The sequence below is a fragment of the Pseudomonas muyukensis genome (genome assembly GCF_019139535.1).
Taxonomy (GTDB): Bacteria; Pseudomonadota; Gammaproteobacteria; order Pseudomonadales; family Pseudomonadaceae; genus Aquipseudomonas; species Aquipseudomonas muyukensis.
Genome location: NZ_CP077073.1, coordinates 1041561 through 1098336 on the forward strand (window position 1 = coordinate 1041561; position 56776 = coordinate 1098336).

Genomic DNA, 56776 nt, shown 5'->3' on the forward strand with positions numbered 1-56776 from the left:
TGCCTGCCGTGGGCGGGCATGGCCTGGTTGCCACGCTCGGTGATCATCTGCCCGAGGCTGACCAGCTCGATCCCCTGGCTCCTGAGCCGGGGGATTTCCCGTTCCAGCACTTCCAGGGTCTGTGGGTAGGGGTGCCCGATCAGCACTGCCGAGCCCTGTTTGCGGGCAAGCTCCACGCCTTGGCGCAGTTGCCCGGCAATGGCCTCGGTGGTGCGCACGTCGTCCAGGAACACATCCCGGGAAACATGCGCCAGCCCCTGCGCTTGCGCTTGCGCCGCCGCCACCGTGGCGGCACTGGTGCGGCTGTCGACGAAGAACAGGTGGCGGCGCTGCAACTCAGCCATCAGCCAGGTCATGGGCGCGCGCTGGGCGGTCATGCGGCTGCCCATGTGATTGTTGATGCCGGCGGCATAGGGCACCTTGGCCAGGGCGGTGTCCAGGCGTCGGCCCAGTTCTTCGAGGGCGATGCCGGGGTGCCAGGCATAGGGGCCGGTGGCCGGGTCCATGGGCATGTGCAGGATCACCGTGCGCCCGGCCTTGTGCGCCTGGCGGGCGAAATCGCTGGCGTGCGGGGTGTCGGGCATGATCGCCATGGTCACCGGCCCTGGCAGGGCCAGGGTGCGGCTATCGCGCGCGCTGCTCTGGCCGAGGTCGTCGATGATGATGCTCATGTAGGCCTTGCCGGCCGGGGCCGCTTGCGCGACACCGGCCAACAGGCAGAACAGCAGGGACAGCAGATAACGCATGGTGGGTATCAGTCACCCTTGGTGATGTTCAGGCCCTTGAGCAGGCTGAGGGCCTGGCTGAGCTGGAAGTCGTTGTCCTGTGGGCGATCCTTGCGCTTGGCGCTGCCGCTCGGGCGGTCGGCGCCGCCATTGCCGTTGCCCAGGTGGCCCTGCAGGTCGGCTTCCTTGAAGTTGTCGGTGTCGGCCTCGGCGGTGAGCTTGGCCGGGCGCACCTCGATGTCCGGGACGATGCCCTGGGCCTGGATCGAGCGACCGTTGGGGGTGAAGTACAGCGCGGTGGTGAGCTTGAGCGCGCGGTCGTTGGCCAGTGGCAGCACGGTCTGCACCGAGCCTTTGCCGAAGCTGTCGGTACCCATCAGCACGGCGCGTTTCTGGTCCTGCAGGGCGCCGGCGACGATTTCCGAGGCCGAGGCGCTGCCGCCGTTGATCAGCACCACCAGTGGCACGCCTTCGCTGGCGTCGGCCGGATCGGCGGAGTAGCGCAGTTCGGAATTGGCGATGCGACCCTTGGTGTAGACGATCAGGCCCTTGGTCAGGAAGTGGTCGGCCACTTCCACCGCCGATTGCAACACGCCGCCGGGGTTGTTGCGCAGGTCGAGGACCACGCCGCGCAGTTTCTTGCCGTTGTCCTTGCGCAGCTTGGCCAGGGCCTTGCCCACCTCGTCGCCGGTCTTGACCTGGAACTGGGTGATGCGGATGTAGCCGTAGTCGTTCTCCAGCAGCTGGCTCTTGACGCTCTTGACCTGGATCACCGCGCGGGCCAGCGTCACGTCGAACGGCGTGCCGCCATCGCGCACGAGGGTCAGGGTGATCTTCTCGCCGATCTTGCCGCGCATCTTGTCCACGGCCTCGGTCATGCTCTGGCCGCGGGTCGGTGCGCCGTTGATCTTGACGATCAGGTCGCCGGCCTCGATGCCGGCGCGCGAGGCCGGGGTGTCGTCGATGGGCGAGACCACCTTGACGAAGCCGTCCTCCATGCCGACCTCGATGCCCAGGCCGCCGAACTCACCGCTGGTGCTTTCCTGCAGTTCCTGGAAGTCCTCGGGGCCAAGGTAGGCCGAGTGCGGGTCGAGGTTGCTGAGCATGCCCTTGATGGCGTTCTCCAGCAGGGTCTTGTCATCCACCGGCTCGACATAGGCGGCCTTGATGCGGTCCATGACCTCGGCGAAGGTGCGCAGCTCGTCCAGCGGCAGCGGCGCCTTGGCGGTCACCTCGGTGGCCGGCACCGCGGCGGGCTTGGCCGCCATCGGCTTGGCCGGCTCGGCGGCAACGGCCAGGGGCGCGCCGACGACCAGGGCGATGGTCAGGGCCAGCTGGGTGAGGCGGGGCGAGTGCAGCATGTCGAACGAACTCCTGATCCTGTTGGTGCTCCTGCTGGGAGCATCGGCACCGCCGTTTGGTGGGCGGCGCCGTAAAAGTAGCATTAACTAGCCGCGGCACCATTGCGCGGGGTCGCTGGGCCGGCCTTGCTGGCGAATCGCGAAGTACAACCCGGCGCTGTCCTGGCCGCCGCTGTCGCCGACGGTGGAGATCGCCTCGCCGGCCTTGACGATGTCGCCGGCGCTCTTGAGCAGGCTCTGATTGTGGCCGTACAGGCTCAGGTAACCGTTGCCATGGTCGAGGATGACCAGAAGTCCTGCGCCGCGCAACCAGTCGGCGAACACCACGCGCCCGCCATGCACCGCGCGCACCTGGGTGCCGGCGCTGGCGCCGATCATCACCCCGTCCCACTTGGCCCGGGCATCGCTGCCGCGGGCGTCACCGAAGCGTGCGAGCAATCGACCATTGACCGGCCATGGAAGTTTTCCCCGGGCGGCGGAAAAAGCACCGCCATAGCTGGCGCCGTCGCTGGAAACCACCGGGCCCAGGGTGGTGCGGGCTTTTTTCGGGGCCTCCTCGGGGGCATTGTCACGGGCGGCGGCCAGGGCCTGGGCCTTGCGCCGCTGTTCTTCTTCCTGCCTGGCCAGCAGGGCGCGCTGGCGGGCCTCCTCGGCTTCGCGGGCCTGGCGGGCGAGGGTCTCCTCGATGGTCTTGAGCACCTTGCTCAGGTCGGCCTGGTCCTGCTCGCGGCTTTGCAGCTTCTGGTCGCGCGCTTTCATGTCGGTGTTGAGCTTGGCCAGTACCTGCTGGCGCTTGTCGCGTTCGGCGACCAGGGCCTGGCGGCGATTGTCGAGGTCGGCGCGCTGGCTCAGCAGTTGTTCCTGCTGGCGGCCGATGTCCTGCTCGACGTTGGCCAGCTGGCGCAGGGTTTCGTTGAAGGCGCGCAACTGCTCCAGGCGCGCCTGGCTCAGGTAGTCGTAGTAGGTCAGGGTGCGGGCGAACTTCTCGGGGTTCTGCTGGTTGAGCAGCAGCTTGAGGTATTCCTCGCGGCCGTTGTTCTGGTAGGCCGAACGGGCCTGGATGGCAATCAGGCGTTGTTGTTCAACGCGGGCGCTCTGGAGTTTTTTTTTCTCGTGATCAAGGCGCTCCAGCTCGCCCTCGGTCTTTTTTAGTTCTTTTTGCAGCGCCTCCACCTGTTTCTCGAGGTTGCCGATATCGGTCTCGGTGGACTTGAGGTCTTTCTGCACGCCGGCTTTTTCCTCCTGGAGCTTGCCCAGCATTTTTTTCAGCTCGGCGATGTCCTGGCGGGTGGCGTCCAGCTGTTGCTGGGTCTGTGCGCGCTCATCGGCGGCGAAGGCCGGGGTGAGCAGGCATGACAGGGCGAGTAGGATGAGGGCGCGGAGCATGGGGTTGGGCGTACCAGGGATGGAGACTGGCCTAGTATGCCCGCGCGGGCCTGCAAAAAAAACGCCTCGCGGCGTGTGCGGCGAGGCGTTTGTCTGGAAACCAGGTGTTTTAGCGCTGCCGTTCGCCGGCAAGCCGGCTCCTACGAGGCTTGTGTAGGCGCCGGCTTGCCGGCGAACAGGTCTCGATCAGGCATCGACCAGGATCGAGGTTCCGGTCATTTCCGCTGGTTTTTCCAGCCCCATCAGCTTGAGCATGGTCGGCGCCACGTCGGCCAGCACACCGCCTTGGCGAACCTTGACGCTGCGCTTGCCGACATAGATGAACGGCACAGGCTCGGTGGTGTGGGCGGTGTGCGCCTGGCCTGTGCACTCGTCTTCCATCTGCTCGACGTTGCCGTGGTCGGCGGTGATCAACGCTTCGCCGCCGACCTTGTCCAGGGCCTGGACAATGCGCCCGACACAGCCATCCAGGGCTTCCACGGCCTTGACCGCCGCCTCGAACACGCCGGTATGGCCGACCATGTCGCCGTTGGCGTAGTTGACCACGATCACGTCGAAGCGCTGCTGCTCGATGGCCTCGACAATGCGGTCGGTGACCTCCGGGGCGCTCATTTCTGGCTGCAGGTCGTAGGTGGCGACCTTCGGCGACGGGATGAGGATGCGTTCCTCGCCTTCGAACGGCTCTTCGCGTCCGCCCGAGAAGAAGAACGTGACGTGGGCGTACTTCTCGGTTTCGGCGATGCGCAGCTGGGTCTTGCCGTTTTTCGCCAGGTATTCGCCGAGCACGTTGTGCAGGCTGGCCGGGGCGAAGGCCGCCGGGGCCGGGATCTTCGCCGAGTACTGGGTCAGGCCGATGTAGGCCGCCAGCTTGGGCAGGCGCGCGCGCGCAAACTCGTTGAAATCAGGCTCGACGAACACCCGCGACAGCTCGCGGGCGCGGTCGGCGCGGAAGTTCATGAAGATAACGGCGTCGCCGTCTTCGACCTTGACCGCCTGGCCAATGCGCGTGGCTTTGACGAACTCGTCGCTCTCGTCGCGGGCGTAGGCCGCTTGCAGGCCGGCAAGGGCGTTGTCGGCGGTGTATTCGGCGGCGCTGTCGACGATCAGGTTGTAGGCGGCGCTGACACGGTCCCAGCGGTTGTCGCGGTCCATGGCGTAGTAGCGGCCGATCAGGCTGGCGATGCGGCCCTTGCCCAGCTTGGCGAAGGTGGCGTCGAGCAGTTCGATGGACGACTGGGCGCTGCGCGGCGGGGTGTCGCGGCCGTCGAGGAAGGCGTGCAGGTAGATCTTCTCGGCGCCACGCTGCGCGGCCAGTTCGGCCATGGCGATCAGGTGGTCCTGGTGGCTGTGCACGCCGCCGTCGGAGAGCAGGCCGAGGATGTGCACGGCCTTGCCGGCGCCGACGGCCTTGTCCACCGCGCCGCCAAGCACGGGGTTTGCGAAGAACTCGCCATCGCGGATGGCCTTGGTCACCCGGGTGAAGTCCTGGTACACCACACGCCCGGCGCCGAGGTTCATGTGACCGACTTCCGAGTTGCCCATCTGCCCGTCGGGCAGCCCCACGTCCATGCCGGAACCGGAGATCAGGCCATGCGGCTGGGTGGCGCGCAGGCGGTCGTAGACCGGTGTGTTGGCGGCGTAGATGGCGTTGTATTCGGGGCTTTCGCTGTGACCGAAGCCATCCAGGATGATCAGGACCAGGGGTTTAGGCGTGCTCGTCATCAATCAAACTCACGGTTGTTCAAAGATGATAAAGACACGCATTTTAGGGCAAATACGCCAGCGGCGGCGAATATTCCTCCCCTCGCCTGACCGGCGTGCTCGGCCAGGTGCCGTGCAGCCCGGTTTACCGGTGGCCCGGTGGGCTTTGGTGGTCATGGGGGGCTGTGTATACTGGCCGCCATTTTCAATCGCCTGGAACACCCCCGATGGTTGCTCACCTGATTCAATTCGCGACAGATCACTTCATCCTGGTGGCGATCTTCGTCGTTCTGCTGGTTTTGCTGCTGATCAACGAAGTCCGCCGCGGCGGCCAGAGCCTGAGCAACGGCCAGCTGACCGCGCTGGTCAACGCCGACAAGGCGCTGGTGATCGATATCCGCCCCGCCAAGGACTACTCGGCCGGGCACATCGTCGGTGCGGTGAACATCCCGCAGGACAAGCTGGCCAGCCGCATGACCGAGCTGGAAAAGCACAAAGAGAAGACCCTGATCGTCGTCGACGCGATGGGCCAGCAGTCCGGCACGATTTGCCGCGAGCTGCTCAAGGCTGGTTACACCGCGGCCAAGCTCAGCGGTGGCGTGTCCAGCTGGAAAGCCGATAACCTGCCCCTGGTGAAGTGACATGAAGCCCGTCATCGTTTACTCCAGCGACTACTGCCCCTACTGCATGCGCGCCAAGTTCCTGCTCCAGAGCAAGGGCGTGGCGTTCGAAGAGATCAAGGTCGACGGCAAGCCCCAGCTGCGCGCCGAAATGAGCCAGAAGGCCGGCCGCACCTCGGTGCCGCAGATCTGGATCGGCAGCACGCACGTCGGTGGTTGCGATGACCTCTATGCCCTGGAGCGCGCCGGCAAGCTCGACGCGCTGCTGGCGGCCTGATTCGCACTGCATTCAAGAACATTAGGAAAAGGATCTGCCATGACCGAGCAACAGACCAACGGCGCTGCCGCTGAAGAAACCGCACCACAATTCTCCCTGCAGCGCATCTATGTGCGCGACCTGTCGTTCGAGGCGCCGAAAAGCCCGCAGATCTTCCGCCAGCAGTGGGAGCCGAGCGTTTCGCTGGACCTGAACACCCGTCAGAAAGCCCTGGAAGGCGACTTCCACGAAGTGGTGCTGACCCTGTCGGTGACCGTCAAGAACGGTGACGAAGTGGCGTTCATCGCCGAAGTGCAGCAGGCTGGTATCTTCCTGATCGCCAACCTGGATGCCGCCTCGATGAGCCACACCCTCGGCGCGTTCTGCCCGAACATCCTGTTCCCGTACGCCCGCGAGACCCTGGACAGCCTGGTGACCCGTGGCTCGTTCCCGGCGCTGATGCTGTCGCCGGTCAACTTCGACGCCCTGTACGCGCAAGAAATGCAGCGCATGCAGGAAGCCGGTGAAGTGCCGACCGTGCAGTAATTGCCGCGGTCATGAGAAAAGCGCCTTTCGAGGCGCTTTTTTTATGCGGGCAATGCGGGCTGCGGCGCGTGGCTCAGGCCCTGCATCAACTCCCGGCAAACCCTTGCTGGCGCCAGGCCTCGTACACCGTCACCGCCACGGTGTTGGACAGGTTCAGGCTGCGGCACCCTGGGCGCATCGGCAGGCGCAGGCGTTGCCCGGTGGGCAGGCTGTCCAGCACTTCTGCCGGCAAGCCACGGCTTTCAGGCCCGAACAGGAAGGCATCGCCTGGTTGGTAGGCGACCTCGTGGAACGGCTGCGAGCCCTTGGTGGTGAAGGCGAACAGCCGCGGCTGGCCGAGGCTTTCCAGGCAGGCAGCCAGGCTCTCGTGGCGCTTGAGCGTGGCATACTCGTGGTAATCCAGCCCGGCGCGGCGCAGGCGTTTGTCGTCCAGTTCGAAGCTGATCGGCTCGATCAGGTGCAAGGCGCAGCCGCTGTTGGCGCACAGGCGGATGATGTTGCCGGTATTCGGCGGAATTTCTGGTTGAAAAAGGATGACGTGAAACATGCACGGCTCCAAGCGTGAAGATGACGAGCATTCTACCCCCGAAGCGGACCCGCGTTCGAAGGCTTGGCCGCGAGTGCTGTTGTCGCTGGCGATCTTCGGCATGCTCGTGGGCTTGATGATCGGCCGCTTGACAGCTCCCGAGGCGCGGGTGCTGGAGCAGGTGGAAGTGGTACAGGGTGGTCTGGAGCTGTGGTTCAACGAAGAGCCGCAGCTGCATGGCGAGAATGTCCAGGGCACCGTGGCGCTGGTGTTCCAGGCCGAGGGCAAGGCCGCGCGTGGCCAGTTGCTGTTGCAGGGCAAGCCGGTGGCCTGGCGCTTGCAAAAAGGCGAGGAAGGCTTGTTGCTGACCCTGGTCGCCGCACGCCCCCTGCGCGGTGAATGGGCTGGCGCGCAGGAGGCGGGGCGTTGGCGGGTGCAGGTGCGGCTGCACGAATAAAAGAGGGGATGTCCCGGCCTGCCTGTACCGAGGTCCCCAAAACTGCAAGTACCTGGGGTATTGCAGGTGTCGTGCCAGTTTTATCGGTGTGTAAAAGCAGGGGTTTGCCGACATCTGCAGCCGTTTTGCCGGATTAATTGCCTCGCCACGGTGCAAGGGGCACGTAATCGGTGCATGAAGCGCTCGCGGGGCAAGCCCCCTGCCACGGCATCAATAGCGTGGCAGCGGGCTTGCCCCGCGATGCGTTGCATCCTTTGGCCTCAGTGCTCTTGCGCTTCGTCCTCATCCTCTGCGGCGACATTCATCCCCAGCTCCTTGATCTTGCGCGTCAGGGTATTGCGCCCCCAGCCCAGCAACAGCGCCGCATCGCGACGGCGGCCGGCGGTGTGCTTGAGCGCGGTCTCGATCATGATCCGCTCGAAGCTCGGCACTGCGCTGTCGAGCAGGTTGCTCTGGCCGCGTGCCAGGGCCTGGTCGGCCCACTGGCGCAGCGCCTGCTCCCAGTTGGTGACCGGCGTAGCGTCCTGCGGCAGGCTGAGCAGCTCTGGCGGCAGGTCGCCGATCAGCACCTCGCGGCTGGAGGCCATCACGGTGATCCAGCGGCAGGTGTTCTCCAACTGGCGCACGTTGCCCGGCCAGGGCAGGTTGCGGATGAACGCCTCGGTTTCCGGCTTCAGCAGCTTGGGCTCCACGGCCAGTTCCAGGGCCGCGCGGCCGAGGAAGTGACGGGCCAGCGCCGGGATGTCCTCGCGGCGGTCGGCCAGGCGCGGGATGTGGATGCGAATCACGTTCAGGCGGTGGAACAGGTCCTCACGGAACTTGCCGGCCTGGACCAGGGATTCGAGGTTCTGGTGGGTGGCGGCGATGATGCGCACGTCCACCTTCACCGGCACATGCCCGCCGACCCGGTAGAACTCACCATCGGCCAGGACCCGCAGCAGGCGGGTCTGGGTGTCGGCGGGCATGTCGCCGATCTCGTCGAGGAACAGCGTGCCGCCGTCGGCCTGCTCGAAGCGGCCGCGGCGCAGGTTGGCGGCGCCGGTGAAGGCGCCTTTCTCGTGGCCGAACAGCTCGGACTCCATCAGGTCCTTGGGAATCGCCGCCATGTTCAGCGCGATGAACGGCGCGGCTGCCCGTGGGCTGTGGCGGTGCAAGGCGTGGGCCACCAGCTCCTTGCCGGTCCCCGACTCGCCGTTGATCAGCACGGTGATGTTGGAGTGGCTGAGCCGGCCAATGGCGCGGAACACCTCCTGCATCGCCGGCGCTTCGCCGATGATCTCGGGGGTGCGGGCCTGGGCCTGGGGGACTTCCAGGGCCTGTTGCTCCTGGGCGTGCTGGTTGGCGCGCTTGACCAGCGATACCGCTTCATCCACGTCGAACGGCTTGGGCAGGTACTCGAAGGCGCCGCCCTGGTACGAGGCCACGGCGCTGTCCAGGTCGGAGTGGGCGGTCATGATGATCACCGGCAGCCCCGGGTGCTGTTCGCGGATCTGCGCCAGCAGGTCGAGGCCGCTGGCCCCCGGCATGCGGATGTCGGAGATGATCACGTCCGGTTGCTGGCGGGCCAGGCGGCCCATGACGCCATCGGCGCTGTCGAAGCTCTGGGTGTTCATGCCTTCCTGTTGCAAGGCTTTCTCCAACACCCAGCGGATGGAGCGATCATCATCGACGATCCAGACGGTTTCACTTCGGCTCATGGGGCGGTGGCTCCTTGTTCCAGGGGCAGGTAGATGGAGAACGTGGTGTGCCCGGGGTGGCTCTCGCACTCGATCAGGCCCTGGTGCTGGCTGATGATGTTCTGGGTGATGGCCAGGCCCAGCCCGGTACCGTCCGGGCGGCCGCTGACCATGGGGTAGAAGAGGGTGTCCTGCAGTTCGGCGGGGATACCGGGGCCGTTGTCGACGATCTCGACCCGCGCCACCAGGCGGTGGCGCACATGGCCGATGGTGAACTGGCGCACCGCGCGGCTGCGCAGGGTGATGCGGCCCAGGCGCAGCTCGTTCTGCCCGCCGATGGCCTGCATGGCGTTGCGCACGATGTTGAGCACGGCCTGGATCATCTGCTCGCGGTCGACCAGCACGTCCGGCAGGCTCGGGTCGTAGTCGCGCACCAGGGTGATGCCGCCCTGGCTCTCGGCCTCGACCAGGCTGCACACGCGCTCCAGCACCTCGTGGATGTTGGTCATGGCCAGCGATGGCAGCTTGTTCGAGCCGAGCATGCGGTCGACCAGGTTTCGCAGGCGGTCGGCTTCCTCGATGATCACGTTGGTGTAGTCGCGCAGGCCGTCCTCGGGCAGCTCGCGGGCCAATAGCTGTGCCGCGCCGCGGATGCCGCCGAGCGGGTTCTTGATCTCATGGGCCAGGCCGCGCACCAGCATCTTGGTGGTTTCCTGCTTGCTCAGCTGGGCCTCTTCCTTGGTGATGCGCAGCAACCGGTCGCGTGGGTGTACCTCGAGCAACAGCAGGGTCTGGCCCTGGTGCAGGATGGAGGTCACGGCGTAGTCGACGGTGATGGTCTGCCCGGTCAGCGAGGTCAGTTGGGCTTCGCGCTTGGTGAACGGATGCGCGTGCTCCACGGCCTGGCGCAGCGAGTTGAGCGCCTCGGTCGACTCGGTGAACAGCTCGCTGATGAACTGCCCATGGCTGCGCTGGCCGCTGACGGCCAGGAGCATTTCCGCGGCCGGGTTCATGTACTCCAGGCGCAGTTCGCCATTGAGCAGCAGCGTGGCGGTGGTCAGGTTGTCCAGGAGCAGACGGTGCTGTGCATCGCTGATGGTCATAAGGTGTCGTTGACCTCTTTTGGCACAGTGGCGCCCAACGGCTCTGGCCTGGGGCGCGCACGGAAGAGTGCTGGATGCGGTGAAAATGCAAGAACCAAACCAAGGCTCCGAAAAGAAGCGCAAATTCCGGATAAAGACCTGGAACTGCGCGAATTCGAGCCAGAAAGCCCTGGTTTATCGATTCTTGTGAACCAAATTGGGTTGCATGATGGGGCGTGCCGTCAAGTCATGCACCAATATGGAGCATAGGGCGGTCAGCGCAATTTGCACAGCTGGGCGCTGGCGCGAACCAGGGCGAGATGGCGCGTGGAATCCTCGGCGCGATGTTGCAAGGCGTCGGCCAGGTGGTTGGCGCAATTGTCTGGTGGGGTCTGGTCGAAGCGGGCAAGGGCGCTCAACAGCTGTTCCTGTAGCAGGTCCAGTTCAGGGCGCACTTCGTTGGCCAGGTCGCGGCGTGGAAGGGCTGGCGCCTGTCGGGCGCGATGCCAGGTGTCGAGCAGGTGGTACTGCAGGAGTTTGTTGGCTTCGATCTGGTCGGCAAAAAAGGCCTCGACGCGTGCCGGATCCAAGTGGTGGGCGACGGCGGCCTGGCGTGCGCTGACCAATACCTGATGCTCGCGGGCGCTGGCCTGCACGGGTTGCTGGTGATCCCACTTGTGCAGGGCGACAGCTTCGGCCAGGTCCAGGCGCCGATCGATGCTGGTAAGCAACTGATCCAGGGTGGGCGTGATGGTCGCAGAGGAGGCACAACCGGATAGGGCGAAGCAGCAGGTCAGTGCGAGGGTGATGGCACGCATGGCGATCTCCTTGGGAATGAAGCCTTGAGTGTCGCCTTTGGCGTTGCGGCGGCTAATAGGTGTTGTCCGATGATGAGGGTATGAAAAACAAACGGCCTCCCGAAGGAGGCCGTCCTGATGTCGCCGACGCGAGGCGCCGATCAGATCAGCAGCTGTAGTACAGCTCGTATTCCAGCGGGTGGACGAAGGTACGGACCTTGATCTCTTCCTCGCTCTTCAGCTCGATGAAGGCATCGATGAAGTCGTCGGAGAACACGCCGCCCTTGGTCAGGAACGCACGGCCTTTGTCCAGTTCTTCCAGGGCTTCCTTCAGGCTGCCGCAAACCTGCGGGATGTCCTTGGCCTCTTCAGGCGGCAGGTCATACAGGTTCTTGTCGGCGGCATCGCCTGGGTGAATCTTGTTCTGGATGCCGTCCAGGCCAGCCATCAGCAGGGCCGCGAAGGCCAGGTACGGGTTGGCCGATGGGTCCGGGAAGCGTGCTTCGATACGGCGGGCTTTCGGGCTGCCGACGTAAGGAATGCGGATCGAGGCGGAACGGTTGCGTGCCGAGTAGGCCAGCATGACCGGGGCTTCGAAGCCTGGGACCAGGCGCTTGTACGAGTTGGTCGACGGGTTGGTGAAGCCGTTCAGGGCCTTGCCGTGCTTGATGATGCCGCCGATGAAGTACAGGGCGGTGTCGGACAGGCCGGCATAGCCTTCGCCGGCGAAGGTGTTCTTGCCTTCTTTCCAGATCGACATGTGCACGTGCATGCCCGAACCGTTGTCGCCGTACAGTGGCTTGGGCATGAAGGTGGCGGTACGGCCGTAGGCGTCGGCAACGTTGTGCACGACGTATTTCAGCGCCTGTACTTCGTCAGCCTTCTTCACCAGGGTGTTGAACTTGACGCCGATTTCGTTCTGGCCGGCAGTCGCCACTTCGTGATGGTGGACTTCGACGGTTTGCCCCATCTCTTCCAGTGCGTTGCACATGGCGGTACGGATTTCGTGGTCGTGGTCGAACGGCGGAACCGGGAAGTAGCCGCCTTTCACGCCAGGACGGTGGCCTTTGTTGCCGCCTTCGACGTCGGCATCGGACATCCACGAGCCTTGCTCGGAGAAGATCTTGAACATCGAGCCGGAGATGTCCGACTTGAACTTCACTTCGTCGAAGATGAAGAACTCAGGCTCTGGGCCGGCGAACACGGTGTCACCGATGCCGGTGCTCTTCAGGTACTCTTCGGCGCGCTTGGCGATCGCACGTGGGTCGCGATCGTAGCCTTGCATGCTCGACGGGTCGACGATGTCGCAGGTGATGATCAGGGTCGGCTCTTCAGTGAACGGATCGAGCACGGCGGTCTCGTCGACCGGCATCAGGATCATGTCCGAGGCTTCGATGCCTTTCCAGCCAGCGATGGAGGAACCGTCGAACATCTTGCCGACTTCGAAGAAGTCTTCGTCCAGGCCATCGCGCGCCGGCATGGTCACGTGATGCTGAACGCCTTTGGTGTCCGTGAAACGCAGATCAATCCACTTGACGTCATGATCTTTGATGAGTTGAACCGACTTCGACATGTTGTCCTCCGGATGGTCTAGGGCGCTTGGCCGCGGCCCTGGAAAAAGGGTGTCGCTGGGCGCGGATAGTCGGCCAAGCTTACCTGCCTCACAAGGGAGCAAATTGCATGCCAGTGCCCGAAAATGGCGAAGGTCGGGATAAAGCCCGGCGTTGGCGGGCATATAGCCTAGCTGCAGGAAGCATTCGTGCACGCATTGAGGGCGTGAGCAAGATGTCGTGCGCTATTTTGGTGCGATGCGTGTCGCGCCTGTAGGAGCCGGCTTTGCCGGCGAAAGCGGCTGCATGGGCAGCCCCAGGCTTAACGGCCTACTTCGATCCTGATGATCACCTTGCAGTGCCTGGGTTGGCCCTTTCGCCGGCAAAGCCGGCTCCTACAGGTGCGGCGCAGGGTTCGGGCTCGGTAAATCAAACCTTCTGTACAAAAGTTGCTCAAACCTTGAGCGATTTCCGCTATAATTCGCGCCCCCTATTTTCGGCAGGCCCTGCGCGCGCTGTTAAACCAATGAAACTTATCGTCAAAGTCTTCCCAGAGATCACCATCAAGAGCCGGCCGGTGCGCAAGCGCTTCATCCGCCAGCTCGGCAAGAACATCCGCGTCGTGCTCAAGGACCTCGATCCTGAGCTCGCGGTCGATGGCGTCTGGGACAATCTCGAGGTGGTCACCCGCGTCGAGGACGAGAAGATCCAGCGCGAGATGATCGAGCGCCTCACCTGCACCCCGGGTATCACCCACTTCCTGCAGGTCGAGGAATACCCGCTGGGCGACTTCGACGACATCGTCGCCAAGTGCAAGCAGCACTTCGGCCACCTGCTGGCCGGCAAGCGCTTCTCGGTGCGCTGCAAGCGCGGCGGCCACCACGACTTCACTTCGATGGACGTCGACCGCTACGTCGGCAGCCAGCTGCGCCAGCAGTGCGGCGCCGCCGGCATCGACCTGAAGACGCCTGAAGTGGTGGTGCGCATCGAGATCCGCGACCAGCGCCTGTACGTGATCCACAACCAGCACAACGGCATCGGCGGTTACCCGCTGGGCGCCCTGGAGCAGACCCTGGTACTGATGTCCGGTGGTTTCGACTCCACCGTGGCGGCCTACCAGATGATGCGCCGTGGCCTGATGACCCACTTCTGCTTCTTCAACCTCGGCGGTCGTGCCCACGAACTGGGCGTGATGGAAGTGGCCCACTACCTGTGGAAAAAGTACGGCAGCAGCCAGCGCGTGCTGTTCATCAGCGTGCCGTTCGAGGAAGTGGTCGGCGAGATCCTCAACAAGGTCGACAACAGCTACATGGGCGTGACCCTCAAGCGCATGATGCTGCGCGGTGCCGCGCACATGGCCGAGCGCCTGCAGATCGACGCGCTGGTCACCGGCGAGGCGATTTCCCAGGTCTCCAGCCAGACCTTGCCGAACCTGTCGATCATCGACTCGGCCACCGACAAGCTGGTGCTGCGCCCATTGCTGGCCAGCCACAAGCAGGACATCATCGACCAGGCCAGCGAAATCGGCACCGCCGACTTCGCCAAGCACATGCCCGAATACTGCGGCGTGATCTCGGTGAACCCGACCACCCATGCCAAGCGTCACCGCATGGAGCACGAAGAAAAGCAGTTCGACATGGCCGTGCTCGAGCGCGCCCTTGAGCGCGCCAAGTTCATCTCCATCGACCACGTGATCGATGAGCTGGGCAAGGACATCGAAATCGAGGACGTGGCCGAGGCGCTGCCTGGCCAGATCGTCATCGACATTCGTCACCCCGATGCCCAGGAAGACGAACCTCTGGCGCTGGACGGTATCGAAGTCCAGGCCATGCCGTTCTATGCGATCAACAGCAAGTTCAAGCACCTGGACCCTACGCGCCAGTACTTGCTGTATTGCGACAAAGGTGTGATGAGCCGTTTGCACGCACACCACCTGCTCAGTGAGGGACATGCCAATGTGCGTGTTTATCGTCCGACATAAGACGCCAGGGCTGTATGGCGGCAGCATCCGCCATCGCCCTCCCGACCATCGGGCCCGCTGAGCCTCAAACCGTACATATTCGCCGCCTACACTAGGTGGCAACCGAATCCTCTGATCGAGATACAGTTGTGATCGAAAATCTGCGTAACATCGCCATCATCGCCCACGTTGACCATGGTAAAACCACCCTGGTCGACAAACTCCTGCGTCAGTCCGGCACCCTGGAGCGTAACGAGCTCAACGACGAGCGCGTCATGGACTCCAACGACCAAGAAAAAGAGCGCGGTATTACCATTCTGGCGAAAAACACCGCCATCAACTGGAACGGCTACCACATCAACATCGTCGACACCCCCGGCCACGCCGACTTCGGTGGCGAGGTCGAGCGTGTAATGTCGATGGTCGACTCCGTGCTGCTGCTGGTCGACGCCCAGGACGGCCCGATGCCGCAAACCCGCTTCGTGACCAAGAAGGCCTTCGAAGCCGGCCTGAAGCCAATCGTCGTGATCAACAAGGTCGACCGTCCGGGCGCGCGTCCTGACTGGGTTCTGGACCAGATCTTCGACCTGTTCGACAACCTCGGCGCCACCGACGAACAGCTGGACTTCAAAGTCGTCTACGCCTCGGCCCTGAACGGCATCGCCGGTCTGGACCACACCGCCATGGGCGAAGACATGACCGCCCTGTACCAGTCGATCATCGACAACGTACCCGCACCGTCGGTTGACCGTGACGGCCCGTTCCAGATGCAGATCTCGGCACTGGACTACAACAGCTTCCTCGGTGTTATCGGCGTTGGCCGCATCGCCCGTGGTCGCGTCAAGCCGAACACCCCGGTTGTTGCCATCGACACCGAAGGCAAGAAGCGTAACGGCCGTATCCTCAAGCTGATGGGCCACCACGGCCTGCACCGCGTCGACGTCGAAGAAGCCCAGGCTGGCGACATCGTCTGCATCAGCGGTTTCGACGAGCTGTTCATCTCCGACACCCTGTGCGCTCCGGATACCGTCGAAGCGATGAAGCCGCTGACCGTCGACGAGCCGACCGTTTCGATGACCTTCCAGGTCAACGACTCGCCGTTCTGCGGCAAGGAAGGCAAGTTCGTCACCAGCCGTAACATCAAGGACCGTCTGGACAAAGAGCTGCTGTACAACGTTGCCCTGCGCGTTCAGGAAACCGATTCCCCTGACAAGTTCAAGGTATCGGGCCGTGGCGAGCTGCACCTGTCGGTTCTGATCGAAACCATGCGCCGTGAAGGCTTCGAGATGGCCGTGGGCCGTCCTGAAGTGATCATCCGCGAAGTCAACGGCACCAAGCAGGAGCCGTTCGAGAACGTCACCATCGACATCCCTGAAGAATCCCAGGGCAAGGTCATGGAAGAGATGGGCCTGCGTAAAGGCGACCTGACCAACATGGTGCCGGATGGCAAGGGCCGTGTGCGCCTGGAGTACAACATTCCAGCCCGTGGTCTGATCGGTTTCCGTAACCAGTTCCTGACCCTGACCAACGGTGCAGGCATCCTGACTTCGATCTTCGATCGCTACGACACCATGAAGTCGGGCCAGATGTCCGGCCGCCTGAACGGCGTCCTGGTTTCGGTCGAGACCGGCAAGGCGCTGACCTACTCGCTGGAAACCCTGCAGGCGCGCGGCAAGCTGTTCGTCGAGCACGGCCAGGAGATCTACAACGGTCAGATCATCGGCCTGAACAGCCGTGACAACGACCTGGGCGTGAACCCGACCAAAGGCAAGAAGCTCGACAACATGCGTGCTTCGGGCAAGGACGAAGTCATCGCCCTGGTTCCGCCAGTTCGCCACACCCTCGAGCAGGCCCTGGAATTCATCCAGGACGACGAGCTGTGCGAAGTGACGCCGAAGTCGATCCGTCTGCGCAAGAAGATCCTCGACGAAGGCGAGCGTACCCGCGCTGCCAAGAAAGCCAAGAACTGAGTCATTAGTTCAGGCTGAATGAAAACGCCCCCGGTCCAAAGGCCGGGGGCGTTTTTGTTTGCCTTCGGAATGTGCGGCCGCCTTGCGGCCCATCGCGACGCAAGGCTGCTCCTACAAGAGATCGCGGTCCCCCGTAGGGGCGGCCTTGCGTCGCGATGGGCTGCACAGCAGCCCCAGGATCTCAAGCAAAAACAACTTCAGCGCCCGACCACCTTGGGCTTGTACGCGCAATACCCCGGCCGCGGCCCGACCTTGGGGTGGTTGCGGCAGGTGTCCGGACGCTTGTCGTAGATGGTGCACAGCCGGCTCTTGCGATCCAGGTACATGCAGTCGTCGTTGCTCATCCGGGTCAGGGTGAAGATCCCCGACTTCTGGTTGAAGCGCTCGATGATGCCTTCCTTCTGCAGGCGCTTGGCCACGTTCTTTGGCGGCTCGTCTTTCTCGAACTCGTCCACCACGCCGATACGGATCAGATCCTTGATCTTCACCTCCACCGGCAAGGTGCAGCAGGTCGAGTGGCAGCCGCCGCACATGTGGCTGGCATAGCGCTGCCAGGTCTCCAGGCGGTCGACTTCGGCGGCGGCGATCAGGGTCGTTTTCATCGTTATGGGGGGTATCACGGTCTTGGGGCGCGCGATGATACCGGAGTTGTTCAATTTGTGAACAACCTTTTGCCCGATTCCCTGCGCCAAGGTGAAAACCGCGAACCCTCACTGTCGCTGTGTGTCAGAGCGTCTAGGCTGAACAATCTCCCTGCGCTTTCGCCTACTTGCCCGAGGATGTCCCATGTCCCAGGAAAACAAGGCCCGTGAGGCCGAAGCTCATCATCAAGAGGTCGCCGCGTTCCGCGATGCCGTCCTGGCCAAGCTGACCTACGCGGTCGGCAAGGACCCGGAGCACGCCTTCGACCATGACTGGTTCGAGGCCATCGCCCTGGCGGCCCGCGACCACATGGTCGACCACTGGATGGATCACACCCGCCAGGCCTATCGACGCAGCCAGAAGCGGGTCTACTACCTCTCCCTCGAATTCCTCATCGGCCGGCTGCTGTACGACAGCCTGAGCAACCTCGGCTACCTGGAGATCGCCCGCGAAGCCCTGCAAGGCCTGGACGTCGACCTGGAGCGTATTCGCCTGCTCGAACCCGACGCGGCGCTGGGCAATGGCGGCCTCGGGCGCCTGGCCGCGTGCTTCATGGAAAGCATGTCGACCCTGGGCATTGCCGCCCATGGCTACGGCATCCGCTACGAGCACGGTCTGTTCCGCCAGGCGCTGGTCGATGGTTGGCAGCAGGAGCAGACCGAGAACTGGCTGGATTTCGGCAACCCCTGGGAATTCGAGCGGGCCGAGGTGATCTACCCGATCAGCTTCGGCGGCAGCGTCGAGACCGTGCACGAAAGCAACGGCCAGCCACGCCAGGTGTGGTGGCCGGGGGAGACGGTGCGGGCGGTGGCCTATGACACGCCGGTGGTCGGCTGGCGCGGCGCCAGCGTCAACACCCTGCGCCTGTGGCGGGCCCGGGCCCTGGAAGAGCTGCACCTGGAGCGCTTCAACGCCGGCGATCACCTGGGCGCCGTGGCCGAGGTGGCGCGGGCCGAGAGCATCTCGCGGGTGCTGTACCCGGCCGACAGCACCGAGGCCGGCCAGGAGCTGCGCCTGCGCCAGGAGTACTTCTTCGTCTCGGCCTCGTTGCAGGACCTGCTGCGCCGCCACCTGAACATGCACGACAACTTGCTCAACCTGCCGGACGCCGCGGCCATACAGCTCAACGACACCCATCCGTCGATCGCCGTGGCCGAGCTGATGCGCCTGTTGGTCGACCAGCACGAGATTCCCTGGGAGACCGCCTGGCAGCTGACTGTCGGCACGTTGGCCTACACCAACCACACGCTGTTGCCCGAAGCCCTGGAAACCTGGCCGGTGGCGCTGATGGAGCGCATGTTGCCGCGGCACATGCAGATCATCTACCTGATCAACGCCTATCATATCGACGCCCTGCGTGCCAAAGGCCTGCACGACTTCGACGTGCTGCGCGCGGTGTCGCTGATCGAGGAGGACAACGGCCGTCGGGTACGCATGGGCAACCTGGCGTTTCTTGGCTCGCACAGTGTCAATGGCGTGTCGGCGCTGCACAGCAAACTGATGAAGAGCACGGTGTTCGCCGATCTGCACAAGCTCTACCCGCAGCGCATCAACAACAAGACCAACGGCATCACTTTCCGCCGCTGGTTGTACCAGGCCAATCCGGCGCTTACCGCGATGCTGGTCGAAGCCCTCGGGCCCGACCTGCTGGACAACCCCGAAGGCAAGCTCAAGGCGCTGGCGCCGTTCGCCGACAAGGCCAGCTTCCGCAAGCAGTTCGCCGCCCAGCGCCTGCACAGCAAGCGGGCCCTGGCCAGCATCATCCAGGACCGCGTGGGCGTCACGGTCAACCCTGAGGCGCTGTTCGACGTGCAGGTCAAGCGCATCCACGAGTACAAGCGCCAGTTGCTCAACCTGCTGCATACCGTGGCGCTGTACCAGGCCATGCGCAACGACCCGGGCACCGACTGGGTGGCGCGGGTGAAGATCTTCGCCGGCAAGGCGGCGGCCAGCTACCACCAGGCCAAGTTGATCATCAAGCTGGCCAACGATATCGCCCGGGTGGTCAACAATGACCCGACCGTGCGCGGGCTGCTCAAGGTGGTGTTCCTGCCCAACTACAACGTCAGCCTGGCCGAGAGCATCATCCCGGCGGCCGACCTGTCGGAGCAGATCTCCACCGCCGGCTACGAGGCCTCCGGCACCAGCAACATGAAGTTCGGCCTCAATGGCGCGCTGACCATCGGCACCCTGGATGGCGCCAACGTCGAGATGTGCGAGCAGGTGGGTGCCGAGAACATGTTCATCTTCGGCCTGACCGCCCAGCAGGTGGAGGCCCGCGGCCGTTCCGGCGATTTTGGCGCCAGTGCGGCGATCGCCGCTTCCAGCCGCCTGGGCGATGTGCTGCAGGCGATCCGCAGCGGGGTGTTCTCGCCAGACGATCCGGCGCGCTACGCCGGGCTGGTGGACGGGCTGGTCGGCCATGACCGCTTCCTGCTGTGCGCCGACTTCGACGCCTACTGGGATGCCCAGCGGCGGGTCGAGGAGCTGTGGCATGCGCCCCAGGACTGGTGGCGCATGGCGGTGCTCAATACCGCGCGGATGGGCTGGTTCTCGTCGGACCGGACCATTCGCGAGTACGCCACCGAGATCTGGAAGGCGCTGGATTGATGTAGACGCTTGCGCAATCGTTGCAGGAGCGGCCTTGTGTCGCGAAAGGGCCGCAGAGCGGCCCCATCAATATGTGCTTGATGCGCAAATCATGGGGGCGCTTCGCACCCCTTTCGCGACTCAAGGCTGCTCCTGCAAAGTCCGCGAAGCGTATGGGAGAACCGACCATCGGCCGGGCGCTGGCTGAACTCAAGCCCGCAAGTCGAGTCTCTTTGCTCGCTAGCCCGCAACTCTCCCTGTAAACTGCGGGGGTTTTTTCCCTATCCCTTTCGGAGCCACACATGTCCCGCGTTACCCTGAGTCGCTATCTGATTGAGCAGACCCGCAGCAACAATACTCCTGCCGATCTGCGCTTCCTGATCGAGGTGGTGGCGCGCGCGTGCAAGGAAATCAGCCACCACGTGTCCAAGGGCGCCCTCGGCGGCGTGCTGGGCAGCATGGGCACCGAGAACGTCCAGGGCGAAGTGCAGAAGAAGCTCGACGTGATCTCCAACGACATCCTGCTCGAGGCCAACGAGTGGGGCGGCCACCTGGCCGGCATGGCGTCCGAGGAAATGGACAACGCCTACCAGATCCCGGGCAAGTACCCCAAGGGTGCCTACCTGCTGGTCTTCGACCCGCTGGACGGCTCGTCGAACATCGACGTCAACGTCTCGGTCGGCACCATCTTCTCGGTCCTGCGTTGCCCTAACGAGTACCTGAGCCAGAACGAAACCCTGAACGAAAAAGCCTTCCTGCAGCCTGGTACCGAGCAGGTCGCCGCCGGTTACGCCATCTATGGCCCGCAGACCATGCTGATCCTGACCCTGGGCAACGGCGTCAAGGGCTTCACCCTGGACCGCGAGCTGGGCAGCTTCGTCCTGACCCACGAAAACATCCAGGTACCGACCACCACCGCCGAGTTCGCCATCAACATGTCCAACCAGCGCCACTGGGAAGCCCCGGTACAGCGCTACGTGGGCGAGCTGCTGGCCGGTGAGACCGGGCCGCTGAAGAAGAACTACAACATGCGCTGGATCGCCTCGATGGTGGCCGACGTGCACCGCATCCTCACCCGTGGCGGCCTGTTCATGTACCCACGCGATGCTCGCGAGCCGAGCAAGCCGGGCAAGCTGCGCCTGATGTACGAAGCCAACCCGATGTCGTTCATCATCGAGCAGGCCGGCGGCGCTTCCACCAACGGTTACGAGCGTATCCTCGATATCAAGCCGGAGAGCCTGCACCAGCGCGTGTCGGTGATCCTCGGCTCGAAGGAAGAGGTCGAGCGCGTCACCGCCTACCACAAGGAGTAAGTCATGCTCGCACCTTGGCAGCCGTTGCTGGAGTGGTGGTTCGGTTGGGGCACAAGTGCCCAGGCCGTGGCTGACGAGAAGAACACGTTGTGGTTCGGCAAACATCACGACGCCGATGCCCAGGCGCTGTTCGGCGACCTGGTCGAGCAAGCCCTGGCGGGCGGGCTCGACGAGTGGCAGCAGAGCCCCCAGGGCTGGCTCGGCTTGCTTATCCTGCTGGACCAACTGCCGCGCATGATCCATCGCGACACGCCGCGCGCCTTCGAGGGCGACCGACGTGCCCAGGTGGTGGCCATGCAGGGGTTGCAGAAGGGCTGGGATTACCAGCTGCTGCCGATCCAGCGGGTATTCGTGCTGCTGGTGCTGGAGCATGCCGAGGTGCTGGACTGGCAAAACCTGTGCGTCGAGCGTTACCAGACCTTGCTGGACGAACAGCCCGAGGCCAATCGCCGGTTGTTCGAAGGGTTCCTCGACTACGCCGAGCAGCATCAGCGGGTGATTGCCCGCTTCGGTCGCTTCCCGCACCGCAACCTGGTGTTGAACCGCCCGAGCACCAGCGAAGAGATGGACTTCCTGCTGGAGCCCGGTTCGCGGTTCTGATGCACGACCCGCCGTGCCGGAGCATGCGCTCCTGCACGGCCTGCCTGGCGCGCCAGCGCCGCACGTTCCTGGTTGGCGGGCCACCCGACCAATGGCGTACAGGGAAAGCACCTGCGCCAGGGAACCGAAACGGCTTTTTTCCTTCTAAGCTCCTGGCAGGCCATCGCGCCTGTGTATCCCTCTCCAGGAGTGTCCCTTCATGTCGTTGCGTTCTCTCGCCCTGTTGTCCTTGTGCGTCGTCCTGACCGCTTGCAGCAAGATCAATCAGGAAAACTATTCCAAGCTCAAGGCCGGCATGAACAAGGCCGAGGTCGAGCAACTGCTCGGCATGCCGAAGGAGTGCTCCGGCGCTCTGGGCATGAGCAGCTGCACCTGGGGTGACGAGAAGAGCTTCATCAGCGTGCAATATGCCGCGGACAAGGTCCTGATGTATTCCGGGCAGGGTCTCAAATGAGGCGTCTGCACCTGCTGCTGGGCGTGTGCCTGGTGATGCTGCTGGGTGGCTGCGCCACCTCGGCCACCGACCCGCTGGCGCCGAAGACCGCAGGTGCGGTCGACCTCAAGCGTTACCAAGGCAAGTGGTTCGAACTGGCGCGCCTGCCGATGAAGTACCAGGACGGTTGCGCCCAGTCCGAGGCCCACTACAACCTCAAGCCCGACGGCACGGTTGGTGTGCTCAACCGCTGCCGCACCCTGGGTGACGAATGGTTGCGCGCCGAAGGCCATGCCTGGGCGCAGGATGCCGGGCATACCGACAGGCTGTGGGTGGAATTCGATAACTGGTTCACCCGCCTGGTGCCGGGTGTGGCCAAGGGCGACTACTGGATCCTGTTCGTCGACGAGCGCTACCGCACGGCGATTGTCGGCAGCCCTGATCGCAAGTACCTGTGGATCCTGTCGCGCACACCGTCGCTGCCGGCCTGGGAGCGCGAGAACCTGCTGGCCAAGGCGCGGCAGCAGGGCTTTGATACCAGCCGGCTGATCTGGCGCACGCCTGACAGAGATATCGTCGCCCGGCATTGAGCGGTAGGCTGACGCGATCCCCTGTAGGAGCGGCCTTGCGTCGCGAAAGGGGTGCGAAGCGCCCCCAGGATTTCAGCATTAATGCACATATCGCCGGGGCCGCTATGCGGCCCTTTCGCGACGCAAGGCCGCTCCTGCAGGGACCACGTTCAGGCTAGAAGCTGGCGCAGGACCGCCACAAACGCCACCGCACTTTCCTCTTCCTGAGCATGCCGCCCCTGGCGCACGACCCAGCGGCCGTTGACCATCACATCACGCACCTGGCGATCGCCACCGGCGAACAGCCAGCGGTTCAGGATGGCATCGCCGTCGGCCACGGCCAGGTACGGATCCTGCCCATCGAGCACCAGCCAGTCCGCGCGCCTGCCCACGGCGAGCTCGCCGATCGGCTGTCCCAGCGCCTGGGCGCCACCGCGCAGGGCCGCGTCATACAAGGTACGCCCGACCATCGGCTGATCGGCCCGGTACAGGCGGTTGCGCCGTTGGTCGCGCAGACGCTGGCCGTACTCCAGCCAGCGCAGTTCCTCGACCACGCTGAGCGACACATGGCTGTCCGAGCCAATCCCCATGCGCCCGCCCTGGGCCAGGTAGTCCACCGCCGGGAAGATACCGTCGCCCAGGTTGGCCTCGGTGGTCAGGCACAGGCCGGCCACTGCGCCGCTGCGGGCCATGGCGCTGACCTCGTCGGCTTCGGCGTGGGTGGCGTGGACCAGGCACCAGCGCTGATCTACCTCGACATGCTCGTACAGCCACTGCAGCGGACGGCGGCCACTCCAGGCCAGGCAGTCATCGACTTCCTTCTGTTGCTCGGCAATATGGATATGCACCGGGCAGGCCGCATCGCCAGCGCCCAGCACATCGGCGATCTGGCCCGGCGTCACCGCGCGCAGCGAGTGGAAGCACAGCCCCAGTGCCTGCGCCGGCTGTTGCGCCAGCAAGGGTGCAAGCTGCTGTTGCAGGCGCAGGTACTGTTCGGTGGAGTTGATGAAGCGCCGTTGGCCGTCGTTGGGTACCTGGCCGCCGAAGCCGGAATGACTGTAGAGCACCGGCAGCAGGGTCAGGCCGATGCCGCTGGCACTGGCGGCGGCGCTGATGCGCCGTGACAGCTCGGCCGGGTCGGCGTAGGCCTGGCCGTTCTGGTCATGGTGCACGTAATGGAACTCGGCCACCGAGGTGTAGCCGGCCTTGAGCATCTCGATGTACAGCTGGCGGGCGATCACCTGCAGCTGCTCGGGGGTGATCCGGCCGACCAGGCGGTACATCAGCTCGCGCCAGGTCCAGAAGCTGTCGTTGGGGTTGCCGGCCACTTCCGCCAACCCCGCCATGGCCCGCTGGAACGCATGCGAGTGCAGGTTGGGCATGCCTGGCAGCAGCGGGCCGGCCAGGCGCTCGGCGCCAGCGGCGTCGGCATCGGCCATGACCGCGGCCAGGCGGCCATCGGCGCCGACCTCCAGGCGGACATTGCGGGCCCAGCCGCTGGGCAGCAGGGCGCGTTCGGCAAAATAGGCGGGCATCGGTGAAATCCTGTTATTGTTAACTTGTATATACATATACAGCCGTTTGCCTGCCGGGTAAACTCCGGCAAGCTACCGTTCACGCCAACCGAACAAGGATTCAACGCCGTGCCGACACCTCCTGTCTCCGCGCTGGTTGCCCAGATGGGCGAAGGGCCGGCGCCGCTCTACGCCCGGGTGAAACAGATGATCATCCAGCAGATCGAGAGCGGCAGCTGGCCGCCTCATCACCGGGTACCCTCGGAGAGCGAACTGGTCAGCCAGCTGGGTTTCAGCCGCATGACCATCAACCGCGCCCTGCGCGAACTGACCGCCGAAGGCCTGCTGGTACGCATGCAGGGCGTCGGCACCTTCGTCGCCGAGCCCAAGAGCCGCTCGGCGCTGTTCGAGGTCAACAACATCGCCGACGAGATCGCCGGCCGTGGCCACCAGCATAGCTGCCAGGTGATCACCCTGGCCGAGGAGGCCGCCGGTTCAGAGCGCGCCCTGGCCCTGGACATGCGCGAAGGCCAGCGGGTGTTCCATTCGTTGATCGTGCACTACGAGAATGGCGTGCCGGTGCAGATCGAGGACCGCTACGTCAACGCCGCCATCGCCCCCGACTACCTCAAGCAGGATTTCACCCGGCAGACGCCGTACGCCTATCTGTCCCAGGTCGCGCCGCTGACCGAGGGCGAGCACGTGGTCGAGGCGATTCTCGCCGAGCCCGAAGAGTGCCGCCTGCTGCAGATCGAGCGCGGCGAACCGTGCCTGCTGATCCGTCGTCGCACCTGGTCCGGCCGCCAGCCAGTGACGGCGGCGCGGCTGATCCACCCCGGTTCCCGTCACCGCCTTGAAGGACGTTTTAGTAAATGACCCAGTTGCAGTTGCTGCGTGCGCAGGATTACCCGCGCATGCCCTGGAAGAACGGTGGTGGCTTCACCGAAGAGATCACCCGCGACAACGGCGAGGGGCTCGACGGCTTCGGCTGGCGCCTGTCGATCGCCGATATCGAGGAGTCGGGCGGGTTTTCCGTATTCGCCGGCTACCAGCGGATCATCACCGTGCTGCAGGGTGACGGCATGCGCTTGCTGGTCGACGACCAGGCCAGCCGGCCGTTGTTGCCGTTCGATGCGTTCGCGTTCAGTGGCGAGAGCCAGGTCAGCTGCAAATTGCTCGGTGGGGCGATTCGCGATTTCAACCTGATCTACGCGCCGCAGCGATATCGGGCCAGGTTGCAGTGGTTTGATGGCAGCAGCCGGTTGTTCAGCGCGGCGTCGACGGTGTTGCTGTTTGCCGCTGGCAATCATGTCGAGGTGGCGTTGGCCGGGCAGGGCATGCAGCAGCTCGGGCGCTATGACTGCCTGCGGATCGAGGGCAACGAGGGGTTGCTGGAGCTGGATGTGCAGGGGCGGTTCTGCCTGATCGAACTCATTTCACATTGAGATAGCCGGGGCCGCTGCGCAGCCCTTTCGCGACACAAGGCCGCTCCTACAGGTAATTGCGATCCCCTGTAGGCGCGGCCTTGTGTCGCGAAAGGGCTGCGCAGCGGCCCCAGCTTTTTTGCCACTCAGCGGAATCGTCCGACAATTTTGGTTGTCCGTGCTTGTACATACAAGTAAAGATGTGTTTGTATATTGACCACGACACATCTGCCCGCGCTGAACCGCCGAGGACCTCCCCGTGACCGACAACAACAAATACCGTGACGTAGAAATCCGTGCCCCGCGTGGCAACAAGCTGACCGCCAAGAGCTGGTTGACCGAAGCCCCGCTGCGCATGCTGATGAACAACCTCGACCCGCAGGTCGCCGAAAACCCGAAAGAGCTGGTGGTGTACGGTGGCATCGGCCGTGCCGCGCGCAACTGGGAGTGCTACGACAAGATCGTCGAGACCCTGACCCGCCTGGAAGACGACGAAACCCTGCTGGTACAGTCGGGCAAGCCGGTCGGCGTGTTCAAGACCCACAGCAACGCCCCGCGCGTGCTGATCGCCAACTCCAACCTGGTGCCGCACTGGGCCAACTGGGAACACTTCAACGAACTGGACGCCAAGGGCCTGGCCATGTACGGCCAGATGACCGCCGGTAGCTGGATCTACATCGGTAGCCAAGGCATCGTCCAGGGCACCTACGAAACCTTCGTCGAGGCCGGCCGCCAGCACTACAACGGCAGCCTCAAGGGCAAATGGGTACTGACCGCGGGCCTGGGTGGCATGGGCGGTGCCCAGCCACTGGCCGCGACCCTGGCCGGCGCCTGCTCGCTGAACATCGAGTGCCAGCAGAGCCGTATCGACTTCCGCCTCGAGACCCGCTACGTCGACGAGCAGGCCACTGACCTGGACGACGCCCTGGCGCGCATCGCCAAGTACACCGCCGAAGGCAAGGCCATCTCCATCGCCCTGCACGGCAACGCCGCCGAAATCCTGCCGGAGTTGGTCAAGCGTGGCGTGCGCCCGGACATGGTCACCGACCAGACCAGCGCCCACGACCCGCTCAACGGCTACCTGCCGGCCGGCTGGACCTGGGAGCAGTACCGCGACCGCGCGCAGACCGACCCGGCTGGCGTGGTCAAGGCCGCCAAGCAATCGATGGCCGTGCACGTGCAGGCCATGCTCGATTTCCAGAAGCAGGGCATCCCGACCTTCGACTACGGCAACAACATCCGCCAGATGGCCAAGGAAGAGGGCGTGGCCAACGCCTTCGACTTCCCAGGCTTCGTCCCGGCGTACATCCGCCCGCTGTTCTGCCGCGGCGTCGGCCCGTTCCGCTGGGCCGCGCTGTCGGGTGACGCCGAGGACATCTACAAGACCGACGCCAAGGTCAAGGAGCTGATCCCCGACGACGCCCACCTGCACCGCTGGCTGGACATGGCCCGCGAGCGCATCAGCTTCCAGGGCCTGCCGGCGCGCATCTGCTGGGTTGGCCTGGGCCTGCGCGCCAAGCTCGGCCTGGCGTTCAACGAAATGGTGCGCAGCGGCGAGCTGTCGGCGCCGGTCGTCATCGGTCGCGATCACCTGGACTCGGGCTCGGTGTCCAGCCCCAACCGCGAGACCGAAGCCATGCGCGACGGCTCCGACGCGGTCTCCGACTGGCCACTGCTCAACGCCCTGCTCAATACCGCAGGCGGTGCCACCTGGGTCTCGCTGCACCACGGCGGTGGCGTGGGCATGGGCTTCTCCCAGCACTCGGGCATGGTCATCGTCTGCGACGGTAGCGATGAAGCTGCCGCGCGTATCGCCCGCGTGCTGACCAACGACCCGGGGACCGGCGTGATGCGCCACGCCGATGCCGGCTACCAGATCGCCATCGACTGCGCCAAGGAGCAGGGCCTGGACCTGCCGATGATCACCGGCTGATCGCCGCGCTTTGGATCGCACCCGCCACGGGTGATACTGAACAACAAGAAGGGGCCCCGCGTGGCCCCAAGCGATTGGAGTAGCGAAGTGACCGAATTGACCCTCAAGCCCGGCACCCTGACCCTGGCCCAGCTGCGCGCCATCCACGCCGCGCCCGTGCGCCTGCAACTGGACGCCAGCGCCGCGCCCGCCATCGACGCCAGCGTCGCCTGCGTCGAGCAGATCATCGCCGAAGACCGTACCGCCTACGGCATCAACACCGGTTTCGGCCTGTTGGCCTCGACCCGCATCGCCAGCCACGACCTCGAGAACCTGCAGCGCTCGCTGGTGCTGTCCCACGCCGCCGGTATCGGCGCGCCGCTGGACGACGACCTGGTGCGGCTGATCATGGTGCTCAAGATCAACAGCCTCAGCCGTGGTTTCTCCGGCATTCGCCGTAAAGTCATCGACGCGCTGATCGCCCTGGTCAATGCCGAAGTCTATCCACACATCCCGCTCAAGGGCTCGGTCGGCGCTTCCGGCGACCTCGCGCCGCTGGCGCACATGTCGCTGGTGCTGCTGGGTGAAGGCAAGGCCCGCTACAAGGGCCAGTGGCTGTCGGCCAGCGAAGCCCTGGCCGTTGCTGGCCTGGAGCCGCTGACCCTGGCCGCGAAGGAGGGCCTGGCCCTGCTCAACGGCACCCAGGCCTCCACCGCCTACGCCCTGCGTGGCCTGTTCCAGGCCGAAGACCTGTACGCCGCGGCCATCGCCTGTGGCGGCCTGAGCGTCGAGGCAGCGCTGGGTTCGCGCTCGCCGTTCGATGCGCGCGTCCATGCAGTGCGCGGCCAGCGTGGCCAGATCGACACCGCCGCGTGCTTCCGCGACCTGCTGGGCGATTCCAGCGAAGTGTCGCTGTCGCACAAGAACTGCGACAAGGTCCAGGACCCGTACTCGCTGCGCTGCCAGCCGCAGGTCATGGGCGCCTGCCTGACCCAGATCCGCCAGGCCGCCGAGGTGCTGGGCATCGAGGCCAACGCGGTGTCGGACAACCCGCTGGTGTTCGCCGCCGAGGGCGACGTGATTTCCGGCGGCAACTTCCACGCAGAGCCGGTGGCCATGGCCGCCGACAACCTGGCCCTGGCCATCGCCGAGATCGGCTCGCTGAGCGAACGCCGCATCTCGCTGATGATGGACAAGCACATGTCCCAGCTGCCGCCGTTCCTGGTGGAAAACGGTGGGGTCAACTCCGGCTTCATGATCGCCCAGGTCACCGCTGCCGCGCTGGCCAGCGAGAACAAGGCGCTGTCGCACCCGCACAGCGTCGACAGCCTGCCGACCTCGGCCAACCAGGAAGACCATGTGTCGATGGCCCCGGCCGCCGGCAAGCGCCTGTGGGAAATGGCCGAGAACACCCGCGGCGTGCTGGCCATCGAATGGCTGGGCGCCTGCCAGGGCCTGGACCTGCGCAAGGGCCTGAAGACCTCCGTCAAGCTGGAGCAGGCGCGCCAGGCGCTGCGTCGCGAAGTGCCGCACTATGACCGCGACCGTTTCTTCGCCCCGGATATCGAGGCGGCTTCCACACTGCTGGGCAAAGGCACCTTGACCGGCCTGCTGCCGGCTGGGGTCCTGCCTAGCCTGTAATGCCGCTGGGGCCGCACTGCGGCCCATTCGCCGGCAAGGCCGGCTCCTACAAAGGTATGTGCCTTGCCTGTAGGAGCCGGCCTTGCCGGCGAATGGGCTGCGCAGCAGCCCCAATCCGACCTCACGACCAGAACAACAATAAGGACGTGACATGCAACAAGCTCAAGGTCTCAAGCGCGGGCTATCGGCCCGGCATATCCGTTTCATGGCGCTCGGTTCGGCAATCGGTACCGGGCTTTTCTATGGTTCGGCCTCGGCCATCCAGATGGCCGGCCCGGCCGTGCTGCTGGCCTACCTGATCGGCGGCGCCGCCGTGTTCATGGTCATGCGCGCCCTCGGCGAGATGGCCGTGCACAACCCAGTGGCCGGCTCCTTCGGCCACTACGCCAGCACCTACCTCGGCCCCATGGCTGGCTTCATCCTCGGCTGGACCTACGCCTTCGAGATGGTCATCGTCGCCATCGCCGACGTCACCGCCTTTGGTATCTACATGGGTTTCTGGTTCCCGGAGGTCGCCCGCTGGATCTGGGTGCTGGGCATCGTGTTCCTGATCGGCGGCCTGAACCTGTGCAACGTGCGGGTGTTCGGCGAGATGGAGTTCTGGCTGTCGCTGCTCAAGGTTGGCGCCATCGTCGCGATGATCCTCGCCGGCCTCGGCATCATGGCCTTCGGCTTCAGCCAGGTGGGCAGCGGACACGCGGTCGGGGTGAGCAACCTGTTCGACCACGGCGGTTTCATGCCCAATGGCGTCAGTGGCCTGATCGCCTCGTTCGCGGTGGTGATGTTCGCCTTCGGCGGCATCGAGATCATCGGTGTCACCGCCGGTGAAGCGAAAGACCCGCAGCGGGTGATCCCCAAGGCGATCAACGCCGTGCCGCTGCGCATCCTGCTGTTCTACGTGCTCACCCTGTTGGTGCTGATGTGCCTGTACCCCTGGCCGCAGATCGGCAGCCAGGGCAGCCCGTTCGTGCAGATCTTCAGCAACCTGGGCATCGGCTCGGCCGCCGCCGTGCTGAACATCGTGGTGATCTCGGCGGCCATCTCGGCGATCAACAGCGACATCTTCGGCGCCGGGCGCATGATGTACGGCCTGGCCCAGCACGGCCAGGCACCGCGTGGCTTCGGCAAGCTGTCGAAACACGGCGTACCCTGGATGACCGTGGTGGTGATGGGCGCGGCGCTGCTGGTCGGCGTGCTGCTCAACTACCTGATTCCGGAGAACGTGTTCCTGCTGATCGCGTCGATCGCCACCTTCGCCACCGTGTGGGTGTGGCTGATGATCCTGGTCACCCAGGTCGCCATGCGCCGCAGCATGAGCCGCGAGGAAGTCGCCCAGCTCAAGTTCCCGGTACCCTTCTGGCCCTATGGCCCGGCCATGGCCATTGCCTTCATGGTGTTCATCTTTGGTGTGCTCGGCTACTTCCCCGATACCCAGGCGGCCTTGCTCGTCGGCGTGGTCTGGGTGGTGTTCCTGGTGGCGTCCTACCTGCTGTGGTGCAAGCCACGCGCCGGTGGTGGCGAGCCAGTCCGGGAGCCTGCCGAGCTGCACCGCTGAATTAGAAAGGAGATCCTGATGAGAACCCTCTGGCAGCACTGCCACGCCGCGACCATGACCGATGGCCGTTACTCGGTCATCGAGAACGCGGCGATCGTCACCAGCGCCGGGCTGATCGAGTGGATCGGCCCCCGCGCTGACGTGCCGCCGGTCGCGGCCGACCGCGTCGTCGACCTGGGCGGCGCCTGGGTCACCCCGGGGCTGATCGACTGCCATACCCACGCGGTGTTCGGCGGTAATCGCAGCGGCGAGTTCGAGCAGCGCCTGCAGGGCGTCAGCTATGCCGAGATCGCTGCCCAGGGCGGCGGCATCGCCAGCACCGTGCGGGCGACCCGCGCGGCCAGCGAGGACGCGCTGCTGGCCAGCGCCCGCCAGCGGGTCCAGGCGCTGATGCGCGATGGGGTGACCACCCTGGAGATCAAGTCCGGCTATGGCCTGGACCTGGAGAGCGAGCGCAAGATGCTGCGCGTCGTCCGCCGTCTGGGCGAGGAGCTGCCGGTGACCGTGCGCAGCACCTGCCTGGCCGCTCACGCCCTGCCACCGGAGTACGCTGGCCGGGCCGACGACTACATCGCCCACATCTGCGATGAGATGCTCCCGGCGCTGGCCGCCGAGGGCCTGGTGGATGCGGTGGATGCCTTCTGCGAGCACCTGGCGTTTTCTCCCGCCCAGGTCGAGCGGCTGTTCATCAAGGCCCGGGAGCTGGGCCTGCCGGTCAAGCTGCATGCCGAGCAGTTGTCGTCACTGCACGGTTCCAGCCTGGCAGCGCGCTACCAGGCGCTATCGGCCGACCATCTGGAGTTCATGACCGAGGACGACGCCATAGCCATGGCGCAGTCCGGCACCGTCGCGGTGCTGCTGCCGGGGGCGTTCTACTTCCTGCGAGAAACCCAGCTGCCGCCGATGGATGCCTTGCGCCGGCATGGCGTGAAGATCGCCCTGGCCAGCGACCTCAACCCCGGCACCTCGCCAGGGCTGTCGCTGCGCCTGATGCTGAACATGGGCTGCACCTGTTTCCGCATGACCCCGGAAGAAGCCCTGGCCGGCGTCACCGTGCACGCCGCCACGGCACTGGGCCTGGGCGACAGCCATGGCTCGCTGGAGGTGGGCAAGGTGGCCGACTTCATCGCCTGGCAGATCGAGCGCCCCGCCGACCTCAGCTACTGGCTCGGCGGCGACCTGCCCAAGCGCGTGGTGCGCCTGGGCCATGAAATATCCAACTGAGCGAGGGCACATGGACAAGGTATTGAGTTTTCACCAGGGCCGCCTGCCGTTGCTGATCAGCATGCCCCACGCTGGTCTCGGCCTCACCGACGCCGTGCGCGACGGCCTGGTCGAGCCGGCGCGTAGCCTGCCGGACACCGACTGGCATATCCCGCGCCTGTACGACTTCGCCCGTGACCTGGGCGCCAGCGTGGTGGCGGCGGAGTATTCGCGGTTCGTCATCGACCTGAACCGCCCGGATGACGACAAGCCGCTGTACGCCGGCGCCACCACCGGCCTGTACCCGGCCACGCTGTTCGACGGCGAGCCGTTGTTCAAGGACGGCCAGGTGCCCAGCGCCGTCGAGCGGGCCACCTACCTGGAGCAGGTCTGGCGCCCGTACCACGACACGATTCGTCGTGAGCTCGACCGCCTGCGTGACGCGTTCGGCTACGCACTGCTGTGGGACGCCCACTCGATACGTTCGCTGATCCCGCACTTGTTCGACGGCAAGCTGCCGGACTTCAACCTCGGCACCTTCAATGGCGCCAGTTGCGACCCGGCGCTGGCCGAACGCTTGCAAAGCGTGTGCGCCGAGGCGCAAGGCTACAGCCATGTGCTCAACGGGCGTTTCAAGGGCGGGCATATCACCCGCCATTACGGCGACCCGGCCAATCACATCCATGCCGTGCAATTGGAGCTGGCGCAAAGCACTTACATGGAAGAAACCGAGCCGTTCGCCTACCGCGAGGACCTGGCGCAGCCAACTCAACGGGTGCTCAAGGCCTTGTTGCAAGCCTGCCTGCAGTGGGGAAAGGCGCATTACCAACGCTAGAAGATGGCGACGCGCCGCTGGCCAGGCGCGTCGCCGGTTATGACACTTAGCTCTGGTTGATCTGGGCGATGGTCAGCTCGCGCAGCAGCTCTTGTTCTTCCTCAGCCTTCTCGTGCTGTAGGCCCTGCTGCAAATGCAACTCGTCCTCCAGCGAGAGATTGCTGTCGGCCAGCGCCAGCACGCGCAGGCGCAGGTGGGCCTCCAGCTCGGCGAAGCGCTCGCTGAATTCGCCTTGCAGGCGCATCACCCAGTACGGATTCGCCAGCATGTAGTTCACAAGTGCATCGCCCAGTTCAGCCTTGCGGACTTTCTCCAAAACCCCGGTCAGCTCGTCTGGGGCCAGGTTGGCGGCACCCCGAAAGCGCATGCTATCGGCGATCGGCAGGTCGAGGTCCCTGGCCAGTTCGCGTCGGTAAGCCAGGCGTACGGAGACCAGGTCGCCCGAGCCTGTGCGTTGAGTGGCCAACTGGTCCAGCTGCTCGATCCTGAACAGTTGTAGCAAGCGACGGCGCAGCGATTTCAGGTCGTCGCCCGCCTCGATCAACAGGCGTTCGCCCATCAGGTAGAACTCGATATTGTTGAATTCCAACCCTGCCCCGTCATGGCAGGTCTGCGAGCCGGTTTCCGGGTTTTCCAGCGCAGCAACAGCAATCGCTTCCATGTTCGCCCGCTCGGCAGGGTTGCTTGCCGCTATCACCAGCATCATGCGTACCCGCTCGCAATAGCTGGCCCGCGTGTTCGGATCGACATAAGGCGCAGCATTGCGCAAACGGCCTGCCAGGCGCAGCAGGTCGCTGCCCTCAAGGGTTTTCCAACTATCCTGCAGTGCTTCGTTCTGCGCCTCGTTGCCCAGCATCCAGTCTTCCTGCCTGGGCTTGTCGTCGCCCTGCAGGGGGAAATGCGGGTGATCGAGCGAACCTTCGCTCGACGAATCGACCAGCAGCAGGTTGTCAGGGATGTCCAGGGCGAATGAGTAGCTGTGCTGGCTGTCCGAAAACGTGCGAAGCCGCAGGATGGTTTCCAGTGGCAGCGGGTTGTCGAACAGGGCGATTGACGAAATAGGCATCGGATTGTTCAGGTTCGATGCGATGTGCTCGGGCAATTGGGTGATGCTGTTTGCACTCAGGTCCAGCAACTCCAGCGGCAACAGGGCATCGCACCAACTTGGCCAGGCCTGCAGGTTCATGTTGGTCAGCGCCAGTGACTGCAGGTTGCGCGACAATTGTGCGGGTACCTGGTTGATGGTGCCTACACGATTGCCTGACAAGTCGATCGAGCTCAGGTGCTCCAGCCCGGCGAAGACGTCCAGCATGGCCTGGTCGACTTCCAGGCCCATGTTGCGAAACTCCAGCATGGCAAGCTGTGGCAGGCGCGCCAGGGCAGAGGCCAGCGAAGGGCTGGCGGCCTGATGGGCATCGATGGTCAGCCGCGTGATGTTGGGGAAACGGCGCAGTAGCTGATCGACTTGCGAGGTGCTGCCGCGCAAGCGGGTCAGGCTCAATGCCCGTACCCGCTCGCCAAAGAATGGCGGAAGCCGCCGAGGGAAATGCTCGATCGCCACGTCCTCCAGTTGCAGGCGCAGGTACTGCTGGCCCTGCTCCTGCTGCTCCCAGAAGTGATTGATCGCGGTTTCGATACGCTGCCTGTCTGCCAGTGCAGCCGGTGTCAGCGGGTTGCTCGAGCTTGAGGCTTGGGCCCAGCCATCGATGGCGTCGCGCATCTGGCGCCGTTCATCGCGGATGCGCTCGAATTGTTCGCTGAGCGCAGCCGGCTGGTCGGTGGTAATGCCGGACGTATCGACCCGATCGTTAAGTAGCAGCCGCAGCAGGTGGGTCTGGTTGATGCTGTTGCCCTGCAGCGCTATCCCCGGCGGTGTGGTCAAGGTTTCGGTTTCATTGACCAGGAACGCTGGCAGCGACCTGAGGTTGTTGTCACGCAGCGACAGGTAGGCGATACGTGCCAGGGCATCGCTGCCGATACCGATCGGCCATTGGGACAACTGCATCTGGTCCAGGCCCAGGTAGTCCAGGCTCAGCGCGTGGAAACTCGGCCTGTTGTTCTGCGCCAACCGATTGCCGCTCAAGTCCAGGTGGCGCAGTTGCTCAAGTCCTGACAACAGGTTCAGGTCGCTTTCCGACAGCGCGATGTTCTGATGGGTGACCACCAGCCGACGCAACCCGGGCAAACACTCGCTGATCGTGGCAATACTGAACAGGAAGGATGACGGTGTGGCCCGAGCGTTATAGGGGCGGTTGATTTCAAGCGACTCGAGCTGCGGCATCTGCCTGAGCAGGCGTTGCAGCAGGCGCTCGTTCTGCGCCCAGCCAGCGAGGGCGCCCGATGGCAGGTCGATCAGGCTCAAGCTGCGCACGCGTGAGGTGAAGAAGCCCGGCAAGGTCAGCGGGATGTCCGACAATGGCACGCGCTGGATGCTCAGCCCTGCCGTGTGTTGCAGGCCCTCGTGCAGGGCAGTGTCATACCAGTGCTGCAGGATGGCTTCACGCAGGCTGTGATAATCCTGCCTTGCCTCGGCGGTGGCGGGCGTAATGGCTTCGCTCCAGTCGTTCAGCGCGCTCTGCAACAGGCTGCGCTGCTCGTTGAGGGTCTGCAGGTGCTGCAACGCCTGTAGCCGGTTGCGACCAGCGGTAACCAGGCGCAGCACCTGGTCGGCGGTGTACCGCGTGTGCTCGGTCAGGCCGGTGGCGGCGATGGCATCCAGCAAGGCCTGGTAGCTGGCATCGCCTGATGGCATCGCATGGCCGCCGCTCAGGGGGTAGCCCAGGCGGCCATCGGCCAGGTGCATCGGCGAGCGAAAGCCGGGGCGCACGGTGTGCATGCCGAGCACTCGCCTCAGGGTACTGCGCGGTAACAACGGGGCGTCTTGCAGCAACTGGCGCAGGGTGGTTTGGCCATCCACCCCCAGGCTCGCCATCGCCTCGGGCATTGCTGCGCTCAGGGCTGCATAAAGGTTCGGATGGACATCGAGCGCTTCGGTCTGGGCGGCTTCATGGATGAGGTAGCCAGCTTCGACACTGCTGATGGTGATGCGGGTGCGCGAATCGGGTTGGCCTATCGCGTCGCTTTGGCGAGGCCAGTAACGCTGCTGGCGCAATTCGAGTCGGGTATCGGTTGGCCAGCCAGGCAGTTGTTCGAGGCTGTGCATGACCAGCCGGTCAGCGTCCCAATTGCGCACGCAGCCCAGGTACAGCCCCTCGTAGGCACGGGCCAGGCGAACCTGTTGCTGGTATAGCCGAGCCTCCTGGGCGATGCGCATTGGCACCTTGCCGCTGGCCAGGCTCAGTTGCTCGGGGGTGCTGGCATTGCGTAGCAGTTCGTTGCGAATGGCCTTGGGCAGGCCGGGGTAAACCCGCTGGAGGGTGTCCGCATCGGCGCTTGCCAGCCGTTGATAGCGCTGCTCGAACTCGGCGATGCGTGCCGCGACCCCTGCCTCTGGAAGCGCCTGGCCGACTTGCCGGTCCAGCTCGAAGCGCTGCCAGGTGTCCTCGAGCAACGCCGGCAGCCGCTGGTTTTCGCTGAGGATGCGCCGCAGCACGTTTTCGTCGGTATCGCTGACACGCAGTATCCGCTCGGCGATCGGGGCGTCGAACGCCCCAGGCAGGTGGCCTAGCCGACGCAGCAGCTGCATGCCGGTCCAGGTCTGCGGTTGGTCCAGCTCATGCAGCCAGGCGCCCGCGCCGTTGTGCTGCAACCTGGGCTGATAGCCCTGAGGGCGGGTGGGGTGCAGTAGCCGGTGTTCAGCGTTGCTGGTGCCGATGGCGTAGGTCCGCTCCTCGATGGGCAGCCAGGTTTTCCCCTGATGGTGATACAAGCCGAATTCATCAGGCTTGAGGCCCGCCGGCAGCACGATGTCATGGGCGAAAGGTTGCAGGTCGCGGCGCCACAGGCGCACGTCGCCTTCGGCCAGTTCTACTGGCTTGAGCTCTTCGATGAACGATGGGGTGTCCACCGTCAGCTTTTCGAGCGCAGGTTTTGCGCCTGCGCCGCTGGTAGCGCCGAGTGCGCCGATCAGGGCCAGGTTCTCGAGCACATCCATCAGGTAGCCGAACGCCTGGTCGCGCTCGCCGTCGGCCCATTCGGCAAGCCCTTCGAACACCTCGTGGCCGAGTTGCAGCACGGTCAGGCCCAGCATCAGTGGCGCCAGCCCGGGGATGAAGAACGCGCCGATGTTCAAGGCATTGAGGGCAAGTGATTCAAAGTAGGCCCAGCGCTTGGCTGCGGTTTTTTCATCCTCGGCTGCCGTTGACACGGCATGGAAGGCAGCATCGTCTTTCAGGCGCTGTTGCCGTTGGCTGGCCAGCTCATCCGGCAGTGGCCGGGTAAATGGCTGCAGGTGCAGGGAAACCGAGGCGTCCGGGTCTTTCATGCGCTCCTTGAAACCCTTTGCAGGGTTCCAGGTGTACGGCTCCAGGGTGTCTTGCAGTTTGCCCAGGAAAGCTGCCTTGCTGCGTTCGGGGACCATGTGCAGGCATGCCGGGTGGCGAAACTCGGGCAACAGCTTGACCAGCTGTGCCTCGGCCTGCTCCCGGGTGCTGTGCACGCTCAGCGGCGTGGTGGCACCCGGCAGGTACAGCACCACCCAGCCGCCGTAGGGGAAGCTCGGTGGCGGGAATTTTCCGCCAGCCGTCCTGCCGGGTGCGGCTATGCCGAAAGCGGCTGCGCCGGTGAGGGTTGCATGCAGCAGCGTCACCCGCGAGCACAGTACCGGCTGGCCTTGGTAAGTGGCCTGACCCTGGGTTGCCAGGTTCAGCAGGGCGTCGTGAGTAGCCTGGTCGATAGCGCCGCGCAGGCGGGCCAGGTGCGCATGCAGGCGCAAGGAGGTTTGCTCGGCACGGCTGAAAACCGCGTGGGCAGCCTCGTGACCTGTCGCCGCATCGATCAGCGCCTGGTACTGGCCGCCGATGTCCAGGTCGCGCACCATCCCCGCGAAGGCTTCTGGCACGATGGCAATCTGCTTGGCAGGTGAGGCGACGATGCTGACCTTGTTGCTGTCGAGGATCAGCGATGGGTTGCCACCTGCCTGCAGCCCCTCGGGCTCAGCCTCGGCGGCTTCGAAGTTCTGCAGGGCGCTGTCCAGCAGCGATTGGGTGGCGTTCTTCACGGCGCGGTCGCTGGTCACGAACGGGTCGCCGCTCAGTGTTTCTTTGTACGCCGCCGCTTTGCTGACATTCAGCAGGTAGGTGGCGGTTACATCCAGCTCCAGCTCGAAGCGCTTGCGTATTTCTGCGCCGAGCAGCTTGCTGGCGAAAGGCTTCAACGCCGGAATGGCCGCGAGCAGCGTGCGTACCTCGGTTTCGGCCTGTCGCTGGGCGCCGAATTGCGCGATCAACTGACGGGCGATGGCCGGGTGCGCCAGGCAGGCTGCCTCGAACCAGTTCGCTGGCTGGGCGGCTGCCTCGCGCATCTGCCGGTGTTCGTCGGGTTGGGTTCCGGCAACCCAGGCGGGCAGCTTGCCGACGACCAGGGACAGCGCGCGAGAAGGGGGGGGAGCGGTCACTTGCGAAGAGTCGTTCATGGTGGGCCTCGTTTTTCGGGAGGCTCGGATGCTATTGAGCTACGCACGGCGCAAGCACATAACATGATCTCGCCATAGACACATGCTCAAAGCGCAATTCAGGTTTATGATGGCCCACGGCTGAACCAAACCTCACACGGAGTGCGCGATGCAGACCCTCTACCCGCAGATCAAACCCTACGCCCGGCACGATCTGGCCGTGGAAGCGCCGCATGTGCTGTATGTCGACGAAAGCGGCTCGCCGGAAGGTCTGCCCGTGGTGTTCATCCACGGTGGCCCGGGCGCAGGCTGTGATGCCCAGAGCCGCTGCTACTTCGACCCCAACCTGTACCGCATCATCACCTTCGACCAGCGCGGCTGTGGCCGCTCCACGCCCCATGCGAGCCTGGAGAACAACACCACCTGGCACCTGGTCGAGGACCTGGAGCGCATCCGTGAGCACCTGGGGATAGACAAATGGGTGCTGTTCGGCGGCTCGTGGGGCTCGACCCTGGCCCTGGCCTACGCCCAGACCCACCCCGAGCGTGTGCACGGCCTGATCTTGCGCGGCATCTTCTTGTGCCGCCCGCAGGAAATCAGCTGGTTCTACCAGGAGGGCGCCAGCCGTCTGTTCCCCGACTACTGGCAGGACTACATCGCGCCGATCCCGCCCGAGGAGCGCGGCGACCTGGTGCAGGCCTTCCACAAGCGCCTGACCGGCAATGACCAGATCGCCCAGATGCACGCGGCCAAGGCCTGGTCGACCTGGGAGGGCCGCACCGCCACCCTGCGCCCCAACCCGCTGGTGGTCGACCGCTTCTCCGAGCCACAGCGGGCGCTGTCGATCGCCCGCATCGAGTGCCACTACTTCACCAACAATGCCTTCCTCGAAGAAAACCAGTTGATCCGCGACATCCCCAAGATCGCCCATCTGCCGGCGGTGATCGTGCATGGCCGCTATGACGTGATCTGCCCGTTGGACAACGCCTGGGAACTGCACCAGGCCTGGCCGAACAGCGAGCTTAAGGTGATCCGCGACGCCGGCCACGCCGCGTCCGAGCCGGGCATCACCGATGCGCTGGTGCGTGCCGCCGACCAGATGGCCCGGCGCCTGCTCGACCTGCCCCTGGAAGAAGCATGAAGGGCCTGATCCAGCGCGTGCGTGGCGCCAGGGTGGAAGTCGCGGGCGAAATCGTCGGCGCCATCGACCAAGGGTTGCTGGCGCTGGTGGCGGTGGAGCCTGAAGATTCGCCGGAGCACGCCGACAAACTGTTGCACAAGCTGCTCAACTACCGGGTGTTCAGCGACGAGCAGGGCAAGATGAACCGCTCGCTCAAGGACATCGGTGGCGGCTTGCTGCTGGTGTCCCAGTTCACCCTGGCAGCCGATACCCGCAGCGGCATGCGCCCGAGCTTTTCGACGGCGGCGCCGCCGGCGCTCGGCGCCGAGCTTTTCGACTATCTTCTATTACAGGCACAGCGCCAGCACCCGCAGGTGGCGAGCGGACGCTTCGGTGCCGACATGCAGGTGCACCTGGTCAATGATGGCCCCGTAACATTTATGTTACAAATATGAGGTCGAAAAACCCCTTGTTTGTATGAAAACAAGGGGTTTTGTACGATAAATAGTTTCTCCAGCCTGATGCGTTGTCACGCGTCCTGCTGGATAATCGCGCGCTGCATGAACCTGCGTTCGCAGGTTCGTTTCATTTTGACTCGAGCATTGTCTGGATCCGTTTGGGGAATCATTACGCCCTCACGGGGTCCGAACAGTGCTCGCCAACCCGGCATTGGTCGCTGGCCGTTGGTTTCATGATCTGTTTTCGGCGAGGATTGCTCGTGATTGTAAGCCCCTGTATTGCACCAAGAATCCCCGGTACCCGGCTGCGCAAGGCCCTGTTGGCCGGCGCGGCGCTGGTCGGCCTGATGAGCGCTGGCCAGCTGTGGGCATTCAATCTGGATGATGTTGCAGCCAAGGCAAAGGATCTGGCCGGTCAGAAGTTCGAGGCACCGAAGAGCAACCTGCCGCCGGTGTTCCGCGACATGAAGTACGCCGACTACCAGAAGATCCGCTTCCTCCAGGAAAAGGCCGAGTGGGCCAAGGACAAGACGCCGTTCAAGCTGTCGTTCTACCACCAGGGCATGCACTTCGACACGCCGGTGAAGATCAACGAGATCACCGCCAAGAAGGTCGAAGAGATCAAGTACGACCCGAGCCGCTTCGACTTCGGTGACGTGCCGCATGACGCCGACACCACCAAGGACCTTGGCTACGCTGGCTTTCGCGTGCTCTACCCGATCAACAAGGCCGACAAGCAGGACGAGATCATGACCCTGCTTGGCGCCAGCTATTTCCGCGTGGTCGGCAAGGGCCACCGCTATGGCCTGTCGGCCCGTGGCCTGGCCATCGACACCGCGCTGCCGTCGGGCGAGGAGTTCCCGCGCTTCCGCGAATTCTGGATCGAAAAGCCCAAGCCCAACGACAAGCACCTGGTGATCTACGCGCTGCTCGACTCGCCGCGCTCCACCGGCGCCTACAAGCTGACCCTGCGTCCGGGCGAAGACACCCTGGTCGACGTCAAGTCGCGGGTCTACCTGCGTGACCACGTCAGCCGCCTGGGGATCGCGCCGCTGACCAGCATGTACCTGTTCGGCCCCAACCAGCCGTCGAAGGTGATGAACTACCGTCCGGCCCTGCACGACTCCGAAGGCCTGTCGATCCATGCCGGCAACGGCGAATGGCTGTGGCGCCCGCTGAACAACCCGAAACACCTGGCCGTGAGCAACTTCAGCGTCGAGAACCCGCGTGGTTTCGGCCTGCTGCAGCGTCAGCGCGCCTTCAGCGACTACGAAGACCTCGACGACGAATACGAAAAGCGCCCGAGCGCCTGGATCGAGCCTAAGGGCGACTGGGGCAAGGGCACCGTCGACCTGGTCGAGATCCCCACCGCCGACGAGACCAACGACAACATCGTGGCCTTCTGGAGCCCGGAAAAACTGCCGGAGCCAGGCAAGCCGTTCGAATACGACTACCGCCTGCGCTGGACCATCAAGGAAGACCAGCTGCACTCCCCGGACCTGGCCTGGGTCAAGCAGACCCTGCGCTCCACCGGTGACGTCAAGCAGTCCAACCTGATCCGCCAGGCCGATGGCACCGTGGCCTTCCTGGTCGACTTCATCGGCCCGAACCTGGCCGCCCTGCCGGCCGATACGGCCGTGCGCAGCCAGGTCAGCGTCGGCGACAACGCCGAGCTGGTCGAGAACAACCTGCGCTACAACCCGGAAACCAAGGGCTGGCGCCTGACCCTGCGGCTGAAGGTGCAGGATCCGAAGAAATCCACCGAGATGCGTGCCGCGCTGCTGCGCGACGTACCGGTCGAGCAGCCCAAGCCTGCCAAGGAAACCAAGCAGGACAAGGCCAAGCACGCCCACGCCAAGGCCGAGAAAGCCAAGGCGGAAAAAGCTGCCGAGCAACCAGCCGCCGATGCGGCATCCACCAACGGGACCCCGGCCACCACCGAGAAAGTGCTGACCGAGACCTGGAGCTATCAGTTGCCTGCCGATGAGTAACTCAAGCGCAAGGCCGGAATCGCTGCGCGAATACCTGGCCCACCTCCCCCTGAGCGACGAGCAGCGCGCGGAACTCGCCAGCTGCGCCTCGTTCAGCGAGCTGCACCAACGTCTGGCGGCCCAACCGGCCGCCGGCACCGCCGAGGCCGTTCAGGCCTCGGTGGGCACCCGTCTTACCGTCGGCAGCGCCGCCGAGCTGGAAGAGGCCGAGATGCTCGGCGTCGATGCCGGCGGGCGGCTGTGCCTGAAGATCGCGCCGCCGATCAAGCGCACCAAGGTGGTGCCCGAGCCGTGGCGCACCAATATCCTGATCCGCATGTGGCGGCGCATGACCGGGCGCACCAACGCCCCGCAGCCGCCCAAGCGCGAGCTGCCGCCGGCGCGCTGGCGCACGGTCGGCTCGATCCGTCGCTACATCCTGCTGACGTTGATGATCGGCCAGACCATCGTCGCCGGCTGGTACATGAAGGGCATCCTGCCGTACCAGGGCTGGTCGTTCGTCGACCTCGACGAAGTCGTCCACCAGCCGCTGTGGGATACCGTGGTGCAGGTCTGGCCCTATGCCCTGCAAACCTCCATCCTGATTCTCTTCGGCATCCTGTTCTGTTGGGTGTCGGCGGGCTTCTGGACCGCGCTGATGGGCTTCCTCGAGCTGCTCACCGGGCGCGACAAGTACCGTATCTCCGGCAGCAGCGCCGGCAACGAGCCGATTCCCGCCGAGGCGCGTACCGCGCTGGTGATGCCGATCTGCAACGAAGACGTGCCACGGGTGTTCGCAGGCCTGCGTGCGACCTTCGAGTCGGTGGCCGCCAGCGGCAACCTCGATCGTTTCGACTTCTTCGTGCTCAGCGACACCAACGACACCGATATCGCCGTGGCCGAACAACAGGCCTGGCTGGACGTTTGTCGCGAGACCAAAGGCTTCGGCCGCATCTTCTACCGCCGCCGCCGGCGCCGGGTGAAGCGCAAGAGCGGCAACCTCGACGACTTCTGCCGGCGCTGGGGTGGCGATTACAAGTACATGGTCGTGCTCGACGCCGACAGCGTCATGAGTGGCGAGTGCCTGAGCAGCCTGGTGCGCCTGATGGAGGCCAACCCGGATGCCGGCATCATCCAGACCGGGCCGAAAGCCTCGGGCATGGACACCCTCTATGCGCGCATGCAGCAGTTCGCTACCCGCGTGTACGGCCCGCTGTTCACCGCCGGCCTGCACTTCTGGCAGCTGGGCGAGTCGCACTACTGGGGCCACAACGCGATCATCCGCATGAAACCGTTCATCGAGCACTGCGCCCTGGCGCCGTTGCCGGGCAAAGGCGCCTTCGCCGGCGCGATCCTCTCCCACGACTTCGTCGAAGCCGCGCTGATGCGCCGCGCCGGTTGGGGGGTGTGGATCGCCTACGACCTGCCGGGCAGCTACGAGGAACTGCCGCCGAACCTGCTCGACGAGCTCAAGCGCGACCGCCGCTGGTGCCACGGCAACCTGATGAACTTCCGCCTGTTCCTGGTCAAGGGCATGCACCCGGTGCACCGCGCGGTGTTCCTCACCGGGGTGATGTCGTACCTGTCGGCGCCGTTGTGGTTCCTGTTCCTGGTGCTGTCGACCGCGTTGCTGGCGACCAACACCTTGATGGAGCCGCAGTATTTCATCGAGCCGTTCCAGCTCTACCCGTTGTGGCCGCAGTGGCACCCGGAAAAAGCCATCGCGCTGTTCTCCACCACCATCGTGCTGCTGTTCCTGCCCAAGCTGCTCAGCGTCATCCTGATCTGGGCCAAGGGCGCCACCGAGTTCGGCGGGCGCATCAAGGTCACCTTGTCGATGCTGATGGAGATGCTGTTCTCCATGTTGCTGGCGCCGGTACGGATGATCTTCCACACCCGTTTCGTGCTGGCCGCGTTCCTCGGCTGGGCGGCGACCTGGAACTCGCCGCAGCGTGACGACGACTCCACCCCGTGGAGCGAGGCGGTGCGCCGCCACGGCCCGCAGACCCTGCTGGGCATCGCCTGGGCCGGGCTGGTGGCCTGGCTGAACCCGAGCTTCCTGTGGTGGCTGGCGCCGATCGTCGGCTCGCTGGTGCTGTCGATCCCGGTGTCGGTGATTTCCAGCCGCACGCGCCTGGGCCTGGCGGCCAAGGACGAGAAGCTGTTCCTCATCCCCGAGGAGTACGCTACCCCGCAGGAGCTGCTGGCTACCGACCAGTACACCCACGAGAACCGTTGGCACGCCCTGCACGACGGCTTCGTGCGCGCCGTGGTCGACCCGCGCCAGAACGCCCTGGCCTGCGCCATGGCCACCGCGCGTCACGGCCAGGCCGCGCCGATCGAGGCCCTGCGTGTCGAGCGCGTGGCCAAGGCGCTGGAGCTCGGGCCCAAGGGCCTGGACCTGAACACCCGCCTGGCGCTGCTCAGCGACCCGGTGGCGTTGTCGCGCCTGCACGATCGCGTGTGGAGCGAGCACAACGCGGCGTGGATCGATGTGTGGCGCGCCTCCATCGACAACGACCCGCACTCGCCGTTGTTGCCGCTGCACCCGCAGAACCAGGCCCAGCCAGCCCTGGCTTGAGCCTGATGCGCCGATAATCGCGGGGTAAGCCCGCTCCACGCACCGTTGTCACGGTGTGGGAGCGGGCTTGCCCCGCGATGCGTTCCAGCCGATTTTGGCCAACAAAGTCCCCTCCGGCTCTAGGTCCGGCGCTGCGCATGCGTTAGCATCCCACCCGACATTACGCCTCGGCCTACAGGGCCGTGCGAACAATAAAATCTGCGTATTTCTTGCTAGGGGACTTGGTGATGATGAAGAAACTCCTGTCGCGACTGCTGGTCGGCGCGACTGCCCTGATCGCGGTATCCGCCGCCCAGGCTGGCGCCATCGATGACGCGGTCAAGCGCGGCACCCTGCGGGTGGGCATGGACCCGACCTACATGCCGTTCGAAATGACCAACAAGCGCGGCGAAATCATCGGCTTCGAAGTCGACATCCTCAAGGCCATGGCCAAGTCCATGGGCGTCAAGCTGGAGATGGTCTCCACCGCCTACGACGGCATCATCCCGGCGCTGATGACCGACAAGTTCGACTTCATCGGCAGCGGCATGACCCTGACCCAGGAGCGCAACCTGCGCCTGAACTTCAGCGAACCCTTCATCGTCGTCGGCCAGACCCTGCTGATCCGCAAGGAGCTGGCCGGTGAGATCAAGTCGTACAAGGACCTGAACAACGAGAAGTACCGCCTCACCTCCAAGCTCGGCACCACCGGCGAGATGGTCGCGAAGAAACTGATCGGCAAGGCCAAGTACCACGGCTACGACAACGAGCAGGAAGGCGTGATGGACGTGGTCAACGGCAAGGCCGACGCCTTCGTCTACGACTCGCCCTACAACGTGGTGGCGGTGGAGAAGGCCGGCGCCGGCAAGCTGGTGTTCCTCGAAGAACCCTTCACCTACGAGCCGCTGGCCTTCGGCCTGAAGAAAGGCGACTACGACAGCATCAACTACATCAACAACTTCCTGCACCAGATCAAGCATGACGGGACCTACGATCGTATTCACGACAAGTGGTTCAAGAGCAAGGCTTGGCTGAAGGAAATGGAATAAGGCCCGGGTCAACGACCCAAGCGCTGATCCCGACGCGCAGGCAAGCCCTGCGCGTTCGCATTTACGGAAGTACCCCACGTGATCAAACACAAGAAAGCTCAGTGGCCCTGGCATGGGCTGACCGCGCTGGTCCTGGTGGGCCTGGCGATCAGCCTGTACCTGGCCACCTCGATGATTTCCTACGAGTGGCGCTGGAACCGGGTTCCGCAATACTTCGCCTACAAGGCCGAGCAAACCCAGCGTGCCGGCAACAACGGCACGATCGAGGAAATCGTGGTGTCCGGCGACAATGCCCGGGTCACCCTGAAGACCGAAGGCGGCGACACAGAAGTCGTCGAAGTGGCCAAGGACAGCGTGCTGCTGGCCCGCGGTGACGATGTCGCCGAAGGCGACGCCCTCGGCGTCACCCGCCACTGGGCCGCCGGCCCGCTGGCCTGGGGCCTGTGGACCACGTTGTGGATCTCGGTGGTGTCGGGCGCCCTGGGCCTGGTGCTCGGGCTGTTCGCCGGGCTGTGCCGGTTGTCCAGCAACCCCACCCTGCGCGACCTGTCCACCGTCTACGTCGAGCTGGTGCGCGGCACGCCGCTGCTGGTGCAGATCTTCATCTTCTACTTCTTCATCGGCACCGTGCTCAACCTGTCCCGCGAGTTCGCCGGGGTGGCGGCGCTGGCGCTGTTCACCGGCGCCTACGTCGCCGAGATCGTCCGCGCCGGGGTACAGTCGATCGCCAAGGGCCAGAACGAGGCGGCGCGCTCGCTGGGCTTGAACGCCAGCCAGTCGATGCGCCACGTGATCCTGCCCCAGGCCTTCAAGCGCGTGCTGCCACCGCTGGCCGGGCAGTTCATCAGCCTGGTCAAGGACACCTCGCTGGTGTCGGTGATTGCCATCACCGAGCTGACCAAGAGCGGCCGCGAGGCCATCACCACGTCGTTCTCGACCTTCGAGATCTGGTTCTGCGTGGCAGGCCTGTACCTGCTGATCAACCTGCCGCTGTCGCACATCGCCAGCCGGCTCGAGCGGAGGCTTGCGCAAAGTGATTGAAGTCCGTGATCTGCTGAAAGTCTTCGACACCCGTGGCATGGTGGTGCGCGCGGTGGACAACGTCACCACCCAGGTCGCCAAGGGCGAAGTGGTGGTGGTGCTCGGCCCGTCGGGTTCGGGCAAGTCGACCTTCCTGCGCTGTCTCAATGGCCTGGAGCATTTCGACGAGGGCCATGTGTCCATCGACGGCTTGCAACTGGACGACCCGAAGACCGATATCAATGCCTATCGCCGCGAAGTCGGCATGGTGTTCCAGCACTTCAACCTGTTCCCGCACATGACCGTGCTGGAAAACCTGTGCCTGGCGCAGAAGGTGGTGCGCAAGCGCAACAAGGCCGAGCGCGAGGCCAAGGCCCGGGCGTTGCTGGAAAAGGTCGGTATCGCGCAGAAAGCCAACGAGTATCCGTCGCGCTTGTCCGGTGGCCAGCAGCAACGGGTGGCTATCGCCCGGGCGCTGGCGATGGAGCCGAAGGTGATGCTGTTCGACGAGCCGACTTCAGCGCTGGACCCGGAAATGGTCGGCGAGGTGCTGGACGTGATGAAGACCTTGGCCCAGGAAGGCATGACCATGGTCTGCGTGACCCACGAGATGGGCTTTGCCCGGGAAGTGGCGGACCGCGTGCTGTTCTTCGATCACGGCAAGTTGCTGGAGGACTCGCCGCCAGCGCAGTTCTTCGCCGCGCCGAAGGACCCACGGGCCCAGGCGTTTTTGCGCCAGGTGTTATGACCCAGGCGGCAACGCGGTGCCTGGCACCGGCTGCGCCGGTGTTCGCCGGCAAGGCTGGCGCCTACGTCTGATCCCGATGTGCTTCGGTCCGTAGGCGCCTGCTTGCTGGCGAGCCAGGCGCCGCGACTCAGGCCTGGGTCGCGGCGTTCAGCGGTGCCGATGGCGTATTGCTGGCCGGTGCCGCGCTCGGCGCCGGTGCTGCGGTAGCCGCTGGCGCCGCGGTGGCGGGCTTGGCCGCTGCCGGTTTGGCCGGCGCCTTCTTCACGGCTGGCTTTTTCGCCGCAGCCGGCTTGCTGGCGGGCTTGGCTGCTACCGGCTTGGCCGCGGGCTTGGCTGCCGGCTTGGCCGCCGCGGTTTTCGCCGCAGGTTTGGCGGCAGGCTTGGCCGCCGCCTTGGCCAGTGGCTTGGCCGCCGGTTTGCTCGCGCTCGCCTTGGCCTTGGAGATCGGGGTCACCGACGCACCGGTCAGTTTCTCGATCTGCTTGGTCAGCGAATCGACCTGCTGGTGCAGGGCCTTGATCTCATTGCGGCTGGGCACGCCCAGGCGCGAGATGGCGCTGTTCAGGCGCTTGTCGAAGGCCTCTTCGAGTTCGCTCCATTTGCCCAGCGCACGGTCCTTGACCCCCGACACGCGCGAGGTGGTCGACGACTTGGCGGTTTCGGCCACGTCTTCGGCAGTCTTCTTCGCCTGCTTCTCGGCCTTTTCGCCATCCTTCACCAGCGAATCGAACAGCTTCGGACCGTCCTGGTCGATCTTGGAGTAGATACCCAGGCCAGCCAACCAGATCTTGCGCGAGTATTTCTCGACGCCGCCGATCCAGGAACTGCCTTCTTTCTCGGTGTTCTTCTTGCCAGCCATCCTGCTCTCCTTATGGTTTGTGCGCGACGCGCTCGAGCAGCTCGTGCAGCTGTTCAAGCTTGATGGACAACGCCTCAACGTCATGTTTAGACGGAATGCCGAGGCGATTCAAGGCGCGACCAACCCGTGCGTCGAAGGCCCGCTCGATTTTATCCAGCTGCGCCTCGACCCGACCGGGCACGCGGGTGACTTCCTGGGTGGCTTCGTCGAGCTGGGTGTTGGCCGCGTCGACGGCCTTGCCGATGCGCTTCTTGCCGCGCTTCTCGACGCCTTCTCCGGCCTTGACCAGCTCCTTGAAGTAGTCGGAACCTTCCTGGCCGACGCGGGCGTAGGCACCGATGCCTGCCAGCCAGATCTTGCGCGCGTAGCCGCGCACCTCGCCCAGGGTGCTGCCTTGGGCATCGTCTTTTTGCTTGAGATTCACTTTGGCCATGCTCTGCACCTCATGCTCAGTGGAAGGAGGGAGACACTGCCCGGGGGACGGGCTTGAGCGTGAAGGTAGGCGGAAAAATTAGAATGCTCACCCTAAGGTGCGGGACTTCAGGGTGCTCGACGTTGGTGTTGCAGCATCTTTGAGATCGAGCGCCGCCCGCGCGGCGCTCGATAGTCAGGGCTGCACACACCTCTCGCCATGAACGTCCTTCAGGCCAGGGCCTTGTCCAGCGCCCGCTCGATCTCGCCCTTGATGCTACCGCTCATCATCGACAGCATCATGCCCAGCTTCAGCTCGACGCGGATGGTGTCCTCGCCGATGTGCACGCTGCCGTTGGCGCCACTGCGCGACACCTCGACGCGGTCGCCGTTCCAACGGGCCTTGAGGTCGTATTCGCGGGTCAGCCTGTCGACCAGCGCTTCGGCCTTGGCGCGGGCAGCCTCGCGGCCGAGGGAGTGTTTGCGTTCGACGCTGATCTGGGTCATGCGGGTGTTCCTGGATATGAAGACAATGGCCGCATTATGCCCCCACCCGCCCGGCGACACACCCTGCCAAGACAAAACCGCCCGATGCCCATAGAATGGCGGTAATTTTTTTCTGGTGAAGCGAAATGACCGACCAGCGCAAAGGCGACCACGCCGAACCCACCACCCACTTCGGCTACCAGGACGTGCCGGAAAGCCAGAAGGCGAAGAAAGTCGCCGAGGTCTTCCATTCCGTGGCCGCCAAGTACGACCTGATGAACGACGTGCTCTCCGGCGGCATGCACCGCCTGTGGAAGCGCTTCACCATCGAGCTGTCCGGTGTGCGCAGCGGCAACCGCGTGCTGGATATCGCCGGCGGTACCGGAGACCTGGCGGCCAAGTTCTCGCGCCTGGTCGGCCCGACCGGGCAAGTGGTACTCGCCGACATCAACGAGTCGATGCTCAAGGTCGGCCGTGACCGCCTGCTCGACCGCGGCGTGGCCGGCAACATCGAGTTCGTCCAGGCCGACGCCGAGAAGCTGCCGTTCCCGGACAACCACTTCGACTGCGTGACCATCGCCTTCGGCCTGCGCAACGTGACCCACAAGGACGCGGCCATCCGCTCCATGCTGCGAGTGCTCAAGCCCGGCGGCCGGTTGTTGATCCTGGAGTTCTCCAAACCGACCAACAAGCTGATGTCCAAGGCCTACGACGCCTACTCGTTCGCCTTCATGCCGCTGGCCGGCAAGCTGATCACCAACGACTCGGAAAGCTACCGCTACCTGGCCGAATCGATCCGCATGCACCCCGACCAGGAAACGCTCAAGAGCATGATGGTCGAGGCCGGTTTCGACCGCGTCAGCTACCACAACATGACCAGCGGCATCGTCGCCGTGCATCGGGGAATCAAGCCCTGATGCTGCTCGCCGGCCTGCTTGCCAGCGTCGAGCACGGGCTCAATCGTGTGCTGCGCATGGACAGCACCGCGTTGCCGCGCCTGGCCGCGCTGGCAGGCAAGGTCATCGAGATCGACTGCCTGCAGCCGGCGCTGAAGCTGTTCGTGCTGCCCGACGACGAGGGCCTGATGCTTGCCGCCCACTGGGAGGGCGAGGTCGACTGCACCCTGCGCGCTCCCGCCGGGCGCCTGGCACAGCTGGCCCTGGCGCGGGACAAGACCGCGGTGCTGCACAGCCCGCAGGTGGCGCTGCATGGCGACAGTGCCGTGCTGCTCGACCTGGTCGGCGTGCTGCAGGACCTCGAGCTGGACTGGGAGTACGAGCTGTCGCGCTGGCTGGGCCCGGTGCCCACCGCGTTGATCGCCGGCCACGTGCGCCTGCGCGCGCGCTGGACCCGGCAGGGCCTGAACCGCTTCAGCCAGAACCTCTCCGAGTACCTGGCCGAAGAGTCCCGTACCCTGGTCGGCAAGCGCGAGGCCGAAGCCGCCTTCAGCGAGCTCGACGCCCTCAAGATCGACATCGAACGCCTCGAGGCGCGCCTGCGCCGCCTCGCCGCCCACTCTCCTGATACCAGCGATAACGCATGAAGCTGCTCGCCGTCCGCCGTCTGTTGCGCATCCAGCGCGTCGTGATCCGCTACCGCCTCGATGACCTGCTGTTCGAACAGCCCCTGCTGCCCTGGTGGCTGGCCAGCCTGCGCCTGCTGATGCCCTGGCGCTGGTTGCCGCGCAAGCCCTCCGCACTCAGCCGTGGCGCGCGGCTGCGCCTGGCCTTGCAGGACCTGGGGCCGATCTTCATCAAGTTCGGCCAGTTGCTGTCCACCCGCCGTGACCTGCTGCCCACCGACATCGCCGACGAGCTGATGCTGCTGCAGGACCGGGTGCCACCGTTCGACCCGCAACGGGCCGTGGCGCTGATCGAGGAGCAACTCGGCGCCAAGGTTGGCGAAGTGTTCAGCCGCTTCGATGTCGAGCCGCTGGCCTCGGCCTCGGTGGCCCAGGTGCACGCCGCGCGGCTCAAGAGCGGCGAAGAGGTGGTGGTCAAGGTGGTGCGCCCCGGCCTGAAGCCGGTGATCGCCCAGGACCTGGCCTGGTTGTTCCTGATTGCCAAGGCCGCCGAGCGCGCCTCGGCCGACGCCCGCCGCCTGCACCCGGTGGAAATCGTCGGCGACTACGAAAAGACCATCTACGACGAGCTCGACCTGCTGCGCGAGGCGGCCAACGCCAGCCAGCTGCGGCGCAACTTCGAAGGCTCCGAGCTGATGTACGTGCCCCAGGTGTACTGGGACTTCTGCCGGCCCAAGGTTTTGGTGATGGAGCGCATCTACGGCGTGCCGGTCACCGACATGGCCACCCTGGCCGACCAGCGCACCGACATGAAGATGCTCGCCGAGCGCGGCGTCGAGGTGTTCTTCACCCAGGTGTTCCGCGACAGCTTCTTCCACGCCGACATGCACCCGGGCAACATCTTCGTCAGTACGGTCAAGCCGTGGAGCCCGCAGTACATCGCCATCGACTGCGGCATCGTCGGCAGCCTGACGGCCGAGGACCAGGACTACCTGGCGCGTAACCTGATCGCCTTCTTCAAGCGCGACTACCGCCGCGTCGCCCAGCTGCACATCGATTCGGGCTGGGTGCCGGCACAGACCAAGGTCAACGAGTTCGAGGCGGCGATCCGCACCGTGTGCGAGCCGATCTTCGAGAAGCCGCTGAAGGACATCTCCTTTGGCCAGGTGCTGATGCGCCTGTTCCAGACCGCCCGGCGCTTCAACATGGAAGTCCAGCCACAGCTGGTGCTGCTGCAAAAGACCCTGCTCAACATCGAGGGCCTCGGTCGCCAGCTGTACCCCGACCTGGACCTGTGGAGCACCGCCAAGCCGTTCCTGGAGCGCTGGATGCGCGAGCGCATGAGCCCCAAGGCGGTGATCGGCAACCTGTACAGCCAGGCCGAGCAACTGCCGCACCTGGCCGACATGACCCGCGACCTGCTCGAGCGCCTGTCGCAGCCGCACCTGCACGACCCGCAACTGCCCGAGCGCCGCCGCGCCGGCGACAACTGGGCGCTGCGCCTGCTCGGCGCCGGCCTGCTGGGCGGTGGCGCGACCCTGGCCGCCGGTGCCGCCAGCCTCAGCGCCCCGGCCGCCTGGCCCGCCTGGCTGATGCTGGCTGCCGGCCTTTACCTGATCGTGCGCCGATAGCCAGCCGCGCGGCTGGCTGGCACACTAGCGCACAGGGGCCCGGTACGGGAGCGGGCCCGTTTGGAGTCGACGATGAAAGACTGGCTGGACGAGATCAAGTGGAACAGCGAGGGCCTGGTACCGGCCATCGCCCAGGACCACAAGACCGGGCGCGTGCTGATGATGGCCTGGATGAACCGTGAATCCCTGGCCCTGACCGCCGCCGAGCATCGCGCCATCTACTGGTCGCGCTCGCGGGGCAAGCTGTGGCGCAAGGGCGAGGAGTCGGGCCATGTGCAGAAACTGCATGAAATGCGCCTGGACTGCGACGCCGACGTGATCATCCTGATGGTCGAGCAACTGGGCCATATCGCCTGCCATACCGGCCGCGAAAGCTGCTTCTACCGCGTCTTCGAGGACGGCCAGTGGAAAATCGTCGACCCGGTCCTCAAGGACCCGCACGCCATCTACAGCGCAGGGCACTGAACATGAGCGACACGCTAAACCGCCTCGCCGAGGTGCTGGAAGAACGCAAGCACGCGGCACCCGACAGCAGCTACGTGGCCAGCCTGTACCACAAGGGCCTGAACAAGATCCTCGAAAAGCTCGGCGAAGAGTCCATCGAGACCATCATTGCCGCCAAGGATGCCGCCGCCAGCAAGGATTACAGCGATGTCATCTATGAAACCGCCGACCTGTGGTTTCATAGCCTGGTGATGCTCAGCGCGCTGGGCCAGCATCCGCAGGCGGTGCTCGACGAGCTGGAGCGTCGGTTCGGGCTTTCCGGGCATGACGAGAAGGCCGCGCGGCAGCCGTCTGCCTGATTGATTGCGGGGGCGCGTTGCGCCCCTTTCGCGACACAAGGCCGCTCCCACGGCGGTCCGCGTCGCCTGACCGATGCGCCACGCCCTGTAGGAGCGGCCTTGTGTCGCGAAAGGGCTGCACAGCAGCCCCCAGGGCCCGATAGACCGACACATATTTTTCAGGAGTAGGAAATGGGCATTTTTGACTGGAAACACTGGATCGTCCTGCTGGTGGTCGTGGTACTGGTGTTCGGCACCAAGAAGCTGAAAAACTTCGGCAGCGACCTGGGCGAGTCGATCAAGGGCTTTCGCAAGGCCATGAACGAAGAAGAAACCAAGCCGGCCGAGCAGACCCCGCCGCCCGCCCAGCCAGTGCCGCCGGTGCAGAACACCGCGCAGCAGGCCCAGGGCCAGACCATCGAGGGCCAGGCCCAGCCGGTCCAAGAGCCGCAGCGGAAAGACTGAGCCATGTTCGGCATCAGTTTCAGCGAGCTGCTGCTGGTCGGCCTGGTCGCCCTGCTGGTGCTCGGCCCCGAGCGCCTGCCGGGGGCCGCGCGCACCGCCGGGCTGTGGATCGGCCGCCTCAAGCGCAGCTTCAATGCGATCAAGATGGAGGTCGAGCGCGAGATCGGCGCCGACGACATCCGCCGCCAGCTGCATAACGAGCATATCCTGCAGATGGAACAGGAGGCCAAGCGCATCCTCAACCCTCTGGCGCCGCCCGCTCAGCCCCCGGCCAGCACCGAGACGCCCGCCACGCCTGCCGCCCAGGCCGCCCCCGCGCAGCCCGCCGCAGCGCCACCCTCCGAACCGCCACCACCGCCGCGAGCCCCATGAGCGAGAATCCGGAACATGACCAGCCGATGCCGCTGGTCTCGCACCTGACCGAACTGCGCACCCGCCTGCTGCGTTGTGTCGCCGCCATTTTCCTGATCTTCGCCGGGCTGTTCTCCTTCGCCCAGCAGATCTACACCCTGGTCTCGGCGCCGCTGCGCGCGCACTTGCCGGCCAATGCGACGATGATCGCCACCGACGTGGCCTCGCCGTTCCTGACGCCGTTCAAGTTGACCATGATCGTCTCGCTGTTCCTGGCGATCCCGTTCATCCTCCAGCAGATCTGGGGTTTCATCGCCCCGGGCCTGTACCGCCACGAAAAACGCATCGCCATTCCATTGCTGGTGTCGAGCATCTTCCTGTTCTACGCCGGCATGGCCTTCGCCTACTTCCTGGTGTTCCCGCTGATCTTCGGCTTCTTCGCCAGTGCCACCCCCGAGGGCGTGTCGATGATGACCGACATCGCCAGCTACCTGGACTTCGTCATGACCCTGTTCTTCGCCTTCGGGGTCGCCTTCGAGATCCCGGTGGCGGTGGTGCTGCTGGTGTGGATCGGCGTGGTCGATGTGCAGTACCTGAAGAAGATCCGCCCGTACGTGATTATCGGCTGCTTCGTGGTCGGCATGATCCTCACGCCGCCGGATATCTTCTCGCAGACCCTGCTGGCGGTGCCAATGTGGATGCTGTTCGAGGTCGGCGTGCTGTGCGGTAGCCTGATTCGCAAGCGCAGCCACGCGCCCGAGCAAGCCGGCAACGATCATGACGACCAGCCGCCAGCGACCCTATCGTGAACCTGTTGCTCCTCGAAGAGGCCGACTTCGTCGCGGCCGACCGCGTCGTCCTGGCTGATCGGCGCTTCACCCACATGCAGGAGATCCACCGCGTGGCGGTGGGCGACAGCCTGCGCGTAGGGCGCATCGGCGGGTTGATGGGCAAGGCCGAGGTGGTGCGCCTGGAAGGCCATGAAGCCGAATTGCAGGTGGCCTTCGACCAGGCGCCACCGGCCAAGCTGCCGCTGACCCTGGTACTGGCCGTGCCGCGGCCGAAAATGCTGCGCCGGCTGTTTCAGACGGTCGCCACCCTGGGCGTGCCGCGGCTGATCCTGGTCAACAGCTACAAGGTGGAAAAGAGCTTCTGGCAGACGCCGTTCCTCAACCCCGAGAGCATCCGCGAAAACCTGATCCTTGGCCTTGAGCAGGCGCGTGACACGGTGCTGCCTGAGGTGATCATCGAGAAGCGCTTCAAGCCGTTCGTCGAGGACCGCCTGCCCGCCATCGCCGCCGGCACCCTTGGCCTGGTCGGCCACCCGGGGCCTTACCCGGCGTGCCCGCGCGCCGTGGCGCAAGCGGTGACCCTGGCCATCGGCCCGGAGGGTGGCTGGATCCCCTATGAAGTCGACCTGCTGGGCAAGGCCGGGCTGGCGCCGGTGCAGCTAGGCGAGCGAATCCTGCGAGTGGAAACGGCGGTGACCGCCTTGCTTTCGCGAATTTTCTGACGGACGGGTCAGCTTTTTTCCCATCAAGTTTCCCCGACGTGCGCCGATGGCCTGTGCAAGAAAACAATAATCTGCACTGCCACGCGTCGGGGAGTCGTCTATGTACCGTTGGTTCGCCCAGTCTCTGGGAAATATAAGCGTCAACCGCAAGCTGGGGGTAGGTTTCGGCCTGGTCCTGCTGCTCACCCTTGCCATCACCTTCACCGGCTGGCTGGGCCTGGACAGCGTGACCAGCCGTGGCGACAAGCTCGGCAACATCTCGGTGATCCACCAGTACACCCAGGACCTGCGCATCGCCCGCCAGCACTACGAGCGTAACCGCGACCAGGCTGGCGTCAGCGAGTTGGAGAAGGCCCTGGCCAACCTCGAGCGCCAGGTGCAGTTCATGCTTGGCCAGATCGAGCTGCCGGCCGACCGCCAGCGCCTCGAGCAGCAGCGCGATGCCGTGCGCCAGTACCAGCAGGCGTTCAACGACCTCAAGCAGGCCGACCAGCGCCGCAATGCCAGCCGCCAGGTGCTCGGCGACAGCGCCGACAAGGCCGCCGAGTTGATCGGCAAGGTTCAGCAGCGCCTGCTGCAGGCCGGCGATATCGGCCAATACCAGCCTGCCGTCGAAGTCAGCGCGCAGTTGCAGCAGGCACGCTTCCAGGTGCGTGGCTACACCTACAGCGGCAAGGCCGAGTTCCAGCAGACCGCGTTGCAAGCCATCGACCAGGCGCTGACCGTGCTCAAGGCGCTGCCCGCCAGGCTCCCCGCCGAATATGCCGCCAGCCTCGACGATGCCGCTGGCGCCCTGGCCGCCTACCGTGACGCGGTACTTCAGGTTGGCACCGCGCAGACCGCCAGCGAGCAGGCCCTGGCCACGATGGGCGCCCAGGGCACCGTGTTGCTGGACACCAGCCTGCAAATGAGCGCGTCGCAGACCCAGGTTCGCGACCAGGGCACCCAGCAAGCCAAGACCCTGCTCGCCGGTGCCACCGCCCTGGCGCTGCTGCTCGGCGTGCTGGCCGCCTTCGCCATCACCCGGCAGATCATCGTGCCGTTGCGCCAGACCCTCGCCGCCGCCGAGCGCGTGGCTGGCGGCGACTTGCGCCTGGACCTCAAGGCCGAGCGCCGCGACGAGCTGGGCCAGTTGCAGGCGAGCATGCAACGCATGGCCCAGAGCCTGCGCGAGCTGATCGGCGGCATCGGCGATGGTGTCACGCAGATTGCCAGCGCGGCCGAGGAGCTGTCGGCGGTGACCGAGCAGACCAGCGCCGGGGTCAACAACCAGAAGGTCGAGACCGACCAGGTGGCCACCGCCATGAACGAGATGGCTGCCACCGTGCAGGAAGTGGCGCGCAATGCCGAGCAAGCCTCGGAGGCGGCGCTGGCGGCTGACCAGCAGGCCCGTGAGGGCGACAAGGTGGTCGGCCAGGCCATCGCCCAGATCGAGCGCTTGGCCAGCGAAGTGGTGAACTCCAGCGAGGCGATGAA

Annotated in this window: 50 protein-coding genes and 1 pseudogene (2 of these 51 only partly in view); 36 read left to right on the forward strand and 15 right to left on the reverse strand. The window is 64.9% G+C overall.

Annotated features, from left to right (window positions below; genetic code table 11):
* From KSS95_RS04740 to gpmI, 4 genes are all read right to left on the reverse strand, one after another.
* Nucleotides 1-746, reverse strand: the 5' portion of a protein-coding gene (locus KSS95_RS04740) for a divergent polysaccharide deacetylase family protein (protein WP_217852094.1). 22 nt of this gene lie to the left of the window's left edge; the window shows 746 of its 768 coding nt (coding positions 1-746); the start codon lies at nt 744-746; the stop codon falls past the left edge of the window.
* Between the two features lie 8 nt (nt 747-754).
* Nucleotides 755-2086 (reverse strand): S41 family peptidase, encoded by a 1332-nt coding sequence (locus tag KSS95_RS04745; protein WP_217852096.1) that lies wholly within the window; start codon nt 2084-2086, stop codon nt 755-757.
* Nucleotides 2087-2173: 87 nt separating this feature from the next.
* A complete protein-coding gene (locus KSS95_RS04750) occupies nt 2174-3472 on the reverse strand; it encodes a murein hydrolase activator EnvC family protein (protein ID WP_217852098.1) in 1299 nt (432 codons plus the stop codon).
* 186 nt (nt 3473-3658) lie between these two features.
* A complete protein-coding gene (gpmI, locus tag KSS95_RS04755; protein WP_217852100.1) occupies nt 3659-5194 on the reverse strand; it encodes a 2,3-bisphosphoglycerate-independent phosphoglycerate mutase in 1536 nt (511 codons plus the stop codon).
* A 206-nt stretch (nt 5195-5400) separates the two neighbouring features.
* On the opposite strand from gpmI, the gene KSS95_RS04760 reads away from it, so the two are divergent.
* Genes KSS95_RS04760 through secB form a run of 3 tightly spaced genes read left to right on the forward strand, consistent with a single transcriptional unit; the run spans nt 5401 to nt 6595 of the window.
* Entirely contained in the window at nt 5401-5814 is a 414-nt protein-coding gene (locus KSS95_RS04760; protein WP_217852102.1) for a rhodanese-like domain-containing protein, read from the forward strand.
* 1 nt (nt 5815) lies between these two features.
* On the forward strand, nt 5816-6070 hold the full coding sequence (grxC, locus tag KSS95_RS04765) for a glutaredoxin 3 (RefSeq protein WP_217852104.1): 255 nt from the start codon (nt 5816-5818) through the stop codon (nt 6068-6070).
* 39 nt (nt 6071-6109) lie between these two features.
* Nucleotides 6110-6595: a protein-export chaperone SecB gene (secB, locus tag KSS95_RS04770; RefSeq protein ID WP_134691382.1), complete on the forward strand. Its 486-nt coding sequence runs from the start codon at nt 6110-6112 to the stop codon at nt 6593-6595.
* 85 nt (nt 6596-6680) lie between these two features.
* Here secB and trmL read toward each other — a convergent pair whose 3' ends face one another.
* Entirely contained in the window at nt 6681-7142 is a 462-nt protein-coding gene (trmL, locus tag KSS95_RS04775; protein WP_217852106.1) for a tRNA (uridine(34)/cytosine(34)/5-carboxymethylaminomethyluridine(34)-2'-O)-methyltransferase TrmL, read from the reverse strand.
* Between trmL and KSS95_RS04780 the strand changes: the two genes are divergently transcribed.
* Nucleotides 7141-7578, forward strand: a complete 438-nt coding sequence (locus KSS95_RS04780) for a hypothetical protein (RefSeq protein ID WP_217852108.1) — start codon at nt 7141-7143, stop codon at nt 7576-7578. The genes trmL and KSS95_RS04780 overlap by 2 nt on opposite strands.
* A gap of 260 nt (nt 7579-7838) precedes the next feature.
* Here the strand turns inward: KSS95_RS04780 and ntrC are convergent, their stop codons facing one another.
* The 4 genes from ntrC to glnA all read right to left on the reverse strand — a co-directional run bounded on the left by ntrC (nt 7839) and on the right by glnA (nt 12706).
* Nucleotides 7839-9275 (reverse strand): nitrogen regulation protein NR(I), encoded by a 1437-nt coding sequence (gene ntrC, locus KSS95_RS04785; RefSeq protein WP_217852109.1) that lies wholly within the window; start codon nt 9273-9275, stop codon nt 7839-7841.
* Nucleotides 9272-10357, reverse strand: coding sequence for a nitrogen regulation protein NR(II) (gene glnL / locus KSS95_RS04790; RefSeq protein WP_217852111.1), 1086 nt, complete (start codon nt 10355-10357; stop codon nt 9272-9274). Before glnL ends, ntrC begins: the two co-directional genes overlap by 4 nt.
* Nucleotides 10358-10611: 254 nt before the next feature.
* The gene (locus KSS95_RS04795; protein ID WP_217852113.1) at nt 10612-11154 is read right to left on the reverse strand and encodes a chorismate mutase; all 543 of its coding nucleotides are present in this window, start codon (nt 11152-11154) and stop codon (nt 10612-10614) included.
* Between the two features lie 145 nt (nt 11155-11299).
* Entirely contained in the window at nt 11300-12706 is a 1407-nt protein-coding gene (glnA, locus tag KSS95_RS04800) for a type I glutamate--ammonia ligase (RefSeq protein ID WP_134691388.1), read from the reverse strand.
* A 503-nt stretch (nt 12707-13209) separates the two neighbouring features.
* Between glnA and thiI the strand changes: the two genes are divergently transcribed.
* Complete coding sequence (thiI, locus tag KSS95_RS04805; RefSeq protein ID WP_217852115.1) at nt 13210-14664, forward strand: tRNA uracil 4-sulfurtransferase ThiI; 1455 nt, start codon at nt 13210-13212, stop codon at nt 14662-14664.
* Between the two features lie 128 nt (nt 14665-14792).
* Entirely contained in the window at nt 14793-16613 is a 1821-nt protein-coding gene (typA, locus tag KSS95_RS04810; RefSeq protein ID WP_217852117.1) for a translational GTPase TypA, read from the forward strand.
* A gap of 197 nt (nt 16614-16810) precedes the next feature.
* Here the strand turns inward: typA and KSS95_RS04815 are convergent, their stop codons facing one another.
* Nucleotides 16811-17215, reverse strand: a complete 405-nt coding sequence (locus KSS95_RS04815) for a YkgJ family cysteine cluster protein (protein ID WP_016712459.1) — start codon at nt 17213-17215, stop codon at nt 16811-16813.
* Nucleotides 17216-17399: 184 nt separating this feature from the next.
* Between KSS95_RS04815 and KSS95_RS04820 the strand changes: the two genes are divergently transcribed.
* The 5 genes from KSS95_RS04820 (at nt 17400) to KSS95_RS04840 (ending at nt 22780) form a co-directional block, all read left to right on the forward strand.
* Nucleotides 17400-19865: a glycogen/starch/alpha-glucan phosphorylase gene (locus KSS95_RS04820; RefSeq protein WP_217852119.1), complete on the forward strand. Its 2466-nt coding sequence runs from the start codon at nt 17400-17402 to the stop codon at nt 19863-19865.
* Between the two features lie 281 nt (nt 19866-20146).
* Nucleotides 20147-21157: a class 1 fructose-bisphosphatase gene (locus KSS95_RS04825; RefSeq protein WP_217852121.1), complete on the forward strand. Its 1011-nt coding sequence runs from the start codon at nt 20147-20149 to the stop codon at nt 21155-21157.
* A gap of 3 nt (nt 21158-21160) precedes the next feature.
* Nucleotides 21161-21757 carry a DUF924 family protein gene (locus KSS95_RS04830; protein WP_217852123.1) on the forward strand — a complete coding sequence of 199 codons (597 nt, stop codon included), beginning with the start codon at nt 21161-21163 and terminating at the stop codon, nt 21755-21757.
* 199 nt (nt 21758-21956) lie between these two features.
* A complete protein-coding gene (locus KSS95_RS04835) occupies nt 21957-22211 on the forward strand; it encodes an outer membrane protein assembly factor BamE (RefSeq protein ID WP_217852125.1) in 255 nt (84 codons plus the stop codon).
* Nucleotides 22208-22780 carry a lipocalin family protein gene (locus tag KSS95_RS04840; RefSeq protein ID WP_217852126.1) on the forward strand — a complete coding sequence of 191 codons (573 nt, stop codon included), beginning with the start codon at nt 22208-22210 and terminating at the stop codon, nt 22778-22780. Before KSS95_RS04835 ends, KSS95_RS04840 begins: the two co-directional genes overlap by 4 nt.
* A 149-nt stretch (nt 22781-22929) precedes the next feature.
* Here KSS95_RS04840 and KSS95_RS04845 read toward each other — a convergent pair whose 3' ends face one another.
* A complete protein-coding gene (locus tag KSS95_RS04845) occupies nt 22930-24294 on the reverse strand; it encodes a formimidoylglutamate deiminase (protein ID WP_217852128.1) in 1365 nt (454 codons plus the stop codon).
* 144 nt (nt 24295-24438) lie between these two features.
* On the opposite strand from KSS95_RS04845, the gene hutC reads away from it, so the two are divergent.
* From hutC to hutG, 7 genes are all read left to right on the forward strand, one after another.
* On the forward strand, nt 24439-25149 hold the full coding sequence (gene hutC / locus KSS95_RS04850) for a histidine utilization transcriptional repressor HutC (RefSeq protein WP_217853931.1): 711 nt from the start codon (nt 24439-24441) through the stop codon (nt 25147-25149).
* A complete protein-coding gene (locus KSS95_RS04855) occupies nt 25146-25718 on the forward strand; it encodes a HutD/Ves family protein (protein WP_217852130.1) in 573 nt (190 codons plus the stop codon). Before hutC ends, KSS95_RS04855 begins: the two co-directional genes overlap by 4 nt.
* A gap of 238 nt (nt 25719-25956) precedes the next feature.
* Complete coding sequence (gene hutU / locus KSS95_RS04860; protein ID WP_217852132.1) at nt 25957-27630, forward strand: urocanate hydratase; 1674 nt, start codon at nt 25957-25959, stop codon at nt 27628-27630.
* A gap of 87 nt (nt 27631-27717) precedes the next feature.
* Complete coding sequence (hutH, locus tag KSS95_RS04865) at nt 27718-29250, forward strand: histidine ammonia-lyase (protein ID WP_217852134.1); 1533 nt, start codon at nt 27718-27720, stop codon at nt 29248-29250.
* A gap of 151 nt (nt 29251-29401) precedes the next feature.
* The gene (locus tag KSS95_RS04870) at nt 29402-30805 is read left to right on the forward strand and encodes an amino acid permease (RefSeq protein WP_217852136.1); all 1404 of its coding nucleotides are present in this window, start codon (nt 29402-29404) and stop codon (nt 30803-30805) included.
* Nucleotides 30806-30823: 18 nt separating this feature from the next.
* On the forward strand, nt 30824-32029 hold the full coding sequence (gene hutI, locus KSS95_RS04875; protein ID WP_217852138.1) for an imidazolonepropionase: 1206 nt from the start codon (nt 30824-30826) through the stop codon (nt 32027-32029).
* A 10-nt stretch (nt 32030-32039) separates the two neighbouring features.
* The gene (hutG, locus tag KSS95_RS04880; RefSeq protein ID WP_217853932.1) at nt 32040-32843 is read left to right on the forward strand and encodes an N-formylglutamate deformylase; all 804 of its coding nucleotides are present in this window, start codon (nt 32040-32042) and stop codon (nt 32841-32843) included.
* Between the two features lie 46 nt (nt 32844-32889).
* Here the strand turns inward: hutG and KSS95_RS04885 are convergent, their stop codons facing one another.
* The gene (locus tag KSS95_RS04885) at nt 32890-38376 is read right to left on the reverse strand and encodes a dermonecrotic toxin domain-containing protein (protein WP_225935559.1); all 5487 of its coding nucleotides are present in this window, start codon (nt 38374-38376) and stop codon (nt 32890-32892) included.
* A 148-nt stretch (nt 38377-38524) separates the two neighbouring features.
* Here KSS95_RS04885 and pip point away from each other — a divergent pair, with 148 nt between their 5' ends.
* From pip to KSS95_RS04920, 7 genes are all read left to right on the forward strand, one after another.
* On the forward strand, nt 38525-39496 hold the full coding sequence (gene pip, locus KSS95_RS04890; protein ID WP_125465856.1) for a prolyl aminopeptidase: 972 nt from the start codon (nt 38525-38527) through the stop codon (nt 39494-39496).
* A complete protein-coding gene (dtd, locus tag KSS95_RS04895; RefSeq protein ID WP_217852140.1) occupies nt 39493-39930 on the forward strand; it encodes a D-aminoacyl-tRNA deacylase in 438 nt (145 codons plus the stop codon). The genes pip and dtd overlap by 4 nt, the downstream gene beginning before the upstream one ends.
* Nucleotides 39931-40193: 263 nt before the next feature.
* Complete coding sequence (locus KSS95_RS04900) at nt 40194-41924, forward strand: glucan biosynthesis protein G (protein WP_217852141.1); 1731 nt, start codon at nt 40194-40196, stop codon at nt 41922-41924.
* Nucleotides 41917-44484 carry a glucans biosynthesis glucosyltransferase MdoH gene (gene mdoH, locus KSS95_RS04905; RefSeq protein WP_217852143.1) on the forward strand — a complete coding sequence of 856 codons (2568 nt, stop codon included), beginning with the start codon at nt 41917-41919 and terminating at the stop codon, nt 44482-44484. Before KSS95_RS04900 ends, mdoH begins: the two co-directional genes overlap by 8 nt.
* A gap of 230 nt (nt 44485-44714) precedes the next feature.
* Nucleotides 44715-45512, forward strand: a complete 798-nt coding sequence (locus tag KSS95_RS04910) for a transporter substrate-binding domain-containing protein (RefSeq protein WP_217853934.1) — start codon at nt 44715-44717, stop codon at nt 45510-45512.
* Nucleotides 45513-45590: 78 nt separating this feature from the next.
* The gene (locus KSS95_RS04915) at nt 45591-46553 is read left to right on the forward strand and encodes an amino acid ABC transporter permease (protein WP_217852145.1); all 963 of its coding nucleotides are present in this window, start codon (nt 45591-45593) and stop codon (nt 46551-46553) included.
* Nucleotides 46546-47280, forward strand: a complete 735-nt coding sequence (locus KSS95_RS04920) for an amino acid ABC transporter ATP-binding protein (protein ID WP_134691414.1) — start codon at nt 46546-46548, stop codon at nt 47278-47280. The genes KSS95_RS04915 and KSS95_RS04920 overlap by 8 nt, the downstream gene beginning before the upstream one ends.
* A 127-nt stretch (nt 47281-47407) precedes the next feature.
* Here the strand turns inward: KSS95_RS04920 and KSS95_RS04925 are convergent, their stop codons facing one another.
* The 3 genes from KSS95_RS04925 to KSS95_RS04935 form a co-directional block, all read right to left on the reverse strand.
* Entirely contained in the window at nt 47408-48139 is a 732-nt protein-coding gene (locus tag KSS95_RS04925; protein WP_217852147.1) for a phasin family protein, read from the reverse strand.
* 10 nt (nt 48140-48149) lie between these two features.
* Entirely contained in the window at nt 48150-48572 is a 423-nt protein-coding gene (locus tag KSS95_RS04930) for a phasin family protein (protein ID WP_134691412.1), read from the reverse strand.
* Between the two features lie 209 nt (nt 48573-48781).
* Complete coding sequence (locus KSS95_RS04935) at nt 48782-49057, reverse strand: polyhydroxyalkanoic acid system family protein (RefSeq protein WP_217852148.1); 276 nt, start codon at nt 49055-49057, stop codon at nt 48782-48784.
* A 125-nt stretch (nt 49058-49182) separates the two neighbouring features.
* On the opposite strand from KSS95_RS04935, the gene ubiE reads away from it, so the two are divergent.
* From ubiE to KSS95_RS24760, 11 genes and pseudogenes are all read left to right on the forward strand, one after another.
* A complete protein-coding gene (gene ubiE, locus KSS95_RS04940) occupies nt 49183-49953 on the forward strand; it encodes a bifunctional demethylmenaquinone methyltransferase/2-methoxy-6-polyprenyl-1,4-benzoquinol methylase UbiE (protein ID WP_217852150.1) in 771 nt (256 codons plus the stop codon).
* Nucleotides 49953-50579, forward strand: a complete 627-nt coding sequence (locus tag KSS95_RS04945) for a ubiquinone biosynthesis accessory factor UbiJ (protein ID WP_217852152.1) — start codon at nt 49953-49955, stop codon at nt 50577-50579. Before ubiE ends, KSS95_RS04945 begins: the two co-directional genes overlap by 1 nt.
* Nucleotides 50576-52189 (forward strand): ubiquinone biosynthesis regulatory protein kinase UbiB, encoded by a 1614-nt coding sequence (ubiB, locus tag KSS95_RS04950; protein WP_134690472.1) that lies wholly within the window; start codon nt 50576-50578, stop codon nt 52187-52189. Before KSS95_RS04945 ends, ubiB begins: the two co-directional genes overlap by 4 nt.
* 72 nt (nt 52190-52261) lie before the next feature.
* On the forward strand, nt 52262-52654 hold the full coding sequence (gene hisI / locus KSS95_RS04955; protein WP_217852154.1) for a phosphoribosyl-AMP cyclohydrolase: 393 nt from the start codon (nt 52262-52264) through the stop codon (nt 52652-52654).
* A gap of 2 nt (nt 52655-52656) precedes the next feature.
* Nucleotides 52657-52992: a phosphoribosyl-ATP diphosphatase gene (locus tag KSS95_RS04960; RefSeq protein ID WP_050707262.1), complete on the forward strand. Its 336-nt coding sequence runs from the start codon at nt 52657-52659 to the stop codon at nt 52990-52992.
* A 171-nt stretch (nt 52993-53163) separates the two neighbouring features.
* Complete coding sequence (locus KSS95_RS04965; RefSeq protein WP_110994127.1) at nt 53164-53436, forward strand: twin-arginine translocase TatA/TatE family subunit; 273 nt, start codon at nt 53164-53166, stop codon at nt 53434-53436.
* A gap of 3 nt (nt 53437-53439) precedes the next feature.
* The gene (tatB, locus tag KSS95_RS04970; RefSeq protein WP_217852156.1) at nt 53440-53808 is read left to right on the forward strand and encodes a Sec-independent protein translocase protein TatB; all 369 of its coding nucleotides are present in this window, start codon (nt 53440-53442) and stop codon (nt 53806-53808) included.
* Nucleotides 53805-54596, forward strand: coding sequence for a twin-arginine translocase subunit TatC (gene tatC, locus KSS95_RS04975; RefSeq protein ID WP_217852158.1), 792 nt, complete (start codon nt 53805-53807; stop codon nt 54594-54596). Before tatB ends, tatC begins: the two co-directional genes overlap by 4 nt.
* The gene (locus KSS95_RS04980; protein WP_217852160.1) at nt 54593-55300 is read left to right on the forward strand and encodes a 16S rRNA (uracil(1498)-N(3))-methyltransferase; all 708 of its coding nucleotides are present in this window, start codon (nt 54593-54595) and stop codon (nt 55298-55300) included. Before tatC ends, KSS95_RS04980 begins: the two co-directional genes overlap by 4 nt.
* Before the next feature lie 100 nt (nt 55301-55400).
* Nucleotides 55401-56462 (forward strand): annotated as a pseudogene (locus tag KSS95_RS24755) (methyl-accepting chemotaxis protein); the annotation flags it as partial.
* Nucleotides 56463-56603: 141 nt separating this feature from the next.
* On the forward strand, nt 56604-56776 hold the beginning of the coding sequence (locus KSS95_RS24760; protein WP_437179600.1) for a methyl-accepting chemotaxis protein. Its footprint extends 541 nt past the window's final position; only the first 173 of its 714 coding nucleotides appear in the window; it begins with the start codon at nt 56604-56606; its stop codon lies off the right edge, out of view.

What these genes read in the sequence shown, in the direction of transcription:
- KSS95_RS04830 (WP_217852123.1), top strand. Translation starts at nt 21,161, where the DNA reads ATGCTCGCACCTTGGCAGCCGTTGCTGGAGTGGTGGTTCGGTTGGGGC.
- KSS95_RS04760 (WP_217852102.1), top strand. Translation starts at nt 5,401, where the DNA reads ATGGTTGCTCACCTGATTCAATTCGCGACAGATCACTTCATCCTGGTG.
- KSS95_RS04910 (WP_217853934.1), top strand. Translation starts at nt 44,715, where the DNA reads ATGAAGAAACTCCTGTCGCGACTGCTGGTCGGCGCGACTGCCCTGATC.
- KSS95_RS04925 (WP_217852147.1), bottom strand. Translation starts at nt 48,139, where the DNA reads ATGGCTGGCAAGAAGAACACCGAGAAAGAAGGCAGTTCCTGGATCGGC.
- mdoH (WP_217852143.1), top strand. Translation starts at nt 41,917, where the DNA reads ATGAGTAACTCAAGCGCAAGGCCGGAATCGCTGCGCGAATACCTGGCC.
- grxC (WP_217852104.1), top strand. Translation starts at nt 5,816, where the DNA reads ATGAAGCCCGTCATCGTTTACTCCAGCGACTACTGCCCCTACTGCATG.
- hutC (WP_217853931.1), top strand. Translation starts at nt 24,439, where the DNA reads ATGGGCGAAGGGCCGGCGCCGCTCTACGCCCGGGTGAAACAGATGATC.
- KSS95_RS04845 (WP_217852128.1), bottom strand. Translation starts at nt 24,294, where the DNA reads ATGCCCGCCTATTTTGCCGAACGCGCCCTGCTGCCCAGCGGCTGGGCC.
- KSS95_RS04935 (WP_217852148.1), bottom strand. Translation starts at nt 49,057, where the DNA reads ATGACCCAGATCAGCGTCGAACGCAAACACTCCCTCGGCCGCGAGGCT.
- KSS95_RS04945 (WP_217852152.1), top strand. Translation starts at nt 49,953, where the DNA reads ATGCTGCTCGCCGGCCTGCTTGCCAGCGTCGAGCACGGGCTCAATCGT.
- hisI (WP_217852154.1), top strand. Translation starts at nt 52,262, where the DNA reads ATGAAAGACTGGCTGGACGAGATCAAGTGGAACAGCGAGGGCCTGGTA.
- KSS95_RS04835 (WP_217852125.1), top strand. Translation starts at nt 21,957, where the DNA reads ATGTCGTTGCGTTCTCTCGCCCTGTTGTCCTTGTGCGTCGTCCTGACC.
- KSS95_RS04825 (WP_217852121.1), top strand. Translation starts at nt 20,147, where the DNA reads ATGTCCCGCGTTACCCTGAGTCGCTATCTGATTGAGCAGACCCGCAGC.
- secB (WP_134691382.1), top strand. Translation starts at nt 6,110, where the DNA reads ATGACCGAGCAACAGACCAACGGCGCTGCCGCTGAAGAAACCGCACCA.
- KSS95_RS04745 (WP_217852096.1), bottom strand. Translation starts at nt 2,086, where the DNA reads ATGCTGCACTCGCCCCGCCTCACCCAGCTGGCCCTGACCATCGCCCTG.
- gpmI (WP_217852100.1), bottom strand. Translation starts at nt 5,194, where the DNA reads ATGACGAGCACGCCTAAACCCCTGGTCCTGATCATCCTGGATGGCTTC.
- KSS95_RS04815 (WP_016712459.1), bottom strand. Translation starts at nt 17,215, where the DNA reads ATGAAAACGACCCTGATCGCCGCCGCCGAAGTCGACCGCCTGGAGACC.
- tatB (WP_217852156.1), top strand. Translation starts at nt 53,440, where the DNA reads ATGTTCGGCATCAGTTTCAGCGAGCTGCTGCTGGTCGGCCTGGTCGCC.
- hutG (WP_217853932.1), top strand. Translation starts at nt 32,040, where the DNA reads ATGGACAAGGTATTGAGTTTTCACCAGGGCCGCCTGCCGTTGCTGATC.
- KSS95_RS04780 (WP_217852108.1), top strand. Translation starts at nt 7,141, where the DNA reads ATGCACGGCTCCAAGCGTGAAGATGACGAGCATTCTACCCCCGAAGCG.
- tatC (WP_217852158.1), top strand. Translation starts at nt 53,805, where the DNA reads ATGAGCGAGAATCCGGAACATGACCAGCCGATGCCGCTGGTCTCGCAC.
- ubiE (WP_217852150.1), top strand. Translation starts at nt 49,183, where the DNA reads ATGACCGACCAGCGCAAAGGCGACCACGCCGAACCCACCACCCACTTC.
- KSS95_RS04820 (WP_217852119.1), top strand. Translation starts at nt 17,400, where the DNA reads ATGTCCCAGGAAAACAAGGCCCGTGAGGCCGAAGCTCATCATCAAGAG.
- KSS95_RS04840 (WP_217852126.1), top strand. Translation starts at nt 22,208, where the DNA reads ATGAGGCGTCTGCACCTGCTGCTGGGCGTGTGCCTGGTGATGCTGCTG.
- KSS95_RS04870 (WP_217852136.1), top strand. Translation starts at nt 29,402, where the DNA reads ATGCAACAAGCTCAAGGTCTCAAGCGCGGGCTATCGGCCCGGCATATC.
- KSS95_RS04855 (WP_217852130.1), top strand. Translation starts at nt 25,146, where the DNA reads ATGACCCAGTTGCAGTTGCTGCGTGCGCAGGATTACCCGCGCATGCCC.
- ntrC (WP_217852109.1), bottom strand. Translation starts at nt 9,275, where the DNA reads ATGAGCCGAAGTGAAACCGTCTGGATCGTCGATGATGATCGCTCCATC.
- glnL (WP_217852111.1), bottom strand. Translation starts at nt 10,357, where the DNA reads ATGACCATCAGCGATGCACAGCACCGTCTGCTCCTGGACAACCTGACC.
- KSS95_RS04930 (WP_134691412.1), bottom strand. Translation starts at nt 48,572, where the DNA reads ATGGCCAAAGTGAATCTCAAGCAAAAAGACGATGCCCAAGGCAGCACC.
- thiI (WP_217852115.1), top strand. Translation starts at nt 13,210, where the DNA reads ATGAAACTTATCGTCAAAGTCTTCCCAGAGATCACCATCAAGAGCCGG.
- KSS95_RS04885 (WP_225935559.1), bottom strand. Translation starts at nt 38,376, where the DNA reads ATGAACGACTCTTCGCAAGTGACCGCTCCCCCCCCTTCTCGCGCGCTG.
- glnA (WP_134691388.1), bottom strand. Translation starts at nt 12,706, where the DNA reads ATGTCGAAGTCGGTTCAACTCATCAAAGATCATGACGTCAAGTGGATT.
- dtd (WP_217852140.1), top strand. Translation starts at nt 39,493, where the DNA reads ATGAAGGGCCTGATCCAGCGCGTGCGTGGCGCCAGGGTGGAAGTCGCG.
- hutI (WP_217852138.1), top strand. Translation starts at nt 30,824, where the DNA reads ATGAGAACCCTCTGGCAGCACTGCCACGCCGCGACCATGACCGATGGC.
- KSS95_RS04960 (WP_050707262.1), top strand. Translation starts at nt 52,657, where the DNA reads ATGAGCGACACGCTAAACCGCCTCGCCGAGGTGCTGGAAGAACGCAAG.
- trmL (WP_217852106.1), bottom strand. Translation starts at nt 7,142, where the DNA reads ATGTTTCACGTCATCCTTTTTCAACCAGAAATTCCGCCGAATACCGGC.
- KSS95_RS04795 (WP_217852113.1), bottom strand. Translation starts at nt 11,154, where the DNA reads ATGCGTGCCATCACCCTCGCACTGACCTGCTGCTTCGCCCTATCCGGT.
- KSS95_RS04965 (WP_110994127.1), top strand. Translation starts at nt 53,164, where the DNA reads ATGGGCATTTTTGACTGGAAACACTGGATCGTCCTGCTGGTGGTCGTG.
- pip (WP_125465856.1), top strand. Translation starts at nt 38,525, where the DNA reads ATGCAGACCCTCTACCCGCAGATCAAACCCTACGCCCGGCACGATCTG.
- ubiB (WP_134690472.1), top strand. Translation starts at nt 50,576, where the DNA reads ATGAAGCTGCTCGCCGTCCGCCGTCTGTTGCGCATCCAGCGCGTCGTG.
- KSS95_RS04750 (WP_217852098.1), bottom strand. Translation starts at nt 3,472, where the DNA reads ATGCTCCGCGCCCTCATCCTACTCGCCCTGTCATGCCTGCTCACCCCG.